The 57,671-nt window shown below is 70.0% G+C and carries 51 protein-coding genes and 1 pseudogene (1 of these 52 running past the window's edge); 37 read left to right on the plus strand and 15 right to left on the minus strand.

The window, feature by feature from the left end; all coding sequences use genetic code 11:
• Positions 1–403 precede the first annotated feature (403 nt).
• Entirely contained in the window at positions 404–2,617 is a 2,214-nt protein-coding gene (locus Pph01_RS32685) for a M4 family metallopeptidase (RefSeq protein WP_204077053.1), read from the plus strand.
• A 115-nt stretch (positions 2,618–2,732) separates the two neighbouring features.
• On the opposite strand, the gene Pph01_RS32690 is transcribed toward Pph01_RS32685, so the two are convergent.
• Positions 2,733–5,549: an ATP-binding protein gene (locus tag Pph01_RS32690; protein WP_204077054.1), complete on the minus strand. Its 2,817-nt coding sequence runs from the start codon at positions 5,547–5,549 to the stop codon at positions 2,733–2,735.
• Positions 5,550–5,845: 296 nt separating this feature from the next.
• Here Pph01_RS32690 and Pph01_RS32695 point away from each other — a divergent pair, with 296 nt between their 5' ends.
• The 9 genes and pseudogenes from Pph01_RS32695 (at position 5,846) to Pph01_RS32735 (ending at position 13,656) form a co-directional block, all read left to right on the plus strand.
• Positions 5,846–6,805: an ABC transporter ATP-binding protein gene (locus tag Pph01_RS32695; RefSeq protein ID WP_204077055.1), complete on the plus strand. Its 960-nt coding sequence runs from the start codon at positions 5,846–5,848 to the stop codon at positions 6,803–6,805.
• Between the two features lies 1 nt (position 6,806).
• Positions 6,807–7,547, plus strand: coding sequence for an ABC transporter permease (locus tag Pph01_RS32700; protein WP_204077056.1), 741 nt, complete (start codon positions 6,807–6,809; stop codon positions 7,545–7,547).
• A 19-nt stretch (positions 7,548–7,566) separates the two neighbouring features.
• Entirely contained in the window at positions 7,567–8,820 is a 1,254-nt protein-coding gene (locus tag Pph01_RS32705; protein WP_239117183.1) for a sensor histidine kinase, read from the plus strand.
• Positions 8,813–9,445, plus strand: a complete 633-nt coding sequence (locus tag Pph01_RS32710) for a response regulator (protein ID WP_204077057.1) — start codon at positions 8,813–8,815, stop codon at positions 9,443–9,445. The genes Pph01_RS32705 and Pph01_RS32710 overlap by 8 nt, the downstream gene beginning before the upstream one ends.
• A 156-nt stretch (positions 9,446–9,601) precedes the next feature.
• Positions 9,602–10,039: pseudogene (locus Pph01_RS32715) on the plus strand (RNA polymerase sigma factor); the annotation flags it as partial.
• Positions 10,036–11,061: a CU044_5270 family protein gene (locus Pph01_RS32720; RefSeq protein ID WP_204077058.1), complete on the plus strand. Its 1,026-nt coding sequence runs from the start codon at positions 10,036–10,038 to the stop codon at positions 11,059–11,061. The pseudogene Pph01_RS32715 and the gene Pph01_RS32720, both read left to right, overlap by 4 nt.
• Positions 11,062–11,326: 265 nt before the next feature.
• Positions 11,327–12,640: a hypothetical protein gene (locus Pph01_RS32725; protein ID WP_204077059.1), complete on the plus strand. Its 1,314-nt coding sequence runs from the start codon at positions 11,327–11,329 to the stop codon at positions 12,638–12,640.
• 121 nt (positions 12,641–12,761) lie between these two features.
• A complete protein-coding gene (locus tag Pph01_RS32730) occupies positions 12,762–13,172 on the plus strand; it encodes an STAS domain-containing protein (protein WP_275412901.1) in 411 nt (136 codons plus the stop codon).
• Between the two features lie 4 nt (positions 13,173–13,176).
• Positions 13,177–13,656 (plus strand): protein-tyrosine phosphatase family protein, encoded by a 480-nt coding sequence (locus tag Pph01_RS32735; protein WP_204077061.1) that lies wholly within the window; start codon positions 13,177–13,179, stop codon positions 13,654–13,656.
• Between the two features lie 71 nt (positions 13,657–13,727).
• On the opposite strand, the gene Pph01_RS32740 is transcribed toward Pph01_RS32735, so the two are convergent.
• The 5 genes from Pph01_RS32740 to Pph01_RS32760 all read right to left on the minus strand — a co-directional run bounded on the left by Pph01_RS32740 (position 13,728) and on the right by Pph01_RS32760 (position 18,146).
• Complete coding sequence (locus Pph01_RS32740; RefSeq protein WP_204077062.1) at positions 13,728–14,654, minus strand: hypothetical protein; 927 nt, start codon at positions 14,652–14,654, stop codon at positions 13,728–13,730.
• A complete protein-coding gene (locus Pph01_RS32745) occupies positions 14,651–15,199 on the minus strand; it encodes an RNA polymerase sigma factor (protein ID WP_204077063.1) in 549 nt (182 codons plus the stop codon). Before Pph01_RS32745 ends, Pph01_RS32740 begins: the two co-directional genes overlap by 4 nt.
• Before the next feature lie 119 nt (positions 15,200–15,318).
• Entirely contained in the window at positions 15,319–15,828 is a 510-nt protein-coding gene (locus tag Pph01_RS32750) for a GyrI-like domain-containing protein (protein WP_204077064.1), read from the minus strand.
• A 74-nt stretch (positions 15,829–15,902) separates the two neighbouring features.
• On the minus strand, positions 15,903–17,267 hold the full coding sequence (locus Pph01_RS32755; protein WP_204077065.1) for an APC family permease: 1,365 nt from the start codon (positions 17,265–17,267) through the stop codon (positions 15,903–15,905).
• Positions 17,268–17,279: 12 nt separating this feature from the next.
• Complete coding sequence (locus Pph01_RS32760) at positions 17,280–18,146, minus strand: carbon-nitrogen hydrolase family protein (RefSeq protein ID WP_204077066.1); 867 nt, start codon at positions 18,144–18,146, stop codon at positions 17,280–17,282.
• Between the two features lie 92 nt (positions 18,147–18,238).
• Here Pph01_RS32760 and Pph01_RS32765 point away from each other — a divergent pair, with 92 nt between their 5' ends.
• From Pph01_RS32765 to Pph01_RS32800, 8 genes are all read left to right on the plus strand, one after another.
• Positions 18,239–19,021 (plus strand): FadR/GntR family transcriptional regulator, encoded by a 783-nt coding sequence (locus tag Pph01_RS32765; protein ID WP_239117184.1) that lies wholly within the window; start codon positions 18,239–18,241, stop codon positions 19,019–19,021.
• A 114-nt stretch (positions 19,022–19,135) separates the two neighbouring features.
• Positions 19,136–20,461, plus strand: coding sequence for a glycosyltransferase (locus tag Pph01_RS32770; RefSeq protein WP_204077067.1), 1,326 nt, complete (start codon positions 19,136–19,138; stop codon positions 20,459–20,461).
• Positions 20,462–20,481: 20 nt separating this feature from the next.
• Complete coding sequence (locus tag Pph01_RS32775) at positions 20,482–21,300, plus strand: MerR family transcriptional regulator (protein WP_204077068.1); 819 nt, start codon at positions 20,482–20,484, stop codon at positions 21,298–21,300.
• Positions 21,301–21,493: 193 nt separating this feature from the next.
• Positions 21,494–21,967, plus strand: a complete 474-nt coding sequence (locus Pph01_RS32780; protein ID WP_204077069.1) for a formate dehydrogenase subunit gamma — start codon at positions 21,494–21,496, stop codon at positions 21,965–21,967.
• Positions 21,964–23,520, plus strand: a complete 1,557-nt coding sequence (locus Pph01_RS32785; protein WP_204077070.1) for a formate dehydrogenase beta subunit — start codon at positions 21,964–21,966, stop codon at positions 23,518–23,520. The genes Pph01_RS32780 and Pph01_RS32785 overlap by 4 nt, the downstream gene beginning before the upstream one ends.
• Positions 23,517–26,312 carry a formate dehydrogenase subunit alpha gene (fdhF, locus tag Pph01_RS32790; RefSeq protein WP_204077071.1) on the plus strand — a complete coding sequence of 932 codons (2,796 nt, stop codon included), beginning with the start codon at positions 23,517–23,519 and terminating at the stop codon, positions 26,310–26,312. The genes Pph01_RS32785 and fdhF overlap by 4 nt, the downstream gene beginning before the upstream one ends.
• Before the next feature lie 4 nt (positions 26,313–26,316).
• The gene (locus Pph01_RS32795) at positions 26,317–26,547 is read left to right on the plus strand and encodes a formate dehydrogenase subunit delta (protein ID WP_204077072.1); all 231 of its coding nucleotides are present in this window, start codon (positions 26,317–26,319) and stop codon (positions 26,545–26,547) included.
• Positions 26,548–26,679: 132 nt separating this feature from the next.
• Positions 26,680–27,069 (plus strand): hypothetical protein, encoded by a 390-nt coding sequence (locus tag Pph01_RS32800; RefSeq protein WP_204077073.1) that lies wholly within the window; start codon positions 26,680–26,682, stop codon positions 27,067–27,069.
• 67 nt (positions 27,070–27,136) lie between these two features.
• Here the strand turns inward: Pph01_RS32800 and Pph01_RS32805 are convergent, their stop codons facing one another.
• Positions 27,137–27,595 (minus strand): NYN domain-containing protein, encoded by a 459-nt coding sequence (locus Pph01_RS32805; RefSeq protein ID WP_204077074.1) that lies wholly within the window; start codon positions 27,593–27,595, stop codon positions 27,137–27,139.
• Between the two features lie 109 nt (positions 27,596–27,704).
• Here Pph01_RS32805 and Pph01_RS32810 point away from each other — a divergent pair, with 109 nt between their 5' ends.
• The 10 genes from Pph01_RS32810 to Pph01_RS32855 all read left to right on the plus strand — a co-directional run bounded on the left by Pph01_RS32810 (position 27,705) and on the right by Pph01_RS32855 (position 43,648).
• Complete coding sequence (locus Pph01_RS32810; RefSeq protein WP_204077075.1) at positions 27,705–28,472, plus strand: hypothetical protein; 768 nt, start codon at positions 27,705–27,707, stop codon at positions 28,470–28,472.
• Complete coding sequence (locus Pph01_RS32815; RefSeq protein WP_204077076.1) at positions 28,469–29,560, plus strand: hypothetical protein; 1,092 nt, start codon at positions 28,469–28,471, stop codon at positions 29,558–29,560. The genes Pph01_RS32810 and Pph01_RS32815 overlap by 4 nt, the downstream gene beginning before the upstream one ends.
• Before the next feature lie 5 nt (positions 29,561–29,565).
• Positions 29,566–31,017: a hypothetical protein gene (locus Pph01_RS32820; RefSeq protein WP_239117185.1), complete on the plus strand. Its 1,452-nt coding sequence runs from the start codon at positions 29,566–29,568 to the stop codon at positions 31,015–31,017.
• Positions 31,014–32,315 (plus strand): AAA family ATPase, encoded by a 1,302-nt coding sequence (locus Pph01_RS32825; RefSeq protein WP_204077078.1) that lies wholly within the window; start codon positions 31,014–31,016, stop codon positions 32,313–32,315. Before Pph01_RS32820 ends, Pph01_RS32825 begins: the two co-directional genes overlap by 4 nt.
• Positions 32,316–32,398: 83 nt before the next feature.
• A complete protein-coding gene (locus Pph01_RS32830) occupies positions 32,399–35,485 on the plus strand; it encodes a DEAD/DEAH box helicase (RefSeq protein ID WP_204077079.1) in 3,087 nt (1,028 codons plus the stop codon).
• Positions 35,486–35,722: 237 nt separating this feature from the next.
• Positions 35,723–36,907, plus strand: coding sequence for an ROK family transcriptional regulator (locus tag Pph01_RS32835; protein WP_204077080.1), 1,185 nt, complete (start codon positions 35,723–35,725; stop codon positions 36,905–36,907).
• A gap of 315 nt (positions 36,908–37,222) precedes the next feature.
• The gene (locus Pph01_RS32840) at positions 37,223–38,368 is read left to right on the plus strand and encodes a sugar phosphate isomerase/epimerase family protein (RefSeq protein ID WP_204077081.1); all 1,146 of its coding nucleotides are present in this window, start codon (positions 37,223–37,225) and stop codon (positions 38,366–38,368) included.
• A 176-nt stretch (positions 38,369–38,544) separates the two neighbouring features.
• Positions 38,545–41,853, plus strand: a complete 3,309-nt coding sequence (locus tag Pph01_RS32845) for a PQQ-dependent sugar dehydrogenase (protein WP_204077082.1) — start codon at positions 38,545–38,547, stop codon at positions 41,851–41,853.
• A gap of 173 nt (positions 41,854–42,026) precedes the next feature.
• Positions 42,027–42,551, plus strand: coding sequence for an RNA polymerase sigma factor (locus tag Pph01_RS32850; protein ID WP_239117186.1), 525 nt, complete (start codon positions 42,027–42,029; stop codon positions 42,549–42,551).
• The gene (locus Pph01_RS32855) at positions 42,548–43,648 is read left to right on the plus strand and encodes a CU044_5270 family protein (protein WP_204077083.1); all 1,101 of its coding nucleotides are present in this window, start codon (positions 42,548–42,550) and stop codon (positions 43,646–43,648) included. The genes Pph01_RS32850 and Pph01_RS32855 overlap by 4 nt, the downstream gene beginning before the upstream one ends.
• Positions 43,649–43,784: 136 nt before the next feature.
• Here the strand turns inward: Pph01_RS32855 and Pph01_RS32860 are convergent, their stop codons facing one another.
• Entirely contained in the window at positions 43,785–44,303 is a 519-nt protein-coding gene (locus Pph01_RS32860) for a hypothetical protein (protein WP_204077084.1), read from the minus strand.
• A 143-nt stretch (positions 44,304–44,446) separates the two neighbouring features.
• On the opposite strand from Pph01_RS32860, the gene Pph01_RS32865 reads away from it, so the two are divergent.
• From Pph01_RS32865 to Pph01_RS32885, 5 genes are all read left to right on the plus strand, one after another.
• Positions 44,447–45,148 (plus strand): TetR/AcrR family transcriptional regulator, encoded by a 702-nt coding sequence (locus Pph01_RS32865; RefSeq protein WP_204077085.1) that lies wholly within the window; start codon positions 44,447–44,449, stop codon positions 45,146–45,148.
• A gap of 21 nt (positions 45,149–45,169) precedes the next feature.
• Positions 45,170–45,307: a hypothetical protein gene (locus tag Pph01_RS32870; protein ID WP_204077086.1), complete on the plus strand. Its 138-nt coding sequence runs from the start codon at positions 45,170–45,172 to the stop codon at positions 45,305–45,307.
• A gap of 113 nt (positions 45,308–45,420) precedes the next feature.
• Positions 45,421–45,771, plus strand: a complete 351-nt coding sequence (locus Pph01_RS32875) for an ArsR/SmtB family transcription factor (protein WP_204077087.1) — start codon at positions 45,421–45,423, stop codon at positions 45,769–45,771.
• 32 nt (positions 45,772–45,803) lie between these two features.
• Positions 45,804–46,301, plus strand: coding sequence for an SRPBCC family protein (locus Pph01_RS32880; protein ID WP_239117187.1), 498 nt, complete (start codon positions 45,804–45,806; stop codon positions 46,299–46,301).
• Complete coding sequence (locus Pph01_RS32885) at positions 46,298–46,774, plus strand: VOC family protein (protein ID WP_239117188.1); 477 nt, start codon at positions 46,298–46,300, stop codon at positions 46,772–46,774. Before Pph01_RS32880 ends, Pph01_RS32885 begins: the two co-directional genes overlap by 4 nt.
• An 11-nt stretch (positions 46,775–46,785) precedes the next feature.
• On the opposite strand, the gene Pph01_RS32890 is transcribed toward Pph01_RS32885, so the two are convergent.
• Positions 46,786–47,688: a LysR family transcriptional regulator gene (locus Pph01_RS32890; protein ID WP_204077089.1), complete on the minus strand. Its 903-nt coding sequence runs from the start codon at positions 47,686–47,688 to the stop codon at positions 46,786–46,788.
• 147 nt (positions 47,689–47,835) lie between these two features.
• On the opposite strand from Pph01_RS32890, the gene Pph01_RS32895 reads away from it, so the two are divergent.
• Complete coding sequence (locus tag Pph01_RS32895) at positions 47,836–49,083, plus strand: MFS transporter (protein ID WP_239117189.1); 1,248 nt, start codon at positions 47,836–47,838, stop codon at positions 49,081–49,083.
• 7 nt (positions 49,084–49,090) lie between these two features.
• Here the strand turns inward: Pph01_RS32895 and Pph01_RS32900 are convergent, their stop codons facing one another.
• Positions 49,091–50,062, minus strand: a complete 972-nt coding sequence (locus Pph01_RS32900; RefSeq protein ID WP_204077090.1) for an ArsR/SmtB family transcription factor — start codon at positions 50,060–50,062, stop codon at positions 49,091–49,093.
• 69 nt (positions 50,063–50,131) lie between these two features.
• Here Pph01_RS32900 and Pph01_RS32905 point away from each other — a divergent pair, with 69 nt between their 5' ends.
• On the plus strand, positions 50,132–51,361 hold the full coding sequence (locus tag Pph01_RS32905) for an MFS transporter (RefSeq protein WP_204077091.1): 1,230 nt from the start codon (positions 50,132–50,134) through the stop codon (positions 51,359–51,361).
• 44 nt (positions 51,362–51,405) lie between these two features.
• Here Pph01_RS32905 and Pph01_RS32910 read toward each other — a convergent pair whose 3' ends face one another.
• Positions 51,406–52,206, minus strand: coding sequence for a putative hydro-lyase (locus Pph01_RS32910; protein WP_204077173.1), 801 nt, complete (start codon positions 52,204–52,206; stop codon positions 51,406–51,408).
• A 91-nt stretch (positions 52,207–52,297) separates the two neighbouring features.
• Here Pph01_RS32910 and Pph01_RS32915 point away from each other — a divergent pair, with 91 nt between their 5' ends.
• Positions 52,298–52,801, plus strand: a complete 504-nt coding sequence (locus Pph01_RS32915; protein ID WP_204077092.1) for a hypothetical protein — start codon at positions 52,298–52,300, stop codon at positions 52,799–52,801.
• A gap of 57 nt (positions 52,802–52,858) precedes the next feature.
• Here the strand turns inward: Pph01_RS32915 and Pph01_RS32920 are convergent, their stop codons facing one another.
• Together Pph01_RS32920 and Pph01_RS32925 are read right to left on the minus strand one after the other, a co-directional pair.
• Positions 52,859–54,049 carry a CU044_5270 family protein gene (locus tag Pph01_RS32920; RefSeq protein WP_204077093.1) on the minus strand — a complete coding sequence of 397 codons (1,191 nt, stop codon included), beginning with the start codon at positions 54,047–54,049 and terminating at the stop codon, positions 52,859–52,861.
• Positions 54,049–54,597: an RNA polymerase sigma factor gene (locus tag Pph01_RS32925; protein WP_239117190.1), complete on the minus strand. Its 549-nt coding sequence runs from the start codon at positions 54,595–54,597 to the stop codon at positions 54,049–54,051. Before Pph01_RS32925 ends, Pph01_RS32920 begins: the two co-directional genes overlap by 1 nt.
• A 290-nt stretch (positions 54,598–54,887) precedes the next feature.
• On the opposite strand from Pph01_RS32925, the gene Pph01_RS32930 reads away from it, so the two are divergent.
• On the plus strand, positions 54,888–55,793 hold the full coding sequence (locus Pph01_RS32930) for a sensor histidine kinase (protein WP_204077095.1): 906 nt from the start codon (positions 54,888–54,890) through the stop codon (positions 55,791–55,793).
• A 138-nt stretch (positions 55,794–55,931) separates the two neighbouring features.
• On the opposite strand, the gene Pph01_RS32935 is transcribed toward Pph01_RS32930, so the two are convergent.
• Positions 55,932–56,996, minus strand: a complete 1,065-nt coding sequence (locus tag Pph01_RS32935; RefSeq protein ID WP_204077096.1) for a helix-turn-helix domain-containing protein — start codon at positions 56,994–56,996, stop codon at positions 55,932–55,934.
• Between the two features lie 161 nt (positions 56,997–57,157).
• On the minus strand, positions 57,158–57,671 hold the 3' portion of the coding sequence (locus Pph01_RS32940; protein ID WP_204077097.1) for a globin domain-containing protein. The gene runs 248 nt beyond the window's last position; only the last 514 of its 762 coding nucleotides appear in the window; the start codon falls outside the window, past its right edge — the gene reads right to left on this strand; it ends in the stop codon at positions 57,158–57,160.

Consider the following 57,671-nt stretch of genomic DNA (forward strand, 5'->3'; position numbering starts at 1 on the left):
CTCGGCGCGGGGCGTTTTCGCTGTTCAGGGTGCCGAGTTCACGGCAGGCCCGAGTGGTTGACGCGGGTTCAACACTTTTTCCGTATATATACGGATCTCACTACGGATGTTCAACGTCTGGCGGTGGACCTAGCGTCGCGCGCATGACCGGCTCGGCCGGACTCCCAGCAGAAGGAGCGCCGTGACCCTCCCCCGCCTCCCCCCGTAGCCCCCGTTCCCGCCATGGGAGACATGCCCGCCGGATGAGACGCCCCCGTGCCCGACGCCGGCGATAACCCCGTCCATTTCTCTCATCACCCCCCGACTCCCACCTGTCCGCCGCCGGCTGCCGTCCGACGGCGTGAGCCGCCGTGCCCGCTCACCGGCGAACCGCGGTGTGGGAGGCAGAGAAAGGAAGACGCCCATGAGGCGCAGAGCCCTCCTCGCGGTGACCGCGGCCCTGGCGACGATCGCCGTGGCGGCGCCCACCACTCCCGCGGCGGCGACGCCGTCCGCGAGCACCACCCGCCTGTCAGATCCCCGGCAACTCGCGACGGCCGCCGCCGACCAGGCCGTGGCGAGCGGCTTCGACAAACTGCGCAAGCGGTCGGACGAGAGTTACCGCCGCACCGCCGTGACGCCGAGCGCCGGCGGCATGTACTACGTCACCTACGAGCGCTCCTACAAGGGACTGCCCGTCGTGGGCGGCGACGCGGTCGTCGTCACCGACTCCAGCGGGCACGTACGCGACACCGCGGCGGCGGCCCCCACCACCAAGGCCGTGACGACCACGCCGACGATCACCGCCGACCGGGCCCTGGAGGCGGCGAAGACCAGGCTGGACCGGGTCGACGACAGCGCCGCGCCGCGCCTGGTGGTCCTCGCCTGGGGCGCGGGGCCGCGGCTCGCGTGGGAGAGCCTCGTGTCCGGCATCTCGGACGGCAAGCCCAGCAAGCAGCACGTGTTCGTCGACGCGACCACGGGCGAGATAGCGGACGGCTACGACGAGGTGCGCGCGGGCACCGGCACCGGCTACTACTACGGCCAGGTCACCATCGACACGAGCGGCTCCGGCTCCTCGTACTCGATGACCGACCCCACGCGCAGCGGACTGCGCTGCGGCGGTCAGAACGGCTCCGCCTACACCGGCACGGACAACGCGTGGGGCAACGGCTCGGGCACCAACCTGGAGACCGCCTGCGTCGACGCGCTCTACGCCGTGCAGCGGGAGTGGGACATGCTGAGCTCCTGGCTCGGCCGCAACGGCATCAACGGCAACGGCGGCGGCTTCCCCGCACGCGTCGGCCTGAACGACGTCAACGCCTACTGGAACGGCAGCTACACCAACTTCGGGCACTCGCAGGACAACACCCGTCAGGCCACGCCCATCGACGTCGTGGCGCACGAGTTCGGCCACGCCATCTTCCAGACCACCCCGGGCGGCGCCGGGTCCGGCAACGAGAACGGCGGCCTGAACGAGGCGACGGGCGACGTCTTCGGCGCGCTCACCGAGGCCTACGCCAACAACCCGAACGACCCGCCGGACTACCAGGTGGGCGAGGAGGTCAACCTCGTCGGCGACGGGCCGATCCGCTACATGTACAACCCGTCGCTCGCCGGCGACCCCAACTGCTGGTCGTCGTCGATCCCCGGTACCGAGGTGCACTCGGCGGCCGGTCCGCTGAACCACTGGTTCTACCTGCTCGCCGAGGGCTCCTCCCCCGGCGGCGGCAAGCCGAGCAGCCCGATCTGCTCGGGCGGCCCCTCCTCCGTCACCGGCGTCTCCATCCAGAAGGCCGGCAGGATCTACCTGGGCGCCCTGCAGCGCAAGACCTCGACCTGGAAGTACGCCAACGTCAGGTCGGCGTCCCTCGCGGCGGCGGTCGAGCTGTACGGCGCGAACAGCCCGGAGTGCGCCGCGACCAAGGCGGCGTGGAACGCGGTGAGCGTGCCCGTGCAGTCGGGTGAGCCGGCCTGCGGCACGTCGAGCAGCGACTTCTCGCTGTCGCTGAGCCCGACCTCCGCCTCGGTCGCGCCCGGCGGGCAGGCCACGGCCACGGTCGGCACGCAGACCACCTCGGGCGGCGCGCAGACGGTCAACTTCAGCGCCTCCGGCCTTCCCTCGGGCGCCACCGCGAGCTTCACGCCCACGTCGGTGACCTCCGGCGCCTCCTCCACCTTCCGGATCACCACCGGCACGTCGACGCCGGCGGGGACCTACACGGTCACCGTCACGGGCACCGGCTCGACCGGCAGCCACACCGCGACGTTCACGCTGACGGTCACGGGCACGGGCGGCGCCCGGACCTTCACCAACGGCACCGACTACGCGATCAACGACCTCTCGACCATCACCAGCCCGATCACGTCCACGGCGACCGGCACGGCGGTCTCCCCGGTCCGGGTGAGCGTCACCATCTCGCACACCTGCGCCGAGGACCTGCGGATCCGCCTGCGCGGCCCGAGCGGGACGTACTACACGATCGACACGAGCGGCGGCTCCAGCTGCACGCAGTACGGCACCAGGACCTACTCGGTGCCCGTCTCCCAGCAGGCGTCCGGACAGTGGGTCCTCGAGGTGGCCGACCAGTACCGCCTCGACACCGGCGTCCTCGACACCTGGAGCATCACCGTCTGACGGCTCCGCCAGAACGGCGCACATCGAACGGCACATGAAACGGCGCCCATGAAGCGGAGACAGGCCCCCGGGACCACGCGTCCCGGGGGTTTCGGCATCACGGCCGGCTCACGGTTCAGCCGGGTGGGGCGACCTGCGTACGCGACCGCAGGCCGAGCTTGCGCAGCACGGTGGCCACGTGGCTCTCCACCGTGCGCGTCGACAGGAAGAGCACGTCGGCGATCTCCCTGTTGGTACGGCCGAGCGCGACGAGCCTGGCCACTTCCTTCTCCCGCTCGGACAGCGTGCTCGCGTTGCCCCTCTTCCCGCGTGGGAGCGGGACCTCGGCGCCGATGTCACGCAGCGCGCGCCTGCAGCGGGCGGCGTCATGCGTCGCGCCGAGCCGGGCGAACCGTTCCGCCAATTCGATGAAGGCCGCCGCTGCGCCGCCGTCCCCGAGCGCGAGCCTGGCGCGCGCCTCCCCCTCGCCCGCACGCGCCGCCGCGTACGGCTGGGGCAGCACGGCGTAGGCCTCCTGGGCGTCCGCGTAACAACCGACGGCGTCGCCGTAGCGGCGCTCCGCGGCTGCGAGCGCGCCACGGGCCATTTCGAGGGCGGCGTGCGCGGCGGGCGCGACCTTGCCCGCGATCCCGCCGGCGTAGTCGGCGACCAGGTCCGCCGCCGCCTTCGGCCGTCCGGCGCAGGCGAACGCGGTCACGGCGGACGGGACCAGATGGGCTCCCCAGACCCAGACGCCCTTGCGGCGCAGCCGGGCGACCGCCGCCTCGGCCTCCGTTGACGCGGCGTCGAACTCGCCGCGGGCGAGACGCAGGTCGACGAGCCCTCCGGAAGCGGCCGTCACGATCGGCAGGTAGCGGGCGTCGGGCGCGTCGAGTCCGGCGGTGTGGAAGTGCTCGGTCGCCTCATCCCATTCGCCCGTCGCCAGGGCGAGCAGGCCCAGGACGAGCCAGGCGTCCACCGCGATCAGCGGGGTCTCGGTCGCGAGCTCGGCCAGGGACGCGGCCCGGTCGCGCAGCCCGTCCCACCGCCCGGTCAGCCAGTCCCCGCGGATCGCCGACGCGTCGAGGAGGTAGGCCTGGTACTGCGCGCCCGTCTCCACCGCCAGACGCCGGCCCTCCTGCGCGTACCTCTCGGACTCGGCGTGCAGCCCCAGGGTGACCAGCTCGTCGTGGATGTTGCAGTAGGCGCGCGCCACCTGTCTGCGGACGGCGATGCGCGGGTCGGCGACGGGCAGCGTCCCGGCGACGGCGAACGCGCCGGGCGAGCCGAGCGCCATCTCGAAGGAGGCGCGGTTGGCCAGCACCGCGGCCGCGAGCTCTGGGCTGTCGGCCGAGGCGACGAGCGCCTCCGCGCGGGACATCCACTCCTCCTGCGTCGTGACCGGCTCGGTGCCCCACGCCGGCATGGCGAGCAGCGCCCAGCCGCGGGCGGCGAGCGTCGGCCGCTCGCTCAGCTCGTCGAGGGCGATCATGATCTCCGCACGTCCGGCGGCGGTGTCCCCCGCCTGGTTGGACAACACCACGCCGAGGTTGAGCCGCACCTCGCCCCTTGCGTCGTCCGACAGGAAACCGTCGCGCAGCACGTGCCGCAGCAGCCGTACGACCCGCTGGTGGGACAGGCCGGTGGCGGCGAAGCGGCTCAGCATCAGCGCGAGGGGCACCCGGTGGGACGCGGGCAGGTCGGGATCGCCGAGCATGCCCTCGATGACCTCCACGGCCAGCGCGGTGTCCCCGACGGCGGCGGCGTGCTGGGCCGCCGTGGTCCCGTGGCGCAGCCAGGCGTCGGTGTCCCCGGCCTGACGGGCGTGGAACGCGAGCTGCACCAGCGGCGGCGAGTCCACGGCGCCGAGGGCGGTCATCGCGCGCTCGTGCGCCGACCGGCGGTCGGGGCCGGGGATGGCGTCGTACACAGCCTGCTGCGCGAGCGCGTGGCGGAAGCCGTACCGGCCGCCGGGGTGCTCGTGCAGGACTCCCGCCAGCAACGCCTCGCCCAGCCCGGCGGAATGGCCGGCGACCGCGGAGATCAGCTGCTCCCCGGCGGGGAGGCGGAGGACCGCTGCGGCCTGCACCGCGCCCGCCGCGGCGGCGGACAGACCGGCCATCCGCTCGGCCATCGCCTCCCGCAGGAGGAGCGGGACCCCGGCACGGTCGAGCGCGTCGGGTTCCTCCGCGTCGGGCAGGGACCCGACCACCTCCTCGACCACGAACGGGATGCCCGCCGTGCGTTCGTGCAGCCGCACGACGAAATCGTGCGGAAGATCGGAGCGGTCCAGCAGCGCGCAGGCGAGGTTGCCGACATCGGTCATGTCCAGCGGGGCGAGCGGCACCACCACGCTGGTCGTGTCCGGCTGGTGCCGGTAGGCGCGCCCCAGCGGCGAGCGGGCCGCGCCCCGGCTCTCCCGCCGGTGCGTCGCCACGACGGTCAACCCCTCGGGCGGCTGCCCGGTCAGGAAACGTAACAGGTCGCGGGTGCCGTCGTCGGCCCAGTGCAGGTCCTCGATGACCAGCACGGCCGGCCCGACGGCGCCGAGCAGCGCGCGGATCGCACGAAAGAGCCGGTGGCGTTCGGCCCGCGGATCGTCCAGGGGCTGCGGCGAGGGCGGCAGCACCGCGGCGAGCTCGGGAAGGTGCCCGCGAAGCACCCCGGTCACCGGGTTGAGCACACGGTCCGACGGCAACCGGCCCGCGACGTCGCGCAGCGCCTCGAAGACGGGCCCGTACGGAAAGGGTTCGCGGATCTGGTGGCAGTAGCCGAGGAGCACGGCCCTGTCACCGGCGGGGAGGCGGCCGAGCGCGGCGCGGACGAGCCGGGTCTTGCCGATCCCCGCCTCGCCTTCCACCAACACGACCGCCGGGGGACGGGTCATCGCACCGGCCAGGATCCGCAGCTCAGAGATGCGTCCGACCAGTGCGGGCGAGGGGGCGCTGCTCATCGACCGCTCCAAGGTACGGGTGTGCTGGACCCCCCGGGACAGTTATCCACGCACCTTCGGCCGAGGTCAACCCCAGAGCGTTACAGACCAGTTGCGAATGCAGTCAAGTCACCCGGACGCCGACCGCCCACGCGCCCCCGCTTCCCCCGGCCCGCGAAAGCGTACGCACAGGCCACGGGGCACGACCAGACGACGACGCCAGGTGCGGTCGTAAACGGGGATCAACCGATCGGATGATGCCAACCCCAGCGCGACAGGCGATGTACACGAACGGCGCCCGCCAGGATCATCTGGGCATGGCGATTATCGAAGTGAACGGCCTGCGTAAGGCGTACGGGGGCAGACCCGCCGTTGACGGGGTGTCCTTCGCCGTTGAGGAAGGCGAGATATTCGGAATCCTCGGCCCGAACGGCGCGGGCAAGACGACGACGGTCGAATGCGTCGAGGGACTGCGAGTCCCCGACTCCGGCACCGTCACGGTGGCCGGTCTCCACCCGGTATCCGATCACGCACAGCTGACGCGGATTCTCGGCGCCCAGTTACAGGAGAGCGATCTGCAGGCGAAGCTCACCGTGCGCGAGGCGCTCGAGCTCTACAGCGCCTTCTATCCGAAGCCGGCCGACTGGGGGTCACTCGCCGAAAGGCTCGGCCTCACCGACCGTCTCACCGCCCGCTTCGGCAAGCTCTCCGGCGGGCAGAAGCAGCGGCTCTTCATCGCGCTCGCCCTCATCGGCAACCCCAGGATCGTGGTGCTCGACGAGCTCACCACCGGCCTCGACCCGCGAGCCCGCCGCGACACCTGGAAGCTGATCGAGGACGTGCGGGCCTCCGGGGTGACCGTCCTGCTGGTCACGCACTTCATGGAGGAGGCCCAACATCTGTGCGACCGCGTCGCCGTGATCAACGCGGGCAGGGTGGCCGCGCTGGACACCCCGGCGGGCCTCATCAGCCGGACCGCGTCGTCGACCGTCATCGCGTTCACACCCTCCCGGCCGCTCGACGACGCCGACCTGGCCGCGCTGCCCGCGGCGACGTCAGTCGAACTGAAGGACGACCGGGTGGTCGTCAACGGGACCGACGCGACCGTCAACGCGGTGATCGCACTGCTCGCCCGGCGCCAGATCACGGCCGAGCGGCTGCGCGTCACCGACGCAACGCTGGACGACGCGTTCCTCGACCTGACGACCGACAACGGAGCCACCCCGTCGGAGCCGGTGGCACACCGCGCGGCGGATCTCACCGAGCAGGAGGCCTGACATGTCCGCATCCACCGCCGTGCTGAAGTCCGAGGCCCGGCTCTTCAGCCGCGAGCCGGGAAGCCTCTTCTGGATCATCGCCTTCCCCTCCGTGCTGCTGGCGATCCTCGGCCTGATCCCGACGTTCCGAACGGCCGACCCCTCTCTCGACGGCCTCCGGGTCATCGACCTGTACGTCCCCATCGTCGTGCTCCTGGCCATCGTCATGGCCGGGGTGCAGGCCATGCCGCCCGTCCTCACCGGCTACCGGGAACTGGGCATCCTGCGTCGCATGTCGACCACTCCGGTACGGCCCGTGTCCCTGCTGACGGCGCAGATCGTGCTGCACGGCGCGGCGGCCGTGTGCTCGGCGGTCATCGCGATGGCCGTGGGCCGTCTCGTCTACGGCGTGACACTGCCCGGGCAGCTCTTCGGGTACGCACTGGCACTGGTCCTCGCCGCGCTGGCCGCCCTCGCGGCGGGCGCCACGATCGCCGCGCTCTCACGGACCACGAAGATCTCCACGGCCATCGGCTCGGCCGTCCTGTTCCCGTCGATGTTCACGCTGGGCGTCTGGCTTCCCGTCCAGGCCATGCCGGACGCCCTGCAGCGCGTCGTCCTGCTCACCCCGTTCGGGGCCGCCTCGCAGGCGCTGAACGAGGCGGCGGCCGGCGACTGGCCCAGTTGGTCGCACCTCGGCGTGACCGCGCTGTGGATCGTCGTCCTCGTCGGCGCGGCTGCACGCTGGTTCCGGTGGGAGTAGGGAACGGGAGGAGAACGAGGTGACGGAAGCCGACACCGCGGACATGAGCTGGGGCAGGGAGTGGTCCTTCCGCTGGATCCCGTACGTCATGCTGGGCCTCGCCACGCTGATCTCGGCCGCTTCGAGCAGTCTGTTCATGACGCGTGGCGAGGAATACGCGGCGGGGGCGCTCGTCGTGGCCGCGCTGGGGCTGCACCTCTGGTGGAGCAGGACCAGCCCGGGCCTGCCCGAGTTCGACGTGCGCGGCCGGGTCTACTATGTCGCGCGGTTCGCGCTCGGCTTCGCGCTCACCTGGCTCAACCCGTTCTTCGCGATCTACGCGGTGCTCGGCTACTTCGACTCCGGCGACCTGCTGCCACGGCGTCTGATGTACGCCGGGCTGCTGGCCACCGCCGCGACGATGGCGGGCTCGCAGTCCGGCGGTCTGCCGATCAAGGACGGCACGCAGTGGGTCGCCTTCGCGGCGCTGTACGTCGTGAACGCCTCGCTCACCCTCGTCTTCGGCAAGATCGGGGCGCGCGAGGCCGAGAACACCAAGGCCAAGGCCGCCACCATCGCGGAACTCGAGCGCACCAACGCCCGCCTCGAGCAGGCGATGGAGCTGAACGCCGAGCTGAACGCCCGGCTTCTCGTCCAGGCCCGGGAGGCGGGGGTCAACGACGAACGCCGGCGCCTGGCCGCCGAGATCCACGACACCCTCGCGCAGGGCCTGGCGGGCATCATCACCCAGCTCCAGGCGGCCACCGACAGCGCGGACCCCGCGACCGCCCGCGACCACGTGGAGCGCGCGGCCGCCCTCGCCCGTCACAGCCTGGGCGAGGCCCGCCGCTCGGTGCAGAACCTCAGTCCCGGCGCGCTGGAGCACCACACGCTCCCGGAGGCGTTGAAGAACCTCGTCACGACATGGTCGGCCTCGACGGGCGTGCGGGCGGAGTTCACCGTCACCGGCACCGTCGAGCCGTTGCACGACGAGGTCGAGGCCACCGTGCTCCGCATCGCTCAGGAGACGCTCGCCAACGCCGGTCGGCACGCCCAGGCCACGCGGGTGGGCGTCACCCTGTCGTACATGGACGACGAGGTGAGCCTGGACGTCCGCGACGACGGTCGCGGCTTCGACCCGCTCACGGTGCCCCAACGCGAGACCGCGCGCGGCTTCGGCCTCGGCGGCATGCGCGCCCGCGCCGAACGCATCGCCGGGACGGTCGCCATCGAGTCCGAGCCGGGACGCGGCACGGCCATCTCTGCTCGCGTACCGTTGGTGCCCCATGGCTGAGCGCACCATCACCCTCCTGATCGTCGACGACCATCCCGTCGTGCGTGACGGTCTTCGCGGCATGTTCGCCGCGCACCCCGAGTTCGAGGTCCTCGGCGAGGCCGCCGACGGACGGCAGGCGGTCGAGCTCGCCGCCCTCCTCGATCCCGATGTGGTCCTGATGGACCTGCGGATGCCGGGCGGGGGCGGAGTCGACGCCATCGCCGAGCTGACCCGCCGCGGCCTGCGCTGCAAGGTGCTCGTCCTCACCACCTACGACACGGACTCCGACACCCTGCCCGCGATCGAGGCGGGCGCCACCGGCTACCTGCTCAAGGACGCGCCCCGCGACGAACTCTTCACCGCCGTGCGGGCCGCCGCCGAAGGCAAGACGGTCCTGTCGCCCGCCATCGCCTCGCGCCTGGTCTCACGGGTGAGAGCGCCTGGCGGCGAACCACTGAGCGCGCGGGAGCGCGAGGTGCTCGGCCTCGTCGCAAAGGGCACGTCCAACCGTGAGATCGCCTCTGTGCTGTTCATCAGCGAGGCGACCGTCAAGACCCATCTCACCCACCTCTACGCGAAGCTGGGCGTCAAGGACCGGGCCGCGGCCGTCGCGGTCGCGTACGAGCGGGGCATCCTCGGCTGATCCGTCCGCGCGGATCACACCCCGCTCCCAGTGAGCGTGAACTCGAAACCTCCCTGCCGCAGAGACATGGGTGTCCGATGTCGCGACGACAGGAGGAAGTCAATGAACCGGTTACATCAGTCCGCCGCACTGTGGTGACGATCACACGCCGAGGACGTCGTCGCGGAGACCTTCCTCGCGGCGTTCCGGCAGCGCCGGAAGTACGACCTGACCAGGCCGGACGCCCGGCCGTGGTTGTTCGGCATCGTCACGAGGGAGATCGCGCGCCGGCGGCGGGCCGAGGAGGCCCGCTACCGGACGCTGGCCCGGGCCGGCTCCGGCGAGGTCGTGGACGGGCTCGCCGACCGGGTCGCCGCGGCGGTGACCGCCCAGGCGCTGCGCGGCCCGCTCGCCCAGGCCGTCGGGCGGCTCTCCCCCGCCGACCGCGACGTGCTCCTGCTCGTCGCCTGGAGCCAGTTCACCTACGAGGAGGTCGCCGAGACACTGCAGATCAAGATCGGCACGGTCCGTTCGCGACTGCACCGGGCGCGGCGGCGCATCCGGGAAGCGCTCGGCGGAAGCAACCCCACCACGGCTATCGAGGAGGATCGATGAACGAGCTGAAGACTCTGGACGACCTGGGCACGGCGCTGGACCCGGCCTCCGCGACCCCGCCCGACCGGCTCCGGCAGCGGGTGCTGGCCGAGACGGCCCGGGAGACGGCCCGGACCGGGTTCCGGCTGCCGCGGTTGACGATGCCCACGACCAGGCCGTCGACAGGCTGGCGGATCGCCGCGGCCGGAGGGCTCGCCGCGGCGCTCACGGCCGGCGTGCTGACGACCCAGGTGGTGAACGTCGGCGGGAGCCCTCCGGCGTCGACCGCCTCGGCGGCGGTGCGCATCCTCCAGGGCGCCGCGTCGGAGGCGCGGAGCCGGCCGATGGTGGCGGTCCGGGGCGACCAGTTCGTCTACGCGGAGTCGATCACCACGGCCATCGGGATGCCGCAGGCACAGGGCGCCGACCCTGCCGACATGACCGTCGTCTCCCAGCGGCGCCAGGCGTGGTTCTCCGCCGACGGCACACGCGACGGGGTGATCCGTGAGCGCGCGAGGTCCGGCGGCGATGTGAGGGTCATCGACCTGCCGGGGTGCCGTGACGGGGTCCGCGTCCAGAGCAAGGGCGGCAAGGCGGTCGGACAGCCGTGCGAGCCGGAACCCCGCTACAGGACGGATCTGCCGACGGACGCGGACGGCATGCTGGCCCATCTCTACCGGGCCGGCGGCGACACCAAGAATCCCCGGGACCAGGACGCGTTCACCGCGGCAGGCGACCTGATCCGCGAGACGTATCTCTCGCCCGCCTCGCTGGCCGCGGTCTTCGACGCGGTGGCGCGGATTCCGGGGGTGACGGTGGTCGGCGACGTGAAGGACGAGGCCGGTCGCACCGGCGTCGCCGTGGCGCTGACCCAGGTGCAGGGCTCCAGGGCCGAGCTGATCTTCGATGCGCGCACTCACGCCTTCCTCGGCGAACGCTCGACGCAGGTCCGGGACCAGGACGGGCTCACGGCCGGTCAGGTGCTCGACTCCACCGCGATACTCAAGATCGCGATCGTGGACCGGGCAGGTCAGACGTCCTGAGAACAAGGCTGGAGAGATTTCACCTGGTGAGGACCGGCGAGGTGCGACGGTGGCGCACCTCGCCGGTCCGGCCTGCGTCATGCCGGCCACACGCGAGGAGGACCGACTGACGGTTGCACGAGCAACCGGCCGCGTGTCGGGGGCGTCGACAGGACCAGACACGAGTGTGAAAATCCTGCGGTGCATCACGACGCATTCAAGAACGTGAGTGAACCGACAGGACCTCATGGCCCGCGCTGAACACCGGGAGAGGCACCTGAGGGGTTTGGCTCGCAATACCGCCGCCCCATCGGAGATCCTGCTGCGGATCCTCGCCGCCCCGATGACATTCGAGATCGCCCTCGCCCTCACGCATCGTCCTGACCTGCCGGAACCGATCATCGACGCGATCGTCCGTCATCCGAATCGCGACGTCCGGCAGTTGCTGGCATTCAGCTCGAACGTGACCGCCGCTGCTCGCTCCCGGCTCGCCGCCGACCCCGGCGCCGGGGTGCGCAGGGCCCTGGCCGAGGAGGGGACACGGCAGTATTCGGTGTCCACGCTCGAAGCCCGCCCCTGGCTGACGGACGAAGCCTTCGAACGTCTGGCGGCCGACGTGGACCCCCGCGTCCGAGGCTGGATCGCCGATCACTCGGAGACGCCGGATCGGTTGCTGATCCGTCTCGCGGCGGACCCGGACCCGTGGGTCAGCGACGGGCTCTTCGAGCGGTGGCGATGGCGGACCCTCTCCGAGTCGGCCCGGGAAGCGTTGCTGAACCACGACGAGCCCGGCGTGCGGGAAAGGGCGGAGGAGGCGCGACGGATTCAGGCCGCGGTCTCCGCACCTCTTACGCGTGATCAGGCGGAGAAGGTCGCCAGGCATCAGGACCCCGAGCAGCGGATGCGGGTGGCCGCCGATCCCCACCTGCCCCGGGATCTGGTGGAGGAGCTCGCTCATGATCCGGAACCGAAGGTCCGTCTGGCCGTCTCGGTGCGGCAGGACCTGACCGAACGGCAACGCGTGGGGATCGACTACGAGGTGGACCCGAACGAACGTTTCCGGCCGGTCCCGTGGACCGTCTCCTACTTCGACGACGTCGAGGTCATGCGTCGTTGCGCCGCCTCCTCACATCTGCAGTTGCGCCGCAGCGCGGCCTGCAGCCCGTACCTGCCACAGGAATCCGTCGAGGCACTGGCCCAGGAAGACGACTTCGTCGTCCGGCTCATGCTGGCCGAGCACCATCCCACTCCACCCGCCGGACTGCTGCTGCGCATGGTCATCGAATTCGACGGCTACACGACAGGGAAGATGATCGACAACCCCAACTTCGTCCGGACGGGCCTCAGCCGATTCGCCGGCTCCTCCAACCCGCGCGAGCGTTGGGTGTCACTGCTCGATCCAGGCCTCTCCCCGGCGACCGTCGACCGGCTCAGCCGAGACGACGACGATCGAGTTCGCCATGCCGCCACCGCACATCCGCGGCTGCCCCTCGACCGGCTCCGGATCCTCCTCGATGACCTCGACACCGCCATGGCCGGCGCCTCCAATCCGGCGTTGCCCGTCTCCCTCATGCACGAGATGCTGCGCGAACACACGTGAGAGGCCGACGTGCGGCGATCCGGCCGGCCGTCACGTCCGTGCGGTTTCGTCGCGTGGACGTACACCGAAATGATCGGGATACTTACCGTGTTGATCCCGGGCGCGACCATGGGGGGACGTTGTGGGTCGTGATCCCGGCACTCGGGCGGAAGTTCAGAGCTGGCAGCTCGGCTACACGCGTGTCCTTCGCCTGGTGGGTGAGCTGGACGCCGTCACCGTCCCGGACCTGCGCCTGACGCTGGACGAGGCGATCACCTCTGACGATCCCTCGCTGGTCGTGGACCTGACCCAGGTGACCTTCATCGCCTCGGCGGGCGTCGGCGTGCTGGTGGAGTTGCGGGTGCGGGTCTCGGAGCACGACGGACGCCTGATCGTGGTGCTCCCTCGTGTCGGCCGCGCACGCCGCATGTTCGAGGTCACCCGGATCGTGGATCACTTCGAGATCCGGGAGACCGTCGAAGACGCGGTGCGATCACTGCGGGACGCATCGGATCCGGCGCAGGCACCGGTGACGACCGAACTGGAGCGGTGAGCGCATGGCATCGCTCCCGGGTTCGGTCCGGCTGCCCGACGGCGTCCGGATCCGCGGTCGTGGACTACGCGATCCCCTGCCCGAGGGCCCGGTGCCCGACTTCGGCCTCTACCTCGGCGCCGCGGTTCTCCGGCGCCGCCACGACGCGGCCTTGACCTGGCCGCATGAATGGGTCTCCTGGCCGGACTTCCTGCTCCCCCTGGACCGCGACGCGGCCGCGCGTTCCATCGTCCGGCTGCACGACCGCGCACGATCCGGCCTCGGCGTCGAGGTCGCGTGCAACGGGGGCATCGGCAGGACCGGCACCGCCATCGCCTGTCTCGCCACCCGTACGGGCCTGTCGCCAGGCGACGCCGTCAACTGGACCCGGGCGAACTACCACCACAGGGCGGTCGAGACGCCCTGGCAACGTCGATGGGTGGCGTGGTTCGCCGGCTTCACCTCGTCGTGGCCCGAGGGGCCGCCACCGGCCCGTCACGACTGACGAGCCGGAACCTCGCCGTGTCCGGTGCCGGTCAGCACTACGGGACACAGCGAGGTGCGGGGCGGCCGGCGTCAGGATTCCGGTTGGACGTCCATGCCGTAGATCGGGTTGTAGTTCAGATGCTCACGGGTGACCAGCAATCGCACCACCCCCGCTCTGACCGACTCGGCGTCCCATACGGTCCAGTCGTCTCCCACCTGGTCCGCCGTCAGGGGATCCAGCCCGTAGCCCTTGTCCGGCCCGAAAGGTTTCACAAGCTCGAACCCGGCCGTCAGACCCCGCTTACGCACCTCGGCCATGACCTGGCCGACCGGACGTCCGTGCACCTTGGCTCCGGCGAGGTCCTCGCCCGCGACTGTGGCCCGCCCCGGGTCGTCGTAGGTCTCACCGGCCCGAGCCTGGCGTCCCAGCTTGAACCAGGACTTCCCCGTCAGGTCGGCCGGAAGCCGGAGCAGCAGATAGCAGCCCTTCTCCCCCGCCTTGCACTCCCTCTCGTCCCGGTCCACCATCGCCGAGGTCCACGTCGTCACGTTTCCGGGTCCGCTCGCGCCCACGCTTCCCGACACCACCATGCCCACCCGGCTCGGAGAGACGGGGACGATGAGCAGGTCCACATCCAGGCCGACCGCCTTGAACGCCTTGCTGTACTTGTCGTGGTCGGCGTAGGGATCCTTGATACGGGCGACGTACTCGTCCCCCTCGCGCTGGATCTCGATCTCCGAGCTGGCGTAGGAACTCGCAGCCCCTCCGCCGTCCTGCAGCAGGCTCGGACCGACGACGATGCCCGTGGCGAGCAGCGCGGCGGCGGCCAGGCTCAGGGCCAGGCGTCGGAAGCCGTACCGGCGCTGCGGCTCCACGGCGGCCGCGCCGGGCTCCTCCTCCATGATCGAGGCCAGCAACGTCCGCGCCCCCGCGTCGGACGGACGGCCTCCCGGCCTCCCGGGCTGAACCCGGGGCAGGGTCCTCATCATGATCACGATCTCATCGACGTTCTTCATAGTGGCCTCTCCGCCGGGGTCAGCCGGCTCTCGGAGGTGACACACACGCCCGCCTCGGCGAGCGCACGTGAGAAGCGCCCGCGGGCGCGATGGAGCCTGATGCGTACGGCGTTGCGTGACAGTCCGAGCGCCGTGGCGATCTCCTGACGGTCCAGGCCCTCCCACGCGACCAGCGACAGCAGCTCACGGTCGTCGTCGGGCAGGGTGCGGAACACCTGGGCGATCGCCTCCAGCTCCACCCCGCTGTCCGGGGAGTCCCCGTAGAGGTCGGCCATCTCGGCGTCGAGCTCGACGCTGCGCGCCTGCCGGCGCACCTCGCCTCGCCGATGGTTGGCCAGCACGTTTCGGGCGACGCCGTACAACCAGAGCGTGGCCTCTTCTCCCGACGGCAGCTCGTCCACACGCCGCCAGGCGATGGCGAAGGTCTCCGCCACCACGTCCGCCGCGTCCTGCGGCGAATCGCAGCGGCGCGCGGCGTAAGCCGTGATCTGGCCGTACGCCCGCTTGTAGACGACTTCGAATCTGGCCGGCCGCTCGTCATCCATAAGCGGTTCCCATGACTGATTTCCCTACGTAGGCGCGAAACGCGGACGCTCTCCTTATGTACGGAAGTGGCCCATCATTTCTCGCCGGCCCGCGGAATCTCAGCGCCCGGAAGCTGCTCTCAGTCGTCCAGCCGGAAGGCGAGCTCGGTCTCCCATTTGTCCATGTCGGGCTCGACCGCGGGATCGGTCTTGTACAGCTCGAGCCGGCACCCCCACCGGTCGCCCTCGGGGGTCGGGGACATGTCCCACCGCAGGTCACGCTCGGCTGCCCACCGCAACACCTCGGCGGTGAGGTCCATCAGGTCGTCGGGATGGCCGACGTGCGTGACGCTGACGTAACGCCCGGCGGGCAGCACGCCCGACAGGATCACTCCGTCGCCCTGTACGTCGTCCGTCACGGGCACGCCCGCCTCCATCTCCAGGCTGTGGTCCATGTCGATGACGTTGAACCTGAAGAAGGGCGCTCCCGCGGGCGCGATGCCGCGGGAGTCCAGCCAGCCGAAGATCTCCGGGAAGCGGTCGGCGATCTCACCGATGGTGTCCATGGAGACCCGGCCTCTGATCGCCACGTACGGCTGATCGGCACGGGCCACGACCGTGGGTTCCGGCATCGCGACCTCCCGGCTCACGCCCGCAGGATCTCCGGGGCTCCGGTCAGAATGCCACCGAAGCCCCGGGTTCGGCCGGGAAAGTCCCGATGCGGTCAGCGGGTGCCGGCGGACGCCTGGTCCGGCTCGTCCTCGCCGAACCGCATCTCCGGCGTCGGACGGCGGAAGCCTCCGGTCAGGACCGCCAGGTAGACCAGGCCGATCGCGAGCCAGACGAGGCCGAGCGTGATGGCCTTGGCGTCCAGGTTGGTCAGCAGCCACACGCAGACCGCGGCCCCGATCACCGGGACGACCACGTGCCCCGCGACGCCGAGCGCGCGCCCCGCCCTCCGCTCCCGCAGCCAGAGGGCGATCACGCTGAGGTTGACGCAGGTGAAGGCCACGAAGGCGCCGAAGTTGATGAAGGAGGTCGACGTGGCCACGTCGAGCCTCAGCGCGATGAGCCCGACCGCGCCGGTGAGCAGGATGCCGAAGGCGGGGGTGCGGAAGCGAGGGTGGACGAAGGCGAACAGCTTGTGCGGGAGGACCGAGTCGCGTCCCATGGCGTGCAGCAGGCGGGCGGTGCCGGCCTGCGCGGCCAGTCCCGACGCGAACTGGGCGACCACGAGCCCGGCCAGGAAGACCGAGCCGAACAGGCTGCCGCCGATGAGCTTGGCGAGGTCGAACGCGGCGGACGACGAGTCGGCGAACGCGCCGCCCGGGTGCAGAAGTTGTGCGACGTACGCGACGACCACGAAGATCCCGCCGCCGATGAGCGCGACGAGCAGGATGGCCCGCGGGATGGTCCTGCGCGGGTCCCTGGTCTCCTCGGTCAGGGTGGTCACCGCGTCGAAGCCCAGGAACGAGTAGGCCGCGATGGCGGCCCCACCCGTGACGCCTGAGAACGTGGCCGTGGTCCCGGAGAACGGGGTGAGGCTGAACAGGCTGCCGGCGCCGTCTCCGCCCACGACGTGGCTGACCGCGAGGACGACGAAGAAGACGATGACCAGGATCTGGAAGGTCATCAGCAGGCTGTTGGCCTTGTCCGCGACCTTGACGCCCACCAGGTTCAGCACGGTGGTCAGCACGATGAAGCCGAGGATCCAGACGGCGAAGGGGACACCGGGGAACTGCGCCGACAGGTAGGCGCCGCCGATCAGCCAGATGACCATCGGCAGGAAGAAGTAGTCGAGCAGGACCGCCCAGCCCACCATGAACCCGGCGCGCGAGTCGATGGCGCCGCGCACATAGGTGTAGGCGGAGCCCGCGACCGGATAGGCCGCCGCCATCCGCCCGTAGCTGTGGGCGGTGAAGAGCATCGCGACCAGCGCGATCAGGTACGCCGAAGGGGTCGCGCCGCCGGTGGTCTCCGCGACGACGCCGAAGATCCCCAAGACGATCAGCGGCGTCATGTACGCCAGGCCGAACAACACGACGGAGTTGAGGCCGAGCGACCTCGTGAGGGTGGGTGGCTGGGACATGTGCCGGTCTCTCTATCGGGGGGTCCGCGGCCGCCAGCGGTCCGGGTGCAGGCGGCCTTCGTAGAGCGGGAGGTCGATGGGGGCGTCGCCGGGGAGGAACTGCGACCACATCCGGTTGAGGCCGGCCGTGCCGTACCGCCGGACGCGGGTGACGTCGTCGAGGTCGATCGCGTCGGTGAGCACGGCGGCGCCCGCGTGGCCGACGGCCGCCCGGATCCTGCCCTCCGGGTCGACGATCAGGCTCTCCCCCACGCCCTCCGGGCCGGCGGTGTTGACGCTGAGGACGAAGACCTGGTTGACGATGGCGTTGGCGCGGGCGAGCACGAGTTCCTGCGCACGGTCGCAGGTGGTGGTCTTGACCGGGTTGACGATCACTTCCGCGCCCAGCCACGCGAGGTGCCGCGCGGCCTCGGGGAACCAGGCGTCGTAGCAGATGGCGAAACCGAGCCGGCCGACCTCGGGGATGTCGAAGACCACGAAGCGGTCGCCGGGCTGGTACGGCTCATAGGGCCGCCACGGGAACATCTTCCGGTAGGAGGCGACGAGCCGTCCCTCCGGTGAGTACGCGAGAGCGGTGTTGTGGATCGCTCCCCCCTCTCCCCGTTCGACCACCGTCCCGGGCAGCAGCCAGACCCCGAGGTCTCCCGCGAGCTCGGCGAGCCGGCGTCCGCGCGGCCCGTCGAGCGGCTCGGCCATGGCCTCGATCTGTGCGTCCCGCTCCTCCAGCGTGCCGTCCGTGCCGCAAAGGTGCAGCTCCGGATAGGCGATCAGGCGCGTCTGCGGAAGGCTCGCGACCTTCGTGTGAACGGCCTCGGCGAAGTCGTCGAGGTCTGCGGCAGGCGGGTCCTGCACGAGCGCCAGGGGGAGCACACGGGACATGACGGCGAAAATAAGTCATGTTGAGCAGTTTTCGCAATAGTGCTCAAGATGATTCATTTTCTCAATTCTGGCCGGTGAGCTACCGTGATCGCATGTCCCCCGCGTCCAGCGAGCGCGCCGGTTCCCCCATGCCCGGTGAGCGTGCGGTCTTTCCCACGCCCGGTGAGCATGTCGACCTCGCCGCACCGGCGCTCGCGGGGATCCGCCGGTTGTCGGCTCTGGACACGGTTCGCGCGCGCATCGGTCTCGCCGTCGACCTCGGCCTGCTCAAGCCGGGCGAACGGCTTCCGCCGACCGCCGACATCGCCGCCGCCCTGGACGTCGGCGAGATCACGGTCCGCCGCGCCCTGGTCTCGTTGTGCGCCGACGGAGTCCTGCGCCGGGTCCGCGGCAGGACCGGAGGCACGCTCGTGGAGTCGGCGCCCGCGACGGGCGTCGTGTCGGAGATCGCCGCCTACCAGGAGTCGGCCGCGGAGGTCCACCGTCTGATCGACCATCGCGCGCTCCTGGAGTGCGGAGTCGCGCACCTCGCCACCCTGCGCACCGACGCCGGCCACATCGCCGCACTGACGGACGTCGTCGGCCAGATGGACGCCGCCAAGGACTGGGCGGACTTCCACGCGCTCGACGAGCGGTTCCACGTCCTGGTCGCCGAGGCCACCGGGCTGGCGGGAGCCGTACCGGAGTATCGGAAGGTCCTACAGGACCTGTACCAGTTCTACCTGCCCTATCCCGTCGAGTACCTGCGCGAGTCCAACGGCGAGCACCGGGAGCTCGTCGAGTCCCTCGCCGCTCGGGACCCCCGCGCCGCCGTCGACGTCGCCAGGCGGCATGTCGAGATCCTGCACACCACGATGTTCGTCGGCCTCGTCTGAGTCTCCCCGCGTCCGTGCGCGGCCCCTTCACGACGGCGGGCCACCGGTTACGATCCGAGGCAGTTGATCGTTCGATCTGACAACATCCGCCCCCGATCGAGGGATGTAGTCGCCGTGACCGACGTCGATGACCCGTCAAGGCGCCGCGTGCTCGTCGTGACGGATTCCGTAGCCCCCCGCGTCGACGGGATAGCCTCCTCGACCGGCTCGATGATCCGCGGCCTCGTCGAGCAGAAATGCGCCGTCGCGGTCATCGCGCCGGGCCGGCGCCGCCGTACGAGCGGGACGGACGCGCTCGGCGTCGTCCGATGGGATGTCCGCTCGGTCCAGACGCCGGTGGACGGCTACCCGCTGTCCCTGGCGTCAGCGGGATGGATCGCCCGGCGGATCCGGGAGTTCAGACCCGACGTGGTCTCGATTCAGACCATCGGGCCGCTCGGAGTAGCGGCGCTCCGCGCCGCGGAACGGACCCGGACCCCCGTCGCCCTTTCCTGGCACACCGACTTCGAGGCGTACGTCGAGAAGTACCCCCTGGGGTGGTTGTTCGCGCTTCCCGCCGCCCTCAGTGTGGACGACGGCCACGGCCGTCCCTCACGGCGGGAGATCCTCTCCGCGGTCGCCAGGCGGGAGCCGCACGCGTTCCGGAAGATCCTCACCCGAGGCGCCGCTGCGGCCGACCTCCTGATCGTCCCGTCGGCGAAGACGGCGCAGTACACCGACCTGCTGAACGTCGAGTCCCCCGTGTTCATCCTGCCAACAGGCGTCGAGGCGTCCGAGGTCGGCGGGGAGACGCTGCCGGACGACGTGCGCGCGTCCGTCGACGGTCTCCCGCGGGGGTCGCGCATCGTCTACGTCGGGCGCATGAGCAGGGAGAAGGGGATCGACTTCCTGATGGACGCGTTCGGTCACGTGCTGACCCGGCGCGGCGACGCGACGCTGATCCTCGTCGGGCCCTGCAAGGATCGCGCCACGGGACTCCGGCTGGACGCGGCGCGGGCGCGCTTCGGCTCCAGACTGGTCGTCACGGGGGGTGTGAACCGGAGGGCCCTGCTGGATCTCTACCGCCGGGTGGACGTGTTCGCGACCGCCTCGCTGACGGAGACCCAGGGGATCGCGGCGTGGGAGGCGTCCCTCGCGGGACTTCCCGTCGTCGCGAGAGACGGCGCCCTGCGCGACGAGTCCCCCGAGGTCTTCGAGGAGATGGAGGCGGGGTTCCAGGAGCCGCGGGGGTTCGGCGACGGGATACTGCGAGCGCTCGGACGCGAGGAACCCCGCCCCGCCGGGCCACGTGACCATGTCGGGCTCCCCGCCGCGGAGCGGGCGCGCCTGTTCCTCGAGGCGGTCGATCTGCGGTCGGCCGCGGACGCCACCGCGCCGTGGATCTGTCCCGAGGGGGTGTGGCGACCGGCGGACCGCCCGGTTGACCCTGACACGGTGTGAGGCCGTAGACCGGAGGCACCATGTTCACCATCGGAGACTTCGCCCGCCTCGGCCGCGTGTCCGTGCGCATGCTGCGGCACTACGACGCACTCGGACTGCTCCGGCCCGCCCGGGTCGACCAGGCCAGCGGCTACCGCTACTACGAGGCGGGGCAGCTGTCCCGGCTCAACCGGGTGATCGCGCTCAAGGACCTCGGCCTCAGCCTCCACCAGGTGGGCCAGATCCTCGAGGAGAAGGTCGGCCCCGCCGAACTGCGCGGCATGTTACGGCTCCGCCACGCGGAGCTGGAGGCGCAAGTTGCGGATGACACGGCACGGCTGGCCAGGGTCGAGGCGAGGCTCCGAATGATCGAAACGGAGGGCGCCATGCCCGCGGACATCGTGATCAAGAGTGTTTCGGGGGTTCGCCTCGCCGAGCTGAGCGCCACGGCGGAAAGCTACGAGTCCGACAAGATCGGCCCGGTGATCCAGCCCCTGTACGCGGACCTGTCCGAACGGCTGGACAAGGCCGGGCGCACCATCACCGGCCCGGCGGTCGCCTACTACGAGCCGGTCCCCGAGGGCGTGCGGGTGCACGCCGGCGCCCCCGCGAACCTCGTGCCGGGGAGGACCTACGACTTCGACGTCGTCGACCTGCCGTCCATCGAGCAGGCGGCCACGATCATCCATCACGGGCCGATGGACGACGTGAGCGGCACGTACGAACAACTCGCCCGATGGATCGAAGACAACGGCTATCAAAGCTCGGGAATCGCTCGCGAGGTATATCTCCACTATGGCGATGGCGACCCGGCGTCCTGGGTGACCGAGTTGCAGGAGGCGGTCACCCGCCCCGCGTGACGGAATCCCCTCTGATGATTGGGGGGCTGCAGCCCGGCGACTCGATAACCCGAAAAAAGTTCGCGGCGGCGAACCCGTCTGACCACAACTGATAGACGGCGCCTATCAGGCGATAGTGGATTTCGATTGGACCTGAGGCCGAAATAGCAGGACCGTGCCCTTATAAGAGTCCTGCGATTTGGAAGGGCTGTCCATGACGTCGTCGCCCCCGCAGTCACTGGAAGATCGGGTGCGCTCCATCGTCGCGGAACATCGCGACGATCGGGGCGCTCTGCTTCCGATTCTCCACGCCGTCATGGAAGACATGGGGCACGTCGATCCGGCGGCCATCCCGATCCTCGCCGACGAGTTGAACCTGTCGCGGGCCGATGTGTACGGCGTCATCACCTTTTATCACGACTTCCGGCAGACTCCGCCCGGCCGCAAGACCGTGCGGATCTGCCGGGCCGAGGCATGTCAGGCGGTGGGCGCGGCGCAACTCGCGGACAACGCCAAGGAACGGCTCGGCGTCGGCTTCGGCGAGACGACCCCCGACGGCTCCGTCACCCTGGAGCAGGTCTTCTGCCTCGGCAACTGCGCGACGGGCCCGTCGGTCCAGGTCGACGGGCGGCTGTACGGCCGGGTCAGCCCCGCGCAGCTGGACGGCATGCTGGAGGTGGGCGCATGACCGCCTCCGGACAGGTCGCGACCGTCTACGTGCCCCGCGACTCCGCGGCCCGCTCCGTGGGCGCCGACGAGGTGGCCGACGCCGTCGCGGCCGCCGGACGGCCGGTACGCGTCGTCCGGAACGGCTCTCGCGGCATGTTGTGGCTGGAGCCGCTCGTCGAGGTCGAGACCCCCGCCGGCCGGATCGCGTACGGCCCGGTCGCGCCGGAAGACGTCGAGGGTCTGGTCGCGGCCGGCATGCTCGACGGCGCCGCCGACCACCCGCTCTGCCTGGGCCCGACCGAGGACATCGACTGGTTGCGCGACCAGACGCGCGTCACGTTCACGCGTGTCGGCGTCGTCGATCCGCTCTCGGCCGGGGACTACGTCGCGCACGGGGGGCTGTCCGGGCTGCGCCGCGCCCTGTCGCTCAGCCCCGAACAGGTCGTCGCCGAGGTCACCGAGTCCGGGCTGCGCGGCCGCGGCGGCGCCGGCTTCCCCGCGGGCATCAAGTGGAAGACCGTCCTCGAGGCGGGAGCCGAGCTGAAGTTCGTCTGCTGCAACGCCGACGAGGGCGACAGCGGCACGTTCGCCGACCGCATGCTGATGGAAGGCGACCCGTTCACCCTCATCGAGGGCATGACGATCGCCGCCTGGGCGGTCGGGGCGAGCGAAGGCTACATCTACGTCCGCTCGGAGTACCCGGACGCGATCGCCACCCTCAGGGCCGCGATCGGCACCGCCTACGACCAGGGCTGGCTCGGCAAGCGCGTCCTCGACTCCGAGCTCTCCTTCGACCTGTTCGTCCGCGTCGGCGGGGGCGCGTACATCTGCGGCGAGGAGACCTCCATGCTCGAGAGCCTGGAGGGCAAACGCGGCATGGTCCGCGCCAAGCCGCCGATCCCCGCGCTCGAGGGCCTGTTCGGCAAGCCGACCGTGGTCAACAACGTGCTGACGCTCGGCTCGGTCCCGATGATCCTGGCCGACGGCCCCGCGGCGTACGCCGACCTCGGTGTGGGCCGCTCCCGGGGCACCCAGGTCTTCCAGCTCGGCGGCAACATCGCCAGGGGCGGCATCGTGGAGACCGCCTTCGGCATCACCCTCGGCGACCTGGTCGAGCGCTACGGCGGCGGCACCCGGTCGGGACGGCCGGTGCGCGCCGTCCAGGTGGGCGGACCGCTCGGCGCCTACCTGCCCACGTCGCGGTTCGACCTGCCCATGGACTACGAGGCCTTCGCCGCGGCGGACGCGATGGTCGGCCACGGCGGCGTGGTGGTCTTCGACGACACCGTCGACATGGCGGGCCAGGCGCGGTTCGCCATGGAGTTCTGCGCCGCCGAGTCGTGCGGCAAGTGCACCCCCTGCCGGGTCGGCGCCGTACGAGGCGTGGAGGTCATCGACCGGATCGTCGCGGGCGTGGACCGGAAGAAGAACCTGAAGGTCCTCGGCGACCTGTGCGACCTGATGACCGAGGGCTCGTTGTGCGCCATGGGCGGTCTGACCCCGATGCCGGTGAAGAGCGCCCTCGCGCACTTCCCGGATGACTTCGGAACGACGACGGAGGAGGGCCGATGAGCCTGATCAAGGAGCAGGACTACGGCACGCCGGCCCGCCCGGGTGAGGCGACCGTGTCCGTGGAGATCGACGGCAAGACCGTGCTGGTCCCGGAGGGGACCTCGGTGATGCGCGCCGCCTCCGAGGCCGGCATCGACATCCCCAAACTCTGCGCCACCGACAGCCTCGAACCCTTCGGGTCCTGCCGGCTGTGCCTGGTGGACATCGACGGCCGCAAGGGCTCCCCCGCGTCGTGCACCACGCCGGTGACGCCCGGGATGAAGGTGCGCACCCAGACGCCCAAGCTGGCCGAGCTGCGCCGCGGGGTGATGGAGCTCTACATCTCCGACCACCCCCTGGACTGCCTGACCTGCCCGACGAACGGCGACTGCGAGCTGCAGGACATGGCCGGGGTCGTCGGCCTGCGCGAGGTCCGCTACGGCTTCGATGGCGAGAACCACCTCGACCTGCCGACCGACAGCTCCAACCCGTACTTCGACTACGACGCCAGCAAGTGCATCGCCTGCTCGCGGTGCGTACGCGCCTGTGACGAGGTGCAGGGCACGTTCGCCCTGACGCTCGAGGGCCGCGGCTTCGCCACCAAGATCGCCGCGGGTGCGGGCGGTAGCTTCATGGAGTCTGACTGCGTGTCCTGCGGCGCCTGCGTGCAGGCCTGCCCGACGGCGACGCTGCAGGAGCGTTCCGTGGTCGAGCTGGGCATGCCTACTCGCAGCGTGCTCACCACCTGCGCCTACTGCGGCGTGGGCTGCTCGTTCAAGGCGGAGCTTCGCGGCGACGAGGTCGTCCGCATGGTTCCGTACAAGGACGGCAAGGCCAACGAGGGGCACTCCTGCGTCAAGGGCCGCTTCGCCTTCGGCTACGCCTCCCACCCCGACCGTCAGCTCAAGCCCATGGTGCGTGAGCGGATCACCGACCCGTGGCGTGAGGTGGAGTGGGCGGAGGCCATCGAGCACGTCGGCAGGCGCATGCTCGAGATCCAGGCCCACCACGGCGCCGGCGCGATCGGCGGCATCACCTCCTCCCGCTGCACCAACGAGGAGGTCTACGCCGTACAGAAGATGGTGCGCGCGGCCTTCGGCAACAACAACGTGGACACCTGCGCCCGGGTCTGCCACTCGCCGACCGGATACGGCCTCAAGCAGACGTACGGCACGTCGGCCGGCACCCAGGACTTCAAGTCCGTCGAGAAGGCCGACGTCATCCTCGTGATCGGCGCCAACCCGACCGACGCCCACCCGGTGTTCGCCTCGCGGATCAAGCGCAGGCTGCGCCAGGGCGCCAAACTCATCGTCGCCGACCCGCGCAGGATCGACCTGGTGCGGTCCCCGCACATCGAGGCCCAGCACCACCTGCGCCTGATGCCCGGCACCAACGTGGCGCTGATCAACGCCATGGCGCACGTCGTGGTGACCGAAGGGCTCGTGGACCGCGAGTTCGTCGCGGAGCGCTGCGAGGACTTCGAAGAGTGGGAGCGGTTCATCTCCGGCCCCGAGCACAGCCCGGAGGCCGTCGAGGAGATCACCGGCGTCCCTGCCGCCGAGGTGCGCGCGGCGACCCGCCTCTACGCGAGCGCGTCCAACGCGACGATCATGTACGGCCTCGGCGTCACCGAGCACAGCCAGGGCTCGACCATGGTGATGGGCATGGCCAACCTCGCGATGGCGACCGGCAACATCGGCCGCGAGGGCGTCGGCGTGAACCCGCTGCGCGGCCAGAACAACGTCCAGGGCTCGTGCGACATGGGCTCCTTCCCGCACGAGCTGCCGGGCTACCGCCACGTGTCCGACGACGCGGTGCGGGGCGTCTTCGAGACGTTGTGGGGCCGCACGCTCCAGTCGGAGCCGGGCCTGCGCATCCCCAACATGTTCGACGCGGCGATCGACGGCTCCTTCCGCGCGCTGTTCGTGCAGGGAGAGGACATCGTCCAGTCGGACCCGAACACCAAGCACGTCACCGCCGCGCTGTCGGCTCTGGATCTCGTGGTGGTGCAGGACCTCTTCCTCAACGAGACCTCGAAGTACGCCCACGTCTTCCTGCCGGGCACCTCGTTCCTGGAGAAGGACGGCACGTTCACCAACGCGGAACGCCGGATCAACCGGGTCCGGCCGGTGATGGCGCCGAAGACGGGCAAGCACGAGTGGCAGATCGTGTGCGAGATCGCCCAGGCCATGGGCTACCCGATGAAGTACGACAACGCGGCCCAGATCATGGACGAGATCGCGATCACCACGCCCACCTTCGCGGGGGTCTCGTTCGCCAAGCTCGACCAGGTCGGCAGCGTGCAGTGGCCCTGCAACGACAAGGCGCCCGAGGGCACGCCGATCATGCACATCGACGGGTTCGTCCGGGGCAGGGGCCGGTTCGTCGACACGGTCTACGTGCCGACGCAGGAGCGCAGCACCAGGAAGTTCCCGCTGATCCTCACCACCGGCCGCATCCTGTCCCAGTACAACGTCGGCGCCCAGACCCGGCGCACCGGCAACACGGCCTGGCATCCGGAGGACCTGCTGGAGATGCACCCCCACGACGCCGAGGTACGCGGCGTCCGCGACGGCGACACCGTCTCGCTGACCAGTCGGGTCGGTGAGACCAGTCTTCGGGTGAAGATCGACGACCGGATGCCGGTCGGAGTCGTCTACACGACCTTCCACCACCCGGTGACGGGGGCCAACGTGGTGACGACCGAGCACTCGGACTGGGCGACCAACTGTCCCGAGTACAAGGTCACCGCGGTCGAGGTCGCGCTACGGAATCCCGCTCCGGCACCGGCCGCTCCGGCGATGGCGGAGTGAGACCGTGACGACGACGCACACGCCCCCGCACATCCGCCTGGCCAACGAGATCTCGGCGCAGTTCCAGCAGCGGGATCCGGCCGCCGCGGCGCAGGAGATCGCCCAGCACATCCGGGCCTTCTGGGACCCCCGGATGCGGGCCAAACTGATCGCCGACGCGGGCGCCCCCGGCAGCGGCCTGGACCCCCTGGCCGTCGCCGCCGCCGCCCTGTTGCCGCCGGCGACCGGCGGCTGAAGGCGGGATTCGACGCCGGCCCGTTGGACGATCAGCGGGCCGGCGACCGGGATGCCTGCGGTCGGCGGTCGGCGGGGCGAGAGTAACGTCGCACTTGAGATGTGATTTGGCCACGACCAAGGGGGAGTCGCCATGAACATCTACACCGTCGAACTCAAGAACCAGCCCGGGGAGTTGGCCCACGTCTGCGAGGTGCTCGGCCGCGACGGCGTCAACATCGAACTGGCCGGAGTGACCGCGGGCGATCACGGAGTCGTCTGCTTCACCGCATCTGACGAGTCGGCCGCCAGCGCCTCGCTGGAGGGCGCCGGCATCGACTACTCGGCTCACCCCGCGCTTCAGATCACCTGCGTCGACGAACCCGGCGAGGGGGGCAGGTTCGCCCGCAAACTGGCGAACGCCAACGTCAACGTGGAGTGGCTGGTGCCGATGTCGATCTGCCAGGGCAAGGCCGTCATGGCGCTGTCGGTCGACAGGATGGACGAGGCGCGCACCGCGCTGGGCAGCCTGATCTCCGGATAGGCGAACACATCTGAGCGGACGAGGCCACACCCGGCCCGTTCGCTCAGGCATGTCCCGCCCTCGACGATCAGGCGGCCTGGCCCGCGGCGGGGTCGAGGTAGGCGAAGTCGCCGGCCGCCGCGTACAGACGCCAGCTGAGACTCCGGGGACGGGCGACGACGAAGACCTGGACGCCGTGATCGGCGAGCCACCGCGCCAGGTCGGCGAAGTAGCCGTCACCCGACCCGATGACGACGCGCTCGAACCGCAGATCCACCCGATCGGCGAGTGCCGCCTCGGACAGCGCGCTGTCCGCGCCGTCGGGGCCGGAGCGCATGAGCAACTGCACACCATGGAAGGCCAGACCCACTCCGACGAGCGCGTTGTGGTTGACCCCGACCATGAACTGGTCCATCGGGCCGATCAGCACCAGCCGGCGATAGGCGTCCATGACGTGTTCGACCTCTGCCGTGCTGGGCCGGGCGCAGCCCGCCAGGTTCTCGATGTCCAGCAGATGGATCGCACGTCCCTGTCGCAGAGATCGCATCGCTCACTCCCATCACCAGCGTTGTGCCATGAAACGGTAATACTGGAAATTAATGGAAGCAAGTGGAATCCATGGGTTTCCCGTGGGACCTCTGATACGCTGCGGGACCGTGGAACTAGACGCTCTGGAAAAACGCATCGCCGAGCTTCGTTCGGAGATACGGGCCGCCAAAGCCGCCGGGGAGCACGCGACCGTCCGGTCGTTGCGTGCCGAGCTCCGCAAGACCGAGCGCGCCTGGGACGTCGCACTGGAGCCCGAGCCCGAACCGGCCAAGGCTCCGCTGCTCCCCGTGCGTGAGCAGGTCCATCAGGCGCTGACCCTGCTCGGCGTGCCGACGGCCACCAAAATGATCGTGACGGTCAACGAGGCCTTCTTCGCCGGCCACATCGCCACCAGTCAGCTGACCAGCCTGCGCCGGGATGAGGAGAAGTCCTTCCGCAGCTCCCCGTTCGCCCGGCCGTACTACCTGTGCGCCGCGCTGACCTCCGAACTGCTGTCGCCGGCACGCGGGCTGTTGGCCGTCAGCACCTGGCCGATGCCGACCCGCATCATCGGACCGCTCAGCCCCCGTGCGGACTTCCTGACCTCGGCCACCCGCATCGCGGAGCACATCATGCGGCTCACCGGCGCGGGCGAGGACGCCTCGCCGTCCGCCTACCGCCTGCTGACCCGGATGGCGCAGAACATCCCGGGAGCCGTGGACGGATTCGACCAGGCCGATCCCACTCAGGTGATCGCCGCCGCCGGCGCCGAACTGGCCGTTCACGAGGAGAGCGACGCCAGTCACCGCGACGAGGCCGCCCGACGCGCGGAGCGACAACTGAACGAGGTCAGGCAACTTTTCGGCGCCGGCCTGAAGACGGCGAGGACCGCGTGACCCGTCTCGACACGCTCCGCGGCCCCGCCGAGCCCCTCGACCACAACGCCCGCACCATCGCCGCCCTCGCCGTCAACCCCGGCTGCGACCGGCGCGCCCTCCTGGACGCCGCCGGGGTCGACAAGCAGAGAACGGCCACCCATCTCGGCTTTCCCGCGCCGTTCGGGCAGTCTCCGTTCGCCATCACCAGGGCCAAGTCCTTCGACGCCCTCGTCAAGGCGAACGGCTGCGCCCACCTGCTGCGTCTGCTGCGCAGCACGCTCGACCTGTCGATCTCCGAGGCGTCCTACTCCGACATCTCCGACGTCGGCGGCAACGACGACCACCAGGTGCGGCACACCCGCACGCGGGCGCTGCTCAAGCGAGCCGCCACCGACGGCGACGGAGCCGGCACCCTCTTCGACCACCCGCTGCTCAAGCTCACCGTCGCGGGCCACGAGGTCTACCTCGAGCCGGCCGTCATCGCCTTCCAGATCGAAGGCCGCTTCCACATCGTGGAGATCAAGTCCTTCGCCGTCATCGACGACCAGGCCGACGCCGGACAAGTCGCGGCGGCCGCCCGCCAGTCCGCGGTCTACGTGCACGCGCTGCGTGCGCTGTTCACCGCCGAGGGGCTCGACCCCGGGCGGATCTCGCACAATGTCGTGCTCGTCTGCCCCAAGGACTTCGCCAACCACCCCACCGCGACGCTGCTCGACGTCCGCCAGCAGCTGGCCGCGCTCGAGCGGCAGCTGTCCCGGCTGACCCGCATCGACCGCATCCTCGACGAGCTGCCGATCGGGATCACCTTCGACCTCGAGACGCAGTCGCCGGACGAGGTCGGCAAGGCCGTCGCCACCGTCGGCGCGCGGTTCGCACCCGAATGCCTGGCGAGCTGTGAGATGTCCCTCTTCTGCCGTGCCGAGGCACGTGACCGCGAATCGACGGACGTGCTCGGGCGTGCCGCCAGAGACGAGTTGGGCGGCATCGAGTCCATCCCCGCCGTCCTCGGACTGGCCGACGACAGCCGGCCGCCGTCCCCCGAACAGCTCGAAATCGCCGAACAGCTGCGCTACGTCCGGCGGATCTACACCGAGGCCGTCGCATGAGCATCATGAGCTCCTACGCGCGGGCGTTGGCCGTACAGAACGGGCGGGCGCAGCCCGTCGCGACCGTCCGGCACCTGCATCTGTCGGCCACACCGATGGTCTTCATCCCCCTGAAGCTCGCCGGCGAGGCCGCGGCGCCGCTGGCCGCGCTGGTCGGCACCGACCCGGCGAACCCGCGGCTCCTGGTCGTCCCCCAACCTCGCAACCGCGACCTGCGCTTCGCCTTCATGGCCGAACTCGCCGAAGTCCTGCTGCCTTACATCGAGGGCCTGGCCGGGGTCACCGAGACCGTCGAGGCGAAGACCCCGTACGAACGATGCGCGGACGCACCGCAACTCCTGGTGCCCAACCGCGGCGGCATCGCCTTCACCAAGCTGCTCGGCCGCTCCACCAGATTCCGGCGCACCGACGGCCCCTACCCGGTGCACCCTTCCGTGCCGGTCCTCGGCCAGTGGCTGACCTTCCTCTCCGAGCGAGCCGAATACGCGGGATCGTCAGCGTTGGTCTCCATGACCGACGCGCTCGCCCTCCACTGGGCCACCGGGCAGAGCTCGATGGAGGACGCCAACCTCGCCACGCAGCTCGCCTGGATCGCTCCGCCCGAAGGACTGGACGGCCCGGAGGCGGCCCTGGTCGCCGAGGACCCGCTCACCTCACCACCGGCCGGGCCTGAGACGCATCCCGACTTCGACGGCCAGGTACTGGAGTACGCGATTCAGGCATTCGAGACGTCGGGGTCGGCCGCTCAGGTCCGCGAGGCGCTGCGGAGCCAACTGGAGCCGACCTGGACGCTCATGTGGCAGGGCGTTCGATTACTGCGCGAGCTTCCCGAAGCCGCGACGGTCGAGGCCCGTTGGGCGAGGGACCGTGATCAGTTCACCCGTGAGACCGCCCGCCTCGCCGAGGGAGGCTTCCCACGGGGCCGCGTCGACGGCGCCGTAAGCGCGGCCATCCGCCTGGCCGACCTGGAATCCGCCCTGCAGGCCTATGAAGCACAACGTGCCTTCGACGACCCCCTCGTCATGATCGAACACCGGGTCGCCGGCAAGGCCTTCTCCGGGGAGGTCGTCGCGGTGGACGCGACCCGGCGGATCGTGCCCGCCGGCAAGACCCGTGCGGCCCCGCGACCCCTCGTCACGATCCGCACCAGCGACCCCGTACGGCTCTCGCCCGGCAGGAGGCTCGTCTCCAGCCGCAATCGCAAGCAGAGGACCGAGATCGTCGACATCACCGGCGACCTCGTCGTCATTCAGGTCAACGACCAGATGGGCCGCGGCGCCACCCCGGCTCCCGGCAGCGTTCCCGAGGTCGGCGACGTCGTCTGCTACGCCGAACTCGACCCCAGCGGAGGGCAACGTCCGCGTCTGCCCGCCGGCGAGGACACCCCGTGGACGCACGGCGGACCACCCGAGCCCTATGTCCCGACCGACGAGGACGCCCAGGAGGCCTGGTCATGATCACGCTGACTCCCGGGCAGGCGGCGGCGGAGGCGACCGAAGCCATCCTGGCCGACTTCATGGGCGGCCCACACCGGGGCGTCATCGTGGACTCCCCGCCCGGAGCCGGCAAGACGACCCTGGTCGTCACCGCGGCCACGACCCTCGCCGACTCCGGCGAACGGCTCATGATCGTGGCGCAGACCAACGAGCAGGTCGACGACCTCACGGACAAGCTGGCGACCAAGGCCCCCACGCTGTCCATCGGCCGCCTGCACAGCGACGGATTCTCCGTACCGTCCCGAGTGACGCGGCATCCGGGCGTCACCGCTTCCAACAAGATCGACCAGGTCGAGTCGTGCGCGGTGGTGATAGCCACGGCCGACAAGTGGGCCTACGTGTCCGGCCACTCCTGGAGCTGGGCGATCGTCGACGAGGCGTACCAGATGCGCTCCGACAAGCTGCTGGCCATCGCCGCCCTGTTCGACCGCGCCCTGTTCGTCGGCGACCCCGGCCAGCTCGACCCCTTCTCCGTCGTTGACACCGAACGCTGGGCAGGCCTCGCCTGGGACCCGATGCAGAGCGCCGTCGCCGTCATCGGACGCCTCAACGACCTGCCCGTACACCGGCTGCCCGTCTCGTGGCGGCTGCCGGCGAGTGCCGCTCCCCTCGTGTCCGAGGCGTTCTATCCGTTCGCGTCGTTCCGGTCCGGTACGGCTGCCGCCGACCGCGAGCTTCAGCTCACCACCGCCGGTTTCCCCGTGCCCTGGGACCGCACACTCAACGAGGCCGCCGCCACGGGGTGGGCGCTCCACGAACTGCCGAGCCGGCACACGATCCGCACCGACGCCGAGGCCGTACAGGCCTGCGCGGGCCTGGCCACCCGCCTGCTGCAACGAGGAGCCGTCGCCCACGACGAGAACGGCTCCCATGACGTGGGCCCCGACCGCATCGCCATCGGCTGCGCGCACACCGATCAGGTCGCCGCGATCCGGGCGGCCGGCACGCCGGCCGGGGTCACCGTCGACACCGCCAACCGGCTTCAGGGCCGCGAATACGACGTCACCATCGTCTTGCACCCGTTGTCGGGGCGACGCGACGCCACCGCGTTCCACCTCGAATCGGGCCGCCTCTGCGTGCTCACCTCACGCCACCGCCACGCCTGCATCGTCGTCGCCCGAGCGGGAATCGCCGAACTGCTCGACAACCATCCGTCCACGGGACGCGTCCAGCTCAACGTTCCCGTCAAGTTCCCCGACGGCTGGGAGGCCAACCACGCCGTCCTCGCCCATCTGTCCAACCACCGTGTCGGAGCCTGAGCGCGGCATTACCTCGCCATGATCACCGTACGCTGTCGGTCAAGATCACCCCCCGAAATGTCTTGAAGAGAAGGCGCCTTGTCGTGGAAGACGCACCAGTTCTGGGCCTGTACGACTCGCTGCTCACTCGCCGTCTCGCTCAGCGCGTAGCCAGTTGGCGCGACTTAGGCCATGCCGTCGAGACCTCCCGGGTGGATGGGGAGGAGGTCGCCCATCTTCTCGGCCGGTTCATCGGAGAGACCGCGGCGCGAGCCCTGGCCACGATCAAAGACACCGACGAGCAGCTCAAACTCGCCAACACACTCCTGGGGCACTTGGCCGACCCCGAAACTGTCGAAGACGGCCCGAACAGGCTGCTGTCCGTCATTAGGAACGGACCCGACGCCGCGTCGCCCCAGCGGCCGCTGACGTCGCTGTCGGAAGCCGCGCTGCTCACCAACGCGCGGGAAGATCCGAACCTGGCCCACGAGCTTGCGGCCGAGTTGGCCAGCGCCGATCGAGTCGATCTGCTCTGTGCGTTCGTCAAATGGTCCGGCCTGCGCATTCTGGAAAAGCCGCTCACAGAACTTCAGCGGCGCGGTGTGCCGCTGCGTGTCATCACCACCACCTACATGGGCGCGACCGAACGACGTGCGCTGGACCGGCTCGTGAGGGACTTCGGGGCCGAGGTCCGGATCAGTTACGAGCAGAACGCCACCCGTCTGCATGCCAAAGCCTGGCTGCTACGTCGTCGTACCGGCTTCGACACCGCCTACGTCGGCAGCTCCAACCTGTCTCGCGCAGCTCTGCTGGACGGCCTGGAATGGAACGTCCGCCTCTCATCAGTGGCCACCCCACGACTGCTTGACAAGTTCGAGGGCACCTTCGACTCGTACTGGAATCGGCCGCAGTTCGAAACCTACGACCCCGAGACCGACGGCGACCGAGTCGACGAGGCGTTGTCCCGCGCCCAGGCGGGCAAGCGTATTTTCGACATTCCCGCGCTGGTCCCGCACCCTTTCCAACACCAGCGACAGATGCTGGAAGACCTCGACGTGCAGCGCACCCTGCACGACAGGCACCGCAACCTGCTCGTGGCCGCCACCGGGACCGGTAAGACCGTGGTGGCCGCCTTCGACTACCGCAACCTGCAACAACGCCTCGGACGGCAACCGTCGCTCCTGTTCGTCGCGCACCGCAGGGAAATCCTGGCGCAGGCGCTGCGCACCTATCGGCAGGTGCTGGCCGTACCGGATTTCGGCGAACTGCACGTCGGCGAAGACCGGTCCCGGCAGTGGCGGCACGTGTTCGCTTCCATCCAGTCGCTCACCTCGCGTGGCATCGACAGCTTCGATCCCCGCCACTTCGACGTCGTGGTGATCGACGAGTTTCACCACGCTGCCGCCCGCACGTACCGACAGGTCATCGACCACCTCAAGCCCAAGGAATTGCTCGGGCTCACCGCCACCCCGGAAAGGGCCGACGGCACCTGGGTCCACGACGAGTTCTTCGACGGGCGTATCGCCTCCGAACTGCGGCTCTGGGACGCCCTGGACGCCGATCTGCTCTGCCCGTTCCACTACTTCGGAATCAACGACGAGACCGACTTCCGTAGCGTGGCGTGGTCACGTGGCGCCTACCTCAGCAGCGAGCTCGACAACATCCTCACCGGTGACACGGCTCGCGCCCGACTGGTGTTCAACGCGCTGCTGGACAAGGCCAGCGACCTTGACGCGGTCCGCGGCCTGGGCTTCTGCATATCGGTCCGGCATGCGCACTTCATGGCTGATTTCTTCACCCAGAACGGCTTGCCGTCGTTGGCCGTCGACGGATCGACCGACGACGCCGATCGCCGGGCGGCGCTGAGCGCTCTGCGTGACGGCAAGGTGACATTCCTTTTCGCGGTGGACCTCTTCAACGAGGGTCTAGATGTTCCGGACGTCAACACACTGCTCCTGCTCCGGCCCACCGAGAGTGCGACAGTGTTCCTCCAGCAGCTTGGCCGCGGTCTTCGCCGTACGCCCGACAAGGATGTGCTGACCGTGCTGGATTTCGTGGGCCAGCACCGCAAGGAGTATCGATTCGCGACCCGTTTCCAGGCGTTGACGGGGCACGCCCGAGGGCGCCTGGAGGGCCAGGTGAAAGACGACTTTCCCCTGCTACCGACGGGCTCCCAGATCGTCTTGGACCGGGTCACCAAGGACCGTCTGCTTGCCGAGCTCAAAATCCATCTCAACGCCACGGTCACGACGCTGTCGCAGGAGATTCGTTCCTGTGCGGAGACATCCCTCATCGGCTATCTCGAGGCCAGTGGTCGCGACATCGGCGACGTCTATCGCAACCAGCGTTACTGGACCTCGCTGCTGCGCCGCGCCGGGCTCGTCAAGGAAACCGCCTCCCCCATGGAGGAGGCACTCGGGCGGCGCGTGCGAGCACTTCTCCACGTGGACGATCAGCGCCGGGCCGACGCGTACATCAGACTGCTACGCCCCGACGGTCCCGAATACGACCGGTGCTCACCCGCCGACCAGGCGTTCATCCGCATGTTGTTCTTCTCGTTCTGGCGTGATGGAGGCGGCTTCGCCTCCTACGGCGAAGGTCTCGCCCGGCTTCGAGCGGAATCCGCGCTGTGCGCGGAGATCCAGCAGGTCATCGCTTATGGCGTGGAGCGTCCACGCCACGTCGCCAAACCCCTGCCCGACCCGCTGGAGCAGGTACCGCTCGCGATCAACGCTCACTACTCCTCTGACGAGATCCTCGCGGGCCTCGGCTGGGCGGCGTTGGGCGGACCTGTACCGTCCACCATGCGCGAAGGCGTCGCGTGGATTCCGGCCACTCAGTGCGATGCACTCCTCGTGACCCTTCGCAAGAACGAGAAGGAGTTTTCTCCTCAGACCATGTACCGGGACTTCGCTCTCACCCCATCGCTCTTTCACTGGGAATCCCAGTACCGGACCAGCGCCCATTCATCTACGGGCCTCCGGTACCAGAACCACGAGCGAAACGGCAGCCATGTGCTGCTATTCACCAGGGAAGGCAAGGAGAACGAGAGCCGACACCCGGAACCTTTCGTTTTCCATGGCACCGCACGCTACGTGGAGCACCGTGGCGAACGGCCCATGGCCGTGACCTGGAAACTTGATGAGGAGATGCCCACCGATCTATTCCGCCGCGCTGCCATCGCAGGGTGAAGCAGATCGCCGGCCCAGGTGTCTCCGTGCCGTATATGCCGTACCTCCTTCGGGACTGCGGCCTGAATCCCGCTCGCTCTGATGGAGCGACATGCCCGCGTCGATAGTCGCCGCGTCTCGCACAATGCAGTTTGAGGTCGCGGGTTACTGGAAATGCGGGGGATGATTTCGATCGTGATGGAGCGATCGCGCGGACGAGTATGAAGGACGTCGATCTGGGGGGGCGGCAGGACGCGTATGACAGCTCGGCCCGAGAACGTCCACCAGGCGCGGATCCTTCGCCTGTTACGGCAAGAGGGGCCCCGTTCACGGGCCGAGTTGGGCGACGTGGTCCGGCTCTCCCGATCCAAGCTGGCTCTGGAATTCGATCGACTCTCGGCGCTCGGCCTCGTGGAGCAGGCCGGCCTCGCGGCGTCTCGTGGCGGGCGGCGGTCCGGCGTCGTCCGAATCGCCTCGCATCTGCGGTTCGTCGGCATCGACGTCGGCGCAACGTCGATCGACGTAGCGATCACCAACGGTGAGCTCCAGGTGCTCGACCATCTGTCCGAACCGGCGGACGTCCGCGCCGGTCCGACCGCCGTCCTGAACCAGGCGCTGAAACTGCTCGGCGACCTCCGCTCCAGGGAGACGGCCGCCGAGATCCACGGCGTCGGCATCGGCCTCCCCGGACCCGTCAGCTTCCGCGAGGGCGTGCCCGTCTCACCGCCGATCATGCCGGGCTGGGACCGTTTCCCGGTCCGGGAGGTGATGAGCGAGGAGCTGGGCTGCCCTGTGCTCGTGGACAACGACGTCAACACCATGGCGCTGGGCGAACTCCACGCCGGGCTGGCCAGGTCCGTCGGCGACTTCCTCCTGGTCAAGATCGGGACTGGCATCGGGTGCGGGATCGTCGTCGACGGCGAGATCTACCGCGGCGTGTCCGGCAGCGCCGGCGACATCGGTCACATCCGCGCCGGCGAACACGGCCCCACCTGCGCCTGCGGCAACACCGGCTGCCTGGAGGCCTACTTCGGCGGCGCGGCCCTGGCTCGGGATGCCACGATCGCGGCGCGCTCGCGCCGCTCGATCTTCCTCAGCGAACGGCTGGCGGAGAAGGAATCGCTCACCGCCGAGGACGTCGGGGCGGCAGCGGCCTCTGGCGACGCCGACGCCGTACGGATGATCCGTGACGGAGGCAGGCGCGTCGGCGAGGTGCTCGCGGGTCTCGTGAGCTTCTTCAACCCCGGCCTCGTGATCATCGGAGGCGGCCTGGCCGGGCTCGGTCACGCTCTGCTCGCGGAGATCCGCGGTGTCGTCTACCAGCGGTCACTGCCGCTGGCGACGGGAAACCTGCCCATCGTCGTCTCCGAGCTGGGGGGCACCGCGGGGGTCATCGGAGCCGCGGGCTTGATCAGCGACCATCTGCTCTCCGCATCCCCCTGACGACAGCCGGAAAGATCGCTGACCAGGATGCCCAGGTGGGCGAGTGCGCCCGCCTGACACTTTGTCCTCAATCAAGACAAAGTAAGAGCAATCTGAACGAAACCCATTCCAATCCCGAAAAAAGCGTCGTAACTTCCATGTCAAGATCTCCGCAAAGGACCGATGGGAGCTACGTGAGCCCGACGACGACGGCTGTGGTGACCGTCCGGGCGGTGACCGCTCCGCGAGCCCGGTCCGACGCAGGAAGGGAGTCATAGCGGCTCAGGCATCGGGGGAACAAGCACGCGATTCCGACCTTTTGGAGTCAGGAAAGACATGACTGCACACGAAGAAGAGATCCAGTCCGCCGGAGCACTGCGCCGCGGCTTAGGCCTCAACCGACGTCAGTTCCTCGCAGCCACAACGGGACTCACCGCGGCGGCGACCGTCGCGGGCATGGGCCCGCTGTCGTCCGTCGCGCACGCGGCCGCCAAGGGCGGCACGCTGGTGCCACCGGGCAAGCGCGGCATCATCCTCTACACCGTCCGCGACGCGATCTCCCGCGACCCCCGGTCGACCACCCTGCCCTCCGGCTTCCGCCCGGTCTTCGAGGAGCTGTCCCGGATCGGCTTCAGTCAGGTGGAGTTCGCCGGGTACGGCCAGCACGCGAACAGCGAGGGCGGCGCCAACCTGGAGACCGTCGAGGGCGCCCGGCTCCTTCGCGGGTGGCTCGACGACAACGGTCTCGAGGCCGAGGGCAACCACGGCTTCATCCCCGGTTCGTGGCCTCTCAGCACGGCCGACCTCGACCGGTTCAAGCTGCACCTGGAGATCGCCAACATCCTGGGCTTCGGGCACGTGGGCACCGGCAACGACCCGACCGGCAGCGCCTACAAGGCCGACTGGGACGTGGCCGCCGACAAGTGGAACGCCCTCGGCGAGATCGCCACGAATGCCGGGCTCAAGCTGTACACGCACAACCACGACGTCGCCTACAACTTCCTCCTCGACAGCGGGCCTCTGGACGCCCAGGGCCGGCCCACCCGCTCCTCCGGCATCCGCCGGCTCGAGTACTTCCTGCAGATCACCAACCCCGAGCACGTCTGGCTGGAGATGGACATCTTCTGGGCGCATGTGGCCCAGTTCAAGTACCGCAACTACACCGCGCCGGACGGCTCGGCGCAGACCAACGTCTTCAACCCGCTCGGCGTCGTGCAGAAGCAGACCAAGCGGTTCCCCCTCTTCCACGCCAAGGACGGCAGGTCCAACCCGGCGACGGGCAACGGCTACGACATGGTGCCGTTCGGCACCGGCGACATCGACTACACCACCTTCTTCTCCCAGATGGGCGCGAAGGGCTACCACAACCCGATGTACGAGCAGGACAACGCGCCCGGAGGCTCGGCCAACCCGAACCAGTCGCTCGAGTTCTCCGAGATCAGCTACGACAACATGGCCGCGCTGCGCGCACCCAGGGGCTGACGCGAAACGCCTGACCAGCGAAACGCCTGAGATACGGCACACGAGCGGCTGAGAAGGCCCCTCGAGCATTCCGGCGGACCGCCACGTTCTCGAACCGTTGCACCGGTACGCGTGGCGGTCCGCCTCTCCTGTCACCCCTCGCGGAACAAGAGGTGCAGCAAGTGCAGCGTACTCGCATGATTGCCGCCGTCCTTCTGACGGCCGTGGCGCTCCCCCTCGCTCTGCCCGGAGCCACCCCCGCCTTCGCCCACCCGGGACACGACCCCGCCACCGAGTGGTCCGACTACGAGAAGATCACGTTGACCAAGAACGTCGGCGAGCCGGAAGACCTCGCGGTGCTGCCCGACAAACGGGTCCTGCACACCGCGCGTACCGGCGACCTCCGGCTGACTGATCCGGCGACCGGCATCACGAAGATCGTCAACACGTTTTCCGTTTACAACAACTCGGAGGACGGCCTCCAGACGGTCGCGATCGACCCCCACTTCGCCGAGAACAAGTGGGTCTACGTCTACTACGCACCGAAGACGATGACCGCGCCGTACCCGGAGACGACCCCGACCGGTTCGGCGCCCAACTCGTTGCCCGCCGGCGCGGACGAGTCGTACTGGAACCAGTGGAAGGGCTACAACCAGCTGTCCCGGTTCAAGTGGACCGGTGACGCCCTCGACCTGTCCACCGAGCAGGTCATCATCAAGGTCGGCACGCAGCGCGGGCAGTGCTGCCACGTCGCCGGCGACGTGGACTGGGACGCCGACGGCAACCTCTACCTCTCCACCGGCGACAACACTCCGGCGAGCACGCCCGGGGCCAACGGCATGGCCCCCAACAACGACGCCCCCGGGATGAACCCCGGATTCGACTCGCGCCGCGGCTCCGGCAACAGCAACGACCTGAGGGGCAAGATCCTCCGGATCCACGTCGAGGAGAACGGTTCCTACACGATCCCCGAGGGCAACCTGTTCGCCCCGGGAACCGCAAGGACCCGTCCGGAGATCTTCGTGACGGGAGTGCGGAACCCGTTCCGCATGGACGTCGACGCGGTGACCGGGACGGTGTCGTGGGCGGACTACGGTCCCGACGCCGGCGCACCCGACCCCAACCGGGGGCCCATGGGCTACGTCGAGTGGAACGTCACGCCCATCGACAAGCCCATGAACAGCGGCTGGCCGTACTGCACCGGTGACAACTTCAACTACAACAACTGGAATTACGCGACCGCCACACCGCGCGAGTGGTTCGACTGCGCGGGCGGTCCGACGAACACGTCACGGTGGAACACCGGTCTGGACAAGCTCCCGCCCGCGACGCCGGCGGACCTCTACTACGGCGACAACAACACCCACCAGCCCGCGGCCTGGGCCGGGCTGACCGACTTCGATCCGCAGGGCGGCCAGGGGCCGATGGGTGGTCCCGTCTACCACTACGACGCGTCGAACCCGTCGCCGACGAAGTTCCCCGAGTACTGGGACAAGAAGTTCTTCTTCGCCGAGTTCTCCCAGGACTACCTGGCGGCGTTCACCGTGACCGGGGCCGACGGGCCGGTGACCGGGATCGAGCAGTTCCTGCCCAACAGCGCGCTGACCTCGATGGCGATGCCCATCACCGACAGCCCGATGGACATCGAATTCGGCCCCGACGGCTCGTTGTACGTGCTCGACTACGGCGACGGCTTCTTCCGTGCCAACCCCGACGCCGGTCTCTACCGGATCGACTACGCGCCGGGAAACAAGACGCCCCAGGCGAAGATCAGCACCGATCGCGCATCGAGCAGCGAGGCACCGCTCACTGTCGAGTTCGGCGCGGCGGCGTCGCGCGACGAGGAACCCGGGACGCTGACGTACGAGTGGGACTTCGACGGCAACGGGTCCTTCGACGCGTCGGGTGTGACGGTCTCGCACACCTACACCGAACTCGGGCAGTACACCGCCCGGCTTCGCGTGACCGACGCGGGAGGCAGGTCCGGGCTGGCCACGACGGAGATCACCGTGGGCAACACCGCGCCCCAGGTGACCATCCAGACGCCAGGAGACGGAGGCTTCGTCGACTGGGGCGACGTGGTGCCGTTCCGGATCGCGGTGTCCGACGCCGAGGACGGCAACAATCCCGTCTGCAGCCGGGTGCAGTGGACCTTCGGCCTCGGCCACGACACCCACGCTCACCCGCTGACGACCGGAACGGGATGTTCCGGCGCTTGGGCGGCTCCCGCCGACGCCCCCGAACACGGTGAGACCGAGAACATCTTCGGCGTCGTGGTCGTGAGCTACCGGGACAACGGGCACAGCGGCGTCCCGGGAGCGCTCGGCGAGGACACGCTCATCATCAACCCGAAGCAGCTGCAGGCCGAGCACGCGGACACGAGCAGCGGGGTCACCGAGGTCGCGGACGAGACGGCGTCCGCCCTCACCAAGGTCACCTCATTCGACCCCGGCGACTGGATCGCGTACGACCCGGTGAACTTCTCCGGCATCACCGCGGTGACGACCCGGGCATCCGGCGCGGGCACGCTGTCCCTGCGGTGGAACTCACCGTCGGCGGAGCCGTTCGCCACCGTCACGGTGCCCGCCGGGGACGGCTGGCAGACGGTGAACACAGCACTCCCGAACGCCCCTGCGGGCAGCGGCGAGCTCTATGTCACCTCGTCCGGCGGCGTGGACGTCGACGCGTTCACGTTCGTGGGCGCCGGGATCGCGGACAAGACGCCGCCGACCGTGACGGCGACCCTGAACCCTGCCCAGCCGAACGGGGCCAACGGGTGGTACACCGGCAACGTCACGCTCACCGTCACCGCGACCGACAACGTCACGGTGTCAAGCCGGCAGTACTCCCTGAACGGCGGCGCCACCTGGTTGAACGCCAACAACCCGGTGACGCTGAGCGCGGAGGCCGTCCACGATGTGCGCTACCGCGCGACCGACAGCGGCGGCAACGTGTCACTGGTCGGATCGGTCACGGTCCGGATCGACAAGACCGCGCCCACCCTGTCGGTGAGCGGCGTCGAGTCGGAGACGTACGGAGACTCCGGCTCGGTCACACCGGTCTTCTCGGCGGCGGACACGACGTCGGGCGTCGACACCGTGACCGCGAAGATCGACGACGACGAGGTGTCCTCAGGCGAGCCGATCGCCCTGTGGCGGCTGGCGCTCGGTGAGCATGAGCTGACCGTCACCGCGAAGGACAAGGCGGGTCACACCACGACGAAGACCGTGTCGTTCGAGGTCATGACCTCCTTCGCCGACGTGCGGGCGCTCCTCGGCGCCTTCGCCGAGGCGGGCTCACTCACGGCCGACGGCGCGGACGTCCTCGGTGCGCAGCTCAACGTGGCCGAGAAGCAGGCGGACAAGGACAAGCCGCAAAACGCGATCAGCGCGCTGGAGCGGTTCGCCGAGTTCGCCGGCAGGCCGAGCAACGTCACCGACGCCGCCGCGCGTGATGCTCTGGTCCGCGACGCGCAGGCGCTGATCGCCCAGGTCCGCGCCATGTGAACCCAGTGATACGCGAGGGCGTTCAGGTCCGGAGACGGGCCTGGGCGCCCTCGTCGTTTCGCCGGGGGTACGGCACGGCGCCGTACTGGCGGCGGATCCCTCGCCGGAGGTAAGAACGGAGGCCCCCTGCGCATTACCTGGTGACACCTTCCCCGACGAAGGAGCAGGAACCAGTGACGGAACCCGATGCGGGCGCCCGGTTCACCGAGATGTACGCGTCCTGCCACGAGCAGGTGTACGCGTACGCGGTGAGCCGGGCGGGCCGGCACCTCGCCGACGACGTGGTCGGCGAAACCTTCCTCGTCGCATGGCGGCGCCTGTCGACGGTCCCCGAGACGCCGTTGCCGTGGTTGCTCGTCACGGCCCGCAACGTGATGCACGGGCGGTACCGCGACGAGGTACGGCAGGCCTCGCTGGCCGCCGAGTTGCGCGCCTGGGCCGAGGAGGCGGACGCGGACGTGGCCGACGGGGTGACCGAGCGGGCCGCCGTCCTCGCCGCCCTGGCCCGGTTGAGCGAGAACGACCGCGAACTGCTGACGCTGGTGGCCTGGCAGGGCCTGTCCAACCGGGAGGCGGCGCACGTCGTCGGCTGCTCGGTGGCGACGTTCTTCGTCCGCCTGCACCGCGCCAGGAAACGGCTCGAAGCCGCGATGGAAGACGCACCGACCACATTCGACCTGAAGGAGTTCAGCCGATGAGCAGGCATCGCGACGTGCTGCGGGTGTTGTCCGAGGCCCGGCCCGCCCAGCTCGATCGAGGCCCGCGCCCGATCGACCTGGCCGCCGTCACCGCCTTCCCGCAGGAAGCCGGCGACCGGGCGAACAGACGCCGGCTGGTGCTCACGGCCGGGCTCGTCCCCGCCGTGGCGGCCGCCGCGGCGGTGACCGTGATGGTCGCCCAGAGCCCCGCCACCCCCACGCCTCAGCCCACCCTCGCGCAGCGGCCCACGCCGGCGGACACGCCCACCACGGCGCGGGGGCTGCTGCTGGTCGCCGCCGAGCAAGTCGCCGACGACCAGACCGTGGGCGGCCGCTACTGGGTCACCAGGATCGAGAACGGCGAGACCCGGCAGGTCGGCCCCAAGGCCCGGCCGTACGACGTCGTCCTCAGGATGACCGAGGAGAAGTGGCTGGCGTCGAGCCCGAAGGACAAGAGCTGGGTCTTCTTCCAGAGCCTCGGCGCCGCGCCGGCCACCGCCGCGGACAAGGACGCGTGGAGGCAGGACGGCTTTCCCGCCCAGTGGACCGAGCCCGCGCCCAAGGGCATGAAACCCGTCGTCATCAGCGCGGAGGGCGGGCCTCGCCTGCTCAGGACCCCCGGCGGTCTGTCCGGCAGGGACGTCCACGTCCTCGGAGGTCAGCCGATCACCTCGGCCGAGTTGTCCGCGCTACCGGCCGACTCTGCGGCCCTGAAGGCCTACCTGGTGAAGAGGTACAAGGACACTGGTGGACTCGAAGGCGAGAACGACTACCTGTTCAACAGCGCCGACGCGCTCGTGCTCGATCTGCCGGTGACGCCGGAGGTGCGTGCGGTCGCGTACAAGCTGATCGCCGGCCTGAAGGGCATCACCACGTTGGGTTCCGTCACCGACCAGCATGGCCGTAAGGGTGTGGCCGTGGCGTACACCCGGCGCGGCGACTCAGGCGCCCTCGCCCAGACCCGGCTGATCATCGATCCGCGCACCGGGCACGCCCTCGCCGAGGAGTCCTGGAGCCTCGGAGCCCGGGACAAGCTCATGAGCTACACCCTCGTCCTCGGCGCCGCCTGGTCCGACGACACTCCCCCGGCCAAGTAGGCACGCACAAGCGAAGGCCGCCCACGAGGTTTCACCTGTGGGCGGCTCTCGCCGTACACGGCCGGGTCTGCGGTGGATCCGCACCAGCCCTGGTGGAAGTAGCCACCTGCCGCCGGGGTGGTGGCGGTCTGGGAGGTCAGACGGCGAACGGCACAGCCAGGGCGAGGATCGAGGCGCCGAACACCACCACGTGGCGGACGTTCTGCAGGATCCACGTCCAGGCGGGGAAGCCGTCCTCGGCCGCCTTGAGGAGGGCGCGGACGTCGACGCGGGCCAGCATCGGGTCGCCCTTGCGCAGGAAGGCGGCCTGCACGGACTTCACCGCGGTGAGGTTGCTGTACAGGATCAGGCAGTTGCCGAGGAGCACGATCGACTGGAAGACCCAGGTCAGGGGCCGGGCCAGGTCGCCGCCGTACAGGTTGAGCCCGGCGAGCGCCACCATGACCGCGGCGACCGCCACGGGGACCGCCGTCTCGTGGCCTCCGGCGTCGAACCTCATCCCGTTCTCGGCCAGGATGGTGGGCCGCACACCCTGACGCTCCAGCTCCGCCTCCGCGCTCGCCGTCGCGGCGGGGCCGTAACGGTGGCGCCCGAGCGGAATGCTCACGAAGGCCGCGGCGACCAGCAGCTGCATGACGGCGACGAAAACGTTCATGGTCGGTCTCCTCCATCTGACGCTCTCCGGCGCCGCATTGACTTGCACTAAGTTCAAGTGGAACGTAACCCATTTATTGAACTAAGTGCAAGAGTTGACTTGAACTTTGTGCAAGTCGCTGCCGGGGGCCCTATCGTGGGGGCATGCCGCGCGACACGCTGACCAAGGAGCAGATCGTCAAGACGGCGACCGAACTGCTCGACGACGAGGGCCTGGAGGGGCTGAACATGCCCAGCCTGAGCAAACGCCTCGGCACCGTCGCGACGGCGGTCTACTCGCACGTCAAGAACGAGGACGACCTCGTCCTGCTCGCCGGCGACCGCGTGTGGGACGAGATCGAGCTGCCCGACATCGCCACTGCGGGCTGGCGCACGGCCGCCACGACGATGGCCGCCGACCTGCACACGATGCTCGGCAGGCACCCGTGGCTCGTGCAGGCCTTCTGCTCACATCTCTTCTACGGCCGCGGCAAGGCGCGCCACGACGACCACAGCCTCGCCGTCTACGAGGCGGCCGGCTTCGTCGGCGAGGAGGCGGACCGGGCCGCGGCCACCGTGTTCACGTTCGTCCTCGGCAACGCCCTCGGCCTGTCCGCCACGGCCTCGCTGGCCCGGCGGCTGAACCGGGACGGCGGGAACGCCGAGGAGCTGATCCAGGACACGGTGACCAAGGCGACCGAGATCGCCATGGAGTTCCCGCGGCTGCGCAGCCGTCTGACCACGGAGGCCGCCGACTACAACGCGGCTCCCGTGCAGACCTTCGAGTACGGCCTCCGCACCCTCCTCGACGGCTTCGAGGCCGAGCTCCGCGAGCGTCGTGCACAGGCTCGCCCGGACGTGCGCTGACGCGCCGTCACCCCCAGCCGCGTGCCCAGCCCCAGCGCGGCGACCAGGGCCAGGGTGCGGACGAACCCGGTGATCCGGGAGACCAGAGTGGCCACCGCCATCGCCCTGCCGGTCCTGATGAGGCGTGGCTGCTCGACCATGCGCGCGTCCTTCCGCTAACGATCTCGCCATCAGTATCCCGGCAGAGATCACCGGGCGTCGGCCGACCCTTGACAGGGGCTGAACCACAGACGTATAAAACCATCTAGTTATAGAACCGGAAGGTAATTAGCGTGGCTGCCGACATTCTCGACGCGACGTTCGCCGCACTGGCGGACCCGACCAGGCGGGCTATCCTTGCCCGGCTGGCGGAAGGCGACGCCACGGTGATGGAGTTGGCCGCGCCGTTCGCGATGAGCCAGCCGGGCGTTTCCAAGCACCTGCGGGTGCTGGAGCGCGCCGGCTTGATCTCCCGAGGTCGCGACGCGCAGAGGAGGCCCTGCCGGCTGGAGGCCGGCCGACTCAAGACCGCGATGGACTGGCTGGCGGACTACCGCTCCTACTGGGAGGAGAGCTACCAGCGGCTCGACGACCTCCTCGGCGAACTCGAAGCCGGCACGTCCAGCGAGCGGGAGACTCGGTGATGTCGCGGCCGGGGAGTGGCGAGGGACTGTCCGTGACGACGCCATCCGACACCGAGCTGGTCCTGACCAGGACGTTCGCCGCATCCCGTCCCCTCGTGTTCGACGCGTTCACCCGGCCCGAGCTTGTCCGGCGGTGGCACGGGGCGCGTGGCTGGCATCTCGTCGTCTGCGAGATCGACCTGCGTCCGGGAGGCGCGTGGCGCTTCGTGTCACGCGGTCCGGACGGCGCCGAGATGGGCCTCAGCGGGGTCTACCACGAGGTCGAGCCGCCCCACCGGCTGGTCCAGACGGAGTCGCACGACGGCTGGGAGGCGGGCGAGGCACTCGTCACCACCGTCTTCCACGAGGTGGACGGCCAGAGCGCGATGACCACCAGGATGACCACCAGGATGACCACCACGGTGCGCTACCCCTCGCGGGAGATCCGCGACAGCGTGCTCCGTACCCCCATGAAACGCGGCGCGGGCGAGGCCTATGACCGGCTCGCCGAACTGCTCCGCGAAACGACCCTGAAGGGCGATCTTCCATGAGCGATTCCCAGCCCGTCGACCTGCGGCACACGCAGACCGAGATTCCGTCCGACGTCGCCGACACCCAGGGCGACCCCGCGCTGCCACCCGTACACCCCGGGATGTTCCTGCTCGAACTCGTCCCGGTACCCGTCCAGGACATCGACCGGGCCAAGGCCTTCTACGTGGCGCTCGGTTTCCACCCGGACGTGGACGTGCGACCGGCGGACGGAGTACGGATCGTCCAGCTCACCCCGCCGGGCTCGGCCTGCTCGATCAACTTGAGCGAGGGCGTCCCGTCCCTCGACATGCCCGTCGGCACGCTGCGCGGCCTGCACCTGGTGGTGAGCGACATCGAGGAGGCCCGGGCGGCGTTCATCGAGCGCGGCGCGGACGTGGGGCCGGTCGAGGATCTGGGCGGTGTCCTCTACGCCGCCTTCGCCGACCCGGACGGCAACACCTGGACCCTGCAGCACATGCCCTGGCGGGGCTGAGCTCCGCGTCGTCAGGCCGGCAGGCCCGCCCGCCGTACGTGATCCAGGAAGCGGCGGGCGGCGGGGCTGGCCGCATGCCCCTTCGGCAGGATGAGGTCGACCCGGCGCTCCAGGCGGACGCCCGTGAGCGGGACGAGCCGAAACGAACCCGTGGGCCGCGGGTGGAGGGAGAAGTCCAGCCCCTGCGGCACGAGCGCGATACCCACTCCCGCCGCGACGAGATCGAGCACCATCGTCCATTCGTTGACCTCACACACGACGCGGCGGGTCAGACCGGCGTCCCTGAAGGCCGAGTCGATCATCACCCGGATCGCCCACTCGGGATGGGTCTCCACGAAACTCTCGCCGTCCAACTGCTCGAATGTGAGGGAGTCGGCCGCCGCGAGCGGGTGGTCGGGAGCACAGGCCACCACGAGGGGCTCCGCGACGAGAGGCACGACGTCGAGGCCGGACATGTGATCGGGCACCGCCGAGACGAGCGCGCAGTCGAGCTCTCCTGACGTGATCATCGTGAGCATCTGCAGGGCGGGCAGTTGCCGTACGGCGATGTCGACGCCCGGATGCGCCCGGGAGAAATCGGCGAGCCAGCTCGTGAAGGGCAACGTGTGCCCGATGGTCTGCAGGGCGCCGATGCGCAGCCGTCCGGTCAGGACTCCGTGGACGTCCCGGACGGCCTGCCGGGCGGCCTCCGCCGCGTCCAGGGTGTGACGCGCGGCGGGGAGCAGGGCCTCCCCCTCGGCCGTCAGCCGGACCGGGCGGGTCCCCCGGATGAACAGCAGCGCGCCGACCTCCTTCTCCAACGCCCGGACGGAGGACGACAGGCCGGACTGGACGATTAACTCGCGGGCGGCCGCGCGGGTGAAGCTGCGCTCCTCGGCCAGGGCGACGAAGTGGCGCAGATGACGGAGCTCCATCGGCCGAGTATCTCAACAGGAGATGGAACTCATCTCCACCAGGTGCACCAGAGCTGGTACGAGCCCTCGCACGGGACATGTTGTCCCAGGCGACAGCCGGCCGCCCCGGGCCGAGGCGATCGACCACCCAGCTTCGAAAGGCACCAGATGACCACCGCACACGTCCCCGACCAGGTGTCCTCACCCGCTCCCGAGGCGCCTGGCCGGCGCATGCGCGTCTCTCACATGTCCGGGTTCTGGGCGGTGGCGGCGGCCTTCACCTCCCTGATGGCCTTCGGCACCGTCCCGACTCCGCTCTGGCCCCTCTACCAGGCACGCGATCATTTCGGCGCGACCACGGTCACCGTCGCCTTCGCCGTCATGGGCGTGGGCGCCGCCGGCAGCCTGCTCGCTCTCGGCCATCTGTCCGACCGGCTCGGGCGCCGCCGGGTGATCGTGCCCGCGCTGCTGGCCGGCATCGTGTCCGCCGTCGTGCTGGCGGCCTGGCCCGCGCTTCCCGGGCTGATCGTCGGACGGCTGCTCACCGGCGTCGCCGTCGGGCTCATGGCCTCCACCGCCACGGCCTACATCACCGATCTCCACCACCAGGCCCGGCCCGAACGCGCCGGCTCGCCTCTGCCCGGGCTCGTCGCGACAGCCGCCAACCTCGGAGGGCTGGCCCTCGGGCCGCTCGTGGCGGGCGTCCTCGCCGAGTGGGCCCCCGCTCCCCTGGCCACCTCCTACGTCCTGTTCGCCGCCCTGATGGCCGTCCTGCTGGTGCTGGTGCTGGTCAGCCCCGAGACCGTCGACACCGAACTCAAGGCCGAGGCCCGGCCCGGCCGGTTCGCCCTCCGCCTCGGTCGTCGCACCGCGTTCGGCGGCGCGGCCGCGGTCGGCTTCTTCGCCTTCGCCGTGATGGGCCTGTTCTCCTCCCTCGGCGCGATCATCGTCCGCGGGCAGCTCGGCATCACGTCCCAGTTCGTGGGCGGCCTCGCACCCTTCACCGTCTTCGCCGCGTCCGCCTTGGGGCAACTCGTGCTGGGCAGGCTCCCCCTGCACCGCCTGCTCATGACGGGCACGCTGCTCTTCCCCGCCGGTCTGGCGCTCACGGCGCTCTCGCTCTACCACCCCGCGCTCTGGTTGTTCCTCGTCGCCGCCGCTCTGGCGGGCGCCGGAGCCGGTCTCCTCTTCAAGGGAGCCGTCACCCAGAGCGCCGTCTCGGCCGTCCCCACCTCCCGGGCGGGCGTGCTGGCGACCTTCTTCGTCGTCGCCTACCTCGGCATGGGCCTGCCGTCGATCGCGTTCAGCCTCGTCATCCAGCACACGGCCCTCGAAGCCACGATGATCGGCTTCGCCGTCGCCCTGTCCCTCGGCGCCGTCGCCGCCGTCGTCACCGCCATCCGCACCGCGAGGTGACAGCGATTCAGGCCGGCGTGGCGAGAAGGGATTCCGCGATGGTCGTACGGGCGTAGAGCACCGAGTGGCCCGCACGATGGGCGCTGACCATGCCCGCGTCCCGGAGGGCGGTCAGGTGCTGGGAGACCCCGGCCGCGGAGATGCCGGTGCGGCGGGCGAGTTCGGTCGTGGAGGCCGGGGCCTCCAACTCGGCCAGGATGACGGACCGGGAGCGGCCGAGGACCCGCGCGATCGCCTCGATGTGCGCGACGGGGCGGTGCTCCCACAACGTGCCGATGCCGCGGGCGGGATAGGCGAGCTGGGGCGGCTCCGGCGAGCGCGACCAGGTGAGCATGCCGTCGGCGAAGACGGAGGGGACCAGCAGCAACCCCGACCCGGTCGTCTCCCGGCGGATGCCGCAGTGCCTGCGGACCAGCCGGAGGGTGTTGTCGTCCCAGCTCACCGTGGAGTGCAGGTCGTTGAAGAGGTGGCCCGCGCCGCGCTCGGCGACCTGCCGGGCACGGTGGAAGACGTCCGCGTCGAGCACCACGCGGATCTTCGCCCAGTAGGGGGCGAGCGCCAGCCCCCAGTAGACCTCGATCTCCTCCGTCAGGCGGGCCAGCCGGCCTTCCGGGTCGGCGCGAAGAGCCCTGCCGAGGGGACCGGTGCCGCCGAGGACGTCGAGGTCGGCCAGCACCTGATCGGCCGGGGTGGCGCGGATGGCGGCGAGTTCGGCGTCGAGCGTGGGAGTCGGCTCGTCGGGCGGCGGGGTGAGGAAGTCGGGAAGGTAGCGACTGGCCGGGATCAGTTCGGCCAAATAGCCCGAGTCCAGCCTGGCGGCGGCGACGCGCGGCCGTACCTGATCGAACCACGTGCGGTGCACGGGATGGGCCGAGCCCATCGCGAGCAGCCGGAAGCTGGTGACGACCTCCCACATCGGCGAGATCGCGAACCGGGTCAGGGCCAGATCGTCGGCCGAGAAGGCCAGTTCGGACAACACGGCCGCTCCAAGATTCGATCTGGACTTAATCAATGGTCATGAGTGTACGGCGGACGCAGGATCACCGTCATGCTCTCCACCTTCAGCGGGCTGCCCCGTACCGCCTGGGTCGTCTTCGCCGGCACCGTGGTGAACCGACTCGGTTACGTGGTCACCCCCTTCCTCGTCTTCTACCTCGGGTCGCGCGGCATCCCCACCGCGCAGACCCCGTACGTCCTGGGTGCGCTGGGCGCGGGCAACCTGATCGGCCCCGTGGTGGGCGGCCTGCTCGCCGACCGGGTTGGCCGGCGTCCCACGATGTTGACCGGACTGATCGGGACGGCTCTCGCCCAGGGCCTGTTGTTCGCCGCGCCGAACGTGGTCACGCTGGCACTCGCCGCAGCGCTCCTCAGCGCGGCGGGTTCGATGGTCAGCCCGGCCTCCGGCGCGCTGCTCGCCGACACGGTGCCGGCGGAGCGGCGGCGCACCGCCTTCTCGCTGCTGCACTGGGCGATCAACATCGGCACCGCGGTGGCTGGAATGCTCGGCGGGTTCCTGGCGACGCACGGCTACTGGCTGCTGTTCGCGATGGACGCGGCGACGTCGCTGGCGTTCGCGCTCATCGTCGTCACGCTGCTCCCCGGCGGTGACGCCGTCGCCGCACGGGCCGCCGATTCCGCGAGCGGCGTGGGATACGGAGTGGTGTTCCGGGATCCGCTGATGCGGGCACTGCTCCCGCTGACCGGCGTCGGACTGGCGATCTACTCGCTCACCGAGGTCTGCCTGCCGCTGGCGATCCGCGACCACGGCCTGCCCGCCACCACGCTCGGCCTGATGGCCACGCTGAACGCCGCCCTGGTGGTAGTGCTGCAACCGATCGCCACGAACGTCCTGGCCCGGTTCCGGCAGATCCCGGTCTACGTGTGCGCGAGCGTGCTCGCCTCGATCGGCATCGCCCTGACCGGAGTGGCACACGACACCTGGTCGTACGGGGGGACCGTCGTTCTCTGGTCCGTCGGCGAGGCGATGGTCGGCGGCATCCCCGGCGCGATCGTCGCGAGCCTCGCCCCGGCCGACGCGCGCGGCCGCTACCAGGGCAGCTTCCAGTGGACCTGGGGCATCGCCCGATTCACCACCCTGGCTGTGGGCACCACCGTCTACGCCGCCGCCGGCCCCGCCGTGGTCTGGTGGTTCAGCGCCGTCGCAGGCGTCGCCGCCGCCCTCGGAGTCGGCGCCCTGGCCCCGATGATCTCCCGTCGCACGGCAGCTCCCACTCCCGTCGCCGACCCCGCTCCCGTTCTCGGCGAGGCCGCGGCCTGATCGCGGCGCCGTCCGCCGTGGTCCTCCAGCACTCCGGCGATGAGTCAGGGCACCAGGTAGGCGGTGTCGCGGGCGTCGGTGATCGCCATGTGGCCGGGCGCGTGGCCGATGGCGAACGGCGGCCGCGACCGCATCACCGCCGCCTGGGGAGTGACCCCGCAGGCCCAGAAGACCGGCAGCTCGCCGGCGCGCACCTCCACCACGTCCCCGAAGTCCGGGCGGTCGAGGTCGGCGATGCCCAGCGCGGCGGGATCGCCCACATACACCGGGGCGCCGTGCACGGCCGGGTAACGCGAGGTGATCCGGACCGCGGCCGGCACCAACTCGGCGGGGACCGGGCGCATCGACACCACGAGGGGACCGGACAACTCGCCCGCCGGCCGGCACGGGCGGTCGGTCAGGTACATGGGCACGTTCGTGCCCGCCTCGATGTGACGCACCGGCACACCCGCCTCCAGCAGCGCCGCCTCGAAGGTGAAGCTGCAGCCGATGAGGAAGCAGACCAGGTCGTCACGCCAGTAGGAGCTCACGTCGGCGACCTCGGCCACCTGCTCGCCGTTCCGGTACACGCGGTAGGCGGGCAGGTCGGTGCGCAGGTCGCCGTCGAAGATCGACGCGGCGGTCTCGCCCGGCTCGGTGACGTCCAGCACCGGGCATGACCGCGGGTTGCGCTGGGCGAACAGCAGGAAGTCGTACGCCCGGTCCCGCGGCAGCGCGATCAGGTTGGCCTGGGTCCAGCCCGCGGCCCAGCCGGAGGTGGGCGTGACGAGCCCCGCCCGGAAGAGCGCCCGCGCCTCCCGTGGGGTCAGCCGGGCCCGGTCGGTCACGTCCCCGCCCGCTCTCATGCTCACCACTCAACGATGCCAGGTCCGGGATGAGAAACAGGCCGGGTCCACTGACGCAGGATGTCAGTGGACCCGGCCTAGCGTTCGCGGCATGACGGAGAACACGGACACAGACGGCCGCCATGACTTCGACTTCTTCCACGGCCACTGGAAAACGCACAACCGCAAGTTGGCCGACGTGCTCGATCGCGACTGCGCGACCTGGATCGAGTTCGACTCGACCGTCCGCTGCGAGCCCGTTCTCGGCGGGCTGGGCAATGTCGAGCCCTTCTCGGCGCCGGCCATGCCGCCGTCGGGGGATCCGTTCGACGCCATGACGCTGCGGTTGTTCGACCCGCGAACCCGGAACTGGCGGATCTGGTGGATCTCCCCGCGGCAGCCGGGACTGCTCGACGACAACCCCATGGAAGGGCGGTTCAGCGGATCGCACGGCGAGTTCTTCGCAGTCGAGACCATCGACGGCGAGGAGGTACGGGTGAGATGGGACTGGGACGACCTCGGCTCCGAAGGCGCCCGATGGGAGCAGCGTTTCTCCTACGACGACGGCGTGACCTGGCACCTGAACTGGACCTCGACTCACACCCGGTCGGACTGACCGTACGGCAGGCGCCCCCGTTCGCCCCTGCCGTACGGATTCCCTACGCGGCCGCGATCAGGGGCGCGTGCCGAGGCCGTCGGTCCAACCCATCGACTTGTAGGCCATCGTCAGGAGAGGCTTCTCCCCTTCACCGAAGGCTGCCTGGTAGGCCAGCAGCCGGCCGGTGTCCGGGTCGACGATCAGCCGGAACTTGGCGGCCGAGTCCGAGGGCACGGTGACCTTCTTTCCGCTCATCTCGATCGCGATGCCGGAACGGCCGAACGGATCCGTCACCTTTCCGGCCACGGTGAGGCCGGGCTGGTCGGCGAGGACGCGGTAGAGAGCCGCCCGGGTCCCCGGTGTGACCGGCCCGGCCAGCAGGTCCTGCGCCGTCGACCAGACGTACTGCAGGAAACTGCCCTTGAGGGGGTACTTCGGGTCGTTCACGTCGGCCTGATACCTGCGCTTCAGCTCCTTCTCCAGGCCGTCCTTGGTGGTGGGCAGCTTCGCGAGCTCGGCCATGCTCAGCTGCTGCTGGCCGATCATGAAGTTGAGCGCCATGTCGTAGTTGTTGACCCTGGGCTTGGTCGAGCCGCCGGTGTGGAGGGTGAGCGGGGGCGCGCCCATCTCCTTCCACTTGGCCTCGTCGGCCGGCGAGTCGAAGGCTGTCTTGAAATCGATGCCGGTGATCGTCCGGCTGCGGTCCTTGGGGCTCCGCGCCAACCAGGACTCCTGCGAGGTGGAGACGGAGGCGGTGAAGGGCAACATCTTCACCTTCGGGCTCTTCCCCGATCCCGGCTTGGTCACGATCCGGTCGACCCGTGAGGTCTCCCGTTCGAGGGTGTACCAGTAGCGGCCGGTCGTGGCCGGCTCGCGCGCCGCGGTCGCCGCGGCCGCCAGCAGGACCGAGTGGGCGTCCAACCGGGTCGCCGAAGGACTCGGAGCCGCGGCGACGGGCGTCGTGGACCGGCCGTCTCCGGAGACCGTGTCCCCGGAGACCATTCCAGGGACGATGATCGCAGCGGCGGCGAGTCCGGCGACGGTGGTGCCGGCGATCAGGAAGAGGGGACGACGGCGCTGTGACAAGGTGATCCTTCGGGTCGGTCGGGGGGTTCGGGGGGTCTCGAACGCGCGGGCCAGATCCGCGGACCGGCGCCGTCCGTAGGCGTCGTCGGCCAGACCGTCCAGCTGCGCCGGCCTGAGCCGGGCGACCAGGTGGTCGGTCATGTCGTGCTCCCGACGGGGGTCTCCGGGCGGGTTCGGCATCAGATCTCCTCCAAGGACGGGCGGGCTGCTGCCCGGTACGGCGGCGCGACTCGTTTCTCCGCCCGCATCGCCTTGGACAGGCGTGTGCGGGCACGGTGGAGACGCACGTTGTAGGTGCGGGCCGAGCAGCCCATGACGGCGGCGGCCTGTTCGGGCGTGAGGCCGTGCCAGGTGGCGAGCGTGATCGCCTCGAGGTCCTTCTCGCGGAGGGAGGCGAGCGCGGTGAGCGCGTCCTCCCTGTCCAGCACGTGCTCGGCGACGTCCCAGCTCGTCTGGTCGGCCGCCGTCGTGAGCGCCGCGATCCGGTCGATCAGGGCCTGGCGGCGGTGACGTACGTCACGCTGTTTGGCGAGCAGGTTACGAGCCACTCCGAGCAGCCACGGCAGCGGCTGATCGGGAAGCTCGTCCAGGCGCCGCCAGGCGACCAGGAACGTCTCGCTCGACACGTCCTCCGCCGTCTCGCGCTCGGCGCGCAGCAGCGCGTAACCGAACACGCTGCGGTAGTGCCGGTCGTAGAGGTTGGTGAAGCGTTCTTGAGGATCGTTCACACCAAGTAGTCCCTCCCGGCGCGCCCCGATTACCGCCCCCGACAAGGAATACGCGATCGATTCGCCCCCGAATCCGACCAAGGAAGTGATCATGGTCGTGACCTGCGCGTCAAGGCTCGATGAGGCGTGTTCAATTCCTGAACAATGTGTTGCGGCCCGCTTCCCCGAGGACGCAGGATCTCCAAGTACCGGGGCCGACACCCCCGGCCCGGCGAGATCGGCCGGCGTCGACGACGCCGATCGTCCCCTCGGCGGGCGACTGCCTGGTGGCCGACGGAGGAGGACCAAGCATGGCGACGCAGTTCGACGATCTCGCCGCTCAGGCGCCGGTCAACTGCGATCAGCTTGGGGGCGAACGCACCGAGTGGATACTCGCTCAGCAGCTCCAGTTCGCCGCGGACGTCTCGCATGAGCTGCGGACGCCTCTGGCCGCGTTGAGACTCCAGTTGGAGGAGGCTCTGCTGCACCAGGACGAGACCGAGCTTCCCGGCCTGCTCGCCGGCCTGTTGCGTGATGTCGACCGGCTCGAGTCGATCACGACCGACCTGCTCCTGCTCACGCGAGTGGCCGCCGGCCCGAGGCCGTCCGAACAGGAGAAGGTCGACCTGGCCGACACGGTGCGGGTGGGCGTCTCCCGGCGGGCGAGCGGCCACGAGGTCCGGCTCCGGCTCGAGCGCGGAGTGATCGTCAAGGCCGTCCCGAGCCAGCTCGACCGGTTGCTCGCCAACCTGCTCGACAACGCACACCGGCACGCGAGGACCACGGTCGAGATCCGGGTCCGCCGCGACGGCGACTGCGCCGAGCTCCACGTCATCGATGACGGTCCGGGCGTCGCGGCCCCGGATCGAGAAAGGATCTTCAGGCGCTTCAGCCGGCTCGACGCCGCCCGCAGCCGCGAGAGCGGAGGCACCGGCCTCGGCCTGGCGATCGCCCGAGACATCGCGCACGCCCACAAGGGCACGCTCCACGTGGGGGACGCCGCGGGCGGCGGCGCGTCCTTCGTCCTTCGACTTCCTCTGGCCGACCCTCCCGACCGACCCGTCAGGTTGTGGGAGCGTCTGAGGCAGAACCCGGTGACCAATCTCTGGGGTCCACAGGATTCCCTCGTCATCGTGACCGCCTGTTGTCCACCAGGTCCGGTCGCGTCGGCGAGTACACGATCCTTCCAGGTGACCAGGTCAGCGGAGGCTGTCTAGTTCGCCGGTACGGCCATGGCGGCGTTCGCCGGCGTGGCCGTACCGGCGGACAACCCTTCACATGCGGCGATCGAGCAGGGGGTTCGCAACGGTGAAGGCGGCAGGACGGAGGTCCTGCCACCTGGTCCGGGGGCCGATCTACTTGAGCCGGTAACGCCGGAGCTTCTGATAGAGCGTGCCCCGGGAGATGCCCAGTTTGGCGGCGGCGGCGGACTTGTTGCCCGCGCACTCGATGAGGACATTCGAGATGATCTGGGCCTCGGCCCGTTCGATCGGAGTGAGCCCGACGGGCTGCGGCTCGGCAGGGGCGCCGGGAAGGGCGCCGCCGGCCTGCCGTCCGACGGGGACGACTCCGCCCAGCAGGAGCACCACCCCGTCGGCCAGCGTTCCCGGCGTCACGGGGAACATGCGGGCGGTCACCGTCCCGCTGAGGCGGAGCGTCCGCGCCGTCGGCCCGGCCTCCCTGACCGCCGCCCACAGGCGGCCCTGGTCCAGATTGAGCGACGTCGCCGTCTCATCGGCGATCATGATGTGGTCGTAGAGCGTGATCACCGGGCTGGTCGTCGCCGCACGGTAGTTGAGGAAGACGTCGAGCAGTCGGCGCTGCTTGGCGGTGGAGGCGGCGTACAGCGCCGCCTTGATCTCGTCGGCGAGGAGTCGCACCGCCATCCGCAGGAGGTGGTTCGCGTCGGCCGCCTTGCAGGTCACGTTGACGGTGCCGAGGACCTGGCCGGTTATGGGGTGGGCGATCGGCGTGGCGGCGCACGCCCAGCTGTGCAGGGGTTGCTTGTAGTGCTCTCCGCCCACGATCATCGCCGGGCGGCCGCTTTCGAGGGCCACCCCGATCGCGTTGGTCCCGGCGTGCGCCTCGCCGTAACGCGCCCCCTTCGCGAATTCGAACCGATCGAGCGCACGGCCCAGGGATCGCTCCGAGACCCAGCGCCAGCTCAGATTGCCGCTGGTGTCGGTCAGGACCAGGCAGGTCGCGCTGCCCACGAGAACGTCGCCGATCTTCTCCAGCACGGGAGCCGCCGTGCGCACGAACGCGGAGCCCGAGTCGATCTCGATGTAACCGACGTCGAGGCGGTCGGGGTTCACACCTCTGTGCTGGGACCGTCGCCAGGAATTGACGATCTCCCCCTGGATATCGGTGGGTTCTCCCCCGGATTGGAAGATCTCCCACGCGTCGAGAGCACGCGCCATGATCCCCCCGATGCGACGCCGTTCTAGTTGACCCGTGTTATCCCCTCTGTCTACCTTCTGGCGAACTTTCCCAGGTAGCGGGCATGCCCAACATTTGGCGCGCGCATGCCGAACCCTTGAACCGCGGCCCCGGACCACGCCCCGCAGCCGGGGATCCGGCCTCAGCCGTTGTACGGCGGGGCGACGCCCCAGCCCCAGTGCGGGACGGGCGCCTGCCGTACGGGCTCGGCTCCCGGCTGGGAGTTGCTGAACGCGAGCCGGGTCCCCCATTCGATGTATCCGGCGAAAGCGGCGCGGAACTCGGGATCGGCCGGAAGCTCGACCTGGTCGGCGGCGTCCATCAGCAGGCTCACCCAGCGGCGTCGCATCGGCTCGGTGATGCCCTTGCCCAGATGCATCGACAACATGTGGGGGTAACCACCCCGCTCGGCCGTGTACCTGGCCGGTCCGCCGAACACCTCGGCCAGCCACATCGCGACGTAGCGGGGGTGGCCGGGGTCCATCCCCTTGAACAGGGGCCCGATCAGGTCGTCGGCCGCGACAAGGTCGTAGAACCTTTCCGTCAGCCGTTCCAGCGCTTCGGTGCCGCCCACCCAGTCGTACAACGACGGGATCGAACCTCCGGCGCCCCGCACGGCTGTCCTCCGGTAGTGGCTCGTCTCCTCGGCGTCGTCC

This window comes from Planotetraspora phitsanulokensis (assembly GCF_016863295.1).
Taxonomy (GTDB): Bacteria; Actinomycetota; Actinomycetes; order Streptosporangiales; family Streptosporangiaceae; genus Planotetraspora; species Planotetraspora phitsanulokensis.

Excerpts from the sequence above, each read along its gene's own strand:
- Pph01_RS32685 (WP_204077053.1), top strand. The coding sequence starts at position 404 with ATGAGGCGCAGAGCCCTCCTCGCGGTGACCGCGGCCCTGGCGACGATC.
- Pph01_RS32690 (WP_204077054.1), bottom strand. The coding sequence starts at position 5,549 with ATGAGCAGCGCCCCCTCGCCCGCACTGGTCGGACGCATCTCTGAGCTG.
- Pph01_RS32695 (WP_204077055.1), top strand. The coding sequence starts at position 5,846 with ATGGCGATTATCGAAGTGAACGGCCTGCGTAAGGCGTACGGGGGCAGA.
- Pph01_RS32700 (WP_204077056.1), top strand. The coding sequence starts at position 6,807 with ATGTCCGCATCCACCGCCGTGCTGAAGTCCGAGGCCCGGCTCTTCAGC.
- Pph01_RS32710 (WP_204077057.1), top strand. The coding sequence starts at position 8,813 with ATGGCTGAGCGCACCATCACCCTCCTGATCGTCGACGACCATCCCGTC.
- Pph01_RS32720 (WP_204077058.1), top strand. The coding sequence starts at position 10,036 with ATGAACGAGCTGAAGACTCTGGACGACCTGGGCACGGCGCTGGACCCG.
- Pph01_RS32735 (WP_204077061.1), top strand. The coding sequence starts at position 13,177 with ATGGCATCGCTCCCGGGTTCGGTCCGGCTGCCCGACGGCGTCCGGATC.
- Pph01_RS32740 (WP_204077062.1), bottom strand. The coding sequence starts at position 14,654 with ATGAAGAACGTCGATGAGATCGTGATCATGATGAGGACCCTGCCCCGG.
- Pph01_RS32745 (WP_204077063.1), bottom strand. The coding sequence starts at position 15,199 with ATGGATGACGAGCGGCCGGCCAGATTCGAAGTCGTCTACAAGCGGGCG.
- Pph01_RS32755 (WP_204077065.1), bottom strand. The coding sequence starts at position 17,267 with ATGTCCCAGCCACCCACCCTCACGAGGTCGCTCGGCCTCAACTCCGTC.
- Pph01_RS32760 (WP_204077066.1), bottom strand. The coding sequence starts at position 18,146 with ATGTCCCGTGTGCTCCCCCTGGCGCTCGTGCAGGACCCGCCTGCCGCA.
- Pph01_RS32765 (WP_239117184.1), top strand. The coding sequence starts at position 18,239 with ATGTCCCCCGCGTCCAGCGAGCGCGCCGGTTCCCCCATGCCCGGTGAG.
- Pph01_RS32775 (WP_204077068.1), top strand. The coding sequence starts at position 20,482 with ATGTTCACCATCGGAGACTTCGCCCGCCTCGGCCGCGTGTCCGTGCGC.
- Pph01_RS32780 (WP_204077069.1), top strand. The coding sequence starts at position 21,494 with ATGACGTCGTCGCCCCCGCAGTCACTGGAAGATCGGGTGCGCTCCATC.
- Pph01_RS32785 (WP_204077070.1), top strand. The coding sequence starts at position 21,964 with ATGACCGCCTCCGGACAGGTCGCGACCGTCTACGTGCCCCGCGACTCC.
- fdhF (WP_204077071.1), top strand. The coding sequence starts at position 23,517 with ATGAGCCTGATCAAGGAGCAGGACTACGGCACGCCGGCCCGCCCGGGT.
- Pph01_RS32800 (WP_204077073.1), top strand. The coding sequence starts at position 26,680 with ATGAACATCTACACCGTCGAACTCAAGAACCAGCCCGGGGAGTTGGCC.
- Pph01_RS32805 (WP_204077074.1), bottom strand. The coding sequence starts at position 27,595 with ATGCGATCTCTGCGACAGGGACGTGCGATCCATCTGCTGGACATCGAG.
- Pph01_RS32820 (WP_239117185.1), top strand. The coding sequence starts at position 29,566 with ATGAGCTCCTACGCGCGGGCGTTGGCCGTACAGAACGGGCGGGCGCAG.
- Pph01_RS32825 (WP_204077078.1), top strand. The coding sequence starts at position 31,014 with ATGATCACGCTGACTCCCGGGCAGGCGGCGGCGGAGGCGACCGAAGCC.
- Pph01_RS32835 (WP_204077080.1), top strand. The coding sequence starts at position 35,723 with ATGACAGCTCGGCCCGAGAACGTCCACCAGGCGCGGATCCTTCGCCTG.
- Pph01_RS32840 (WP_204077081.1), top strand. The coding sequence starts at position 37,223 with ATGACTGCACACGAAGAAGAGATCCAGTCCGCCGGAGCACTGCGCCGC.
- Pph01_RS32845 (WP_204077082.1), top strand. The coding sequence starts at position 38,545 with ATGATTGCCGCCGTCCTTCTGACGGCCGTGGCGCTCCCCCTCGCTCTG.
- Pph01_RS32855 (WP_204077083.1), top strand. The coding sequence starts at position 42,548 with ATGAGCAGGCATCGCGACGTGCTGCGGGTGTTGTCCGAGGCCCGGCCC.
- Pph01_RS32860 (WP_204077084.1), bottom strand. The coding sequence starts at position 44,303 with ATGAACGTTTTCGTCGCCGTCATGCAGCTGCTGGTCGCCGCGGCCTTC.
- Pph01_RS32865 (WP_204077085.1), top strand. The coding sequence starts at position 44,447 with ATGCCGCGCGACACGCTGACCAAGGAGCAGATCGTCAAGACGGCGACC.
- Pph01_RS32885 (WP_239117188.1), top strand. The coding sequence starts at position 46,298 with ATGAGCGATTCCCAGCCCGTCGACCTGCGGCACACGCAGACCGAGATT.
- Pph01_RS32890 (WP_204077089.1), bottom strand. The coding sequence starts at position 47,688 with ATGGAGCTCCGTCATCTGCGCCACTTCGTCGCCCTGGCCGAGGAGCGC.
- Pph01_RS32895 (WP_239117189.1), top strand. The coding sequence starts at position 47,836 with ATGACCACCGCACACGTCCCCGACCAGGTGTCCTCACCCGCTCCCGAG.
- Pph01_RS32905 (WP_204077091.1), top strand. The coding sequence starts at position 50,132 with ATGCTCTCCACCTTCAGCGGGCTGCCCCGTACCGCCTGGGTCGTCTTC.
- Pph01_RS32910 (WP_204077173.1), bottom strand. The coding sequence starts at position 52,206 with ATGAGAGCGGGCGGGGACGTGACCGACCGGGCCCGGCTGACCCCACGG.
- Pph01_RS32915 (WP_204077092.1), top strand. The coding sequence starts at position 52,298 with ATGACGGAGAACACGGACACAGACGGCCGCCATGACTTCGACTTCTTC.
- Pph01_RS32920 (WP_204077093.1), bottom strand. The coding sequence starts at position 54,049 with ATGCCGAACCCGCCCGGAGACCCCCGTCGGGAGCACGACATGACCGAC.
- Pph01_RS32930 (WP_204077095.1), top strand. The coding sequence starts at position 54,888 with ATGGCGACGCAGTTCGACGATCTCGCCGCTCAGGCGCCGGTCAACTGC.
- Pph01_RS32935 (WP_204077096.1), bottom strand. The coding sequence starts at position 56,996 with ATGGCGCGTGCTCTCGACGCGTGGGAGATCTTCCAATCCGGGGGAGAA.